The 41,977-nt window shown below is 53.8% G+C and carries 45 protein-coding genes (1 of these 45 running past the window's edge); 12 read left to right on the top strand and 33 right to left on the bottom strand.

Annotated features, from left to right (window positions below; translation table 11 throughout):
* Window positions 1-430: 430 nt before the first annotated feature.
* Window positions 431-1,018: a hypothetical protein gene (locus AC58P5_RS23400; protein WP_497390882.1), complete on the bottom strand. Its 588-nt coding sequence runs from the start codon at window positions 1,016-1,018 to the stop codon at window positions 431-433.
* 409 nt (window positions 1,019-1,427) lie between these two features.
* Between AC58P5_RS23400 and AC58P5_RS23395 the strand changes: the two genes are divergently transcribed.
* The gene (locus AC58P5_RS23395; RefSeq protein WP_497390880.1) at window positions 1,428-1,841 is read left to right on the top strand and encodes a DUF2614 family zinc ribbon-containing protein; all 414 of its coding nucleotides are present in this window, start codon (window positions 1,428-1,430) and stop codon (window positions 1,839-1,841) included.
* A gap of 123 nt (window positions 1,842-1,964) precedes the next feature.
* Here the strand turns inward: AC58P5_RS23395 and AC58P5_RS23390 are convergent, their stop codons facing one another.
* The 16 genes from AC58P5_RS23390 to uptA all read right to left on the bottom strand — a co-directional run bounded on the left by AC58P5_RS23390 (window position 1,965) and on the right by uptA (window position 17,305).
* A complete protein-coding gene (locus tag AC58P5_RS23390) occupies window positions 1,965-3,668 on the bottom strand; it encodes a glycosyl hydrolase family 18 protein (protein WP_497390878.1) in 1,704 nt (567 codons plus the stop codon).
* A 111-nt stretch (window positions 3,669-3,779) separates the two neighbouring features.
* Window positions 3,780-4,214, bottom strand: a complete 435-nt coding sequence (locus AC58P5_RS23385) for a Fur family transcriptional regulator (protein ID WP_009671384.1) — start codon at window positions 4,212-4,214, stop codon at window positions 3,780-3,782.
* Window positions 4,215-4,335: 121 nt separating this feature from the next.
* Window positions 4,336-5,565 carry a DUF4097 family beta strand repeat-containing protein gene (locus AC58P5_RS23380; protein WP_497390876.1) on the bottom strand — a complete coding sequence of 410 codons (1,230 nt, stop codon included), beginning with the start codon at window positions 5,563-5,565 and terminating at the stop codon, window positions 4,336-4,338.
* Window positions 5,566-5,570: 5 nt separating this feature from the next.
* The gene (locus AC58P5_RS23375) at window positions 5,571-6,161 is read right to left on the bottom strand and encodes a hypothetical protein (RefSeq protein ID WP_497390874.1); all 591 of its coding nucleotides are present in this window, start codon (window positions 6,159-6,161) and stop codon (window positions 5,571-5,573) included.
* A gap of 362 nt (window positions 6,162-6,523) precedes the next feature.
* The gene (locus AC58P5_RS23370) at window positions 6,524-7,135 is read right to left on the bottom strand and encodes an RNA polymerase sigma factor (protein ID WP_497390872.1); all 612 of its coding nucleotides are present in this window, start codon (window positions 7,133-7,135) and stop codon (window positions 6,524-6,526) included.
* Window positions 7,136-7,283: 148 nt separating this feature from the next.
* A complete protein-coding gene (locus tag AC58P5_RS23365; protein WP_497390870.1) occupies window positions 7,284-7,976 on the bottom strand; it encodes an MgtC/SapB family protein in 693 nt (230 codons plus the stop codon).
* 55 nt (window positions 7,977-8,031) lie between these two features.
* Window positions 8,032-8,505, bottom strand: coding sequence for a GNAT family N-acetyltransferase (locus tag AC58P5_RS23360; RefSeq protein ID WP_497390868.1), 474 nt, complete (start codon window positions 8,503-8,505; stop codon window positions 8,032-8,034).
* Window positions 8,506-8,611: 106 nt separating this feature from the next.
* The gene (gene gatB / locus AC58P5_RS23355; protein WP_497390866.1) at window positions 8,612-10,060 is read right to left on the bottom strand and encodes an Asp-tRNA(Asn)/Glu-tRNA(Gln) amidotransferase subunit GatB; all 1,449 of its coding nucleotides are present in this window, start codon (window positions 10,058-10,060) and stop codon (window positions 8,612-8,614) included.
* Window positions 10,061-10,081: 21 nt separating this feature from the next.
* Window positions 10,082-11,539: an Asp-tRNA(Asn)/Glu-tRNA(Gln) amidotransferase subunit GatA gene (gatA, locus tag AC58P5_RS23350; protein WP_497390864.1), complete on the bottom strand. Its 1,458-nt coding sequence runs from the start codon at window positions 11,537-11,539 to the stop codon at window positions 10,082-10,084.
* A 66-nt stretch (window positions 11,540-11,605) separates the two neighbouring features.
* Window positions 11,606-11,893, bottom strand: coding sequence for an Asp-tRNA(Asn)/Glu-tRNA(Gln) amidotransferase subunit GatC (gatC, locus tag AC58P5_RS23345; RefSeq protein ID WP_497390862.1), 288 nt, complete (start codon window positions 11,891-11,893; stop codon window positions 11,606-11,608).
* A 251-nt stretch (window positions 11,894-12,144) separates the two neighbouring features.
* Window positions 12,145-12,525 carry an ATPase gene (locus AC58P5_RS23340; RefSeq protein WP_497390860.1) on the bottom strand — a complete coding sequence of 127 codons (381 nt, stop codon included), beginning with the start codon at window positions 12,523-12,525 and terminating at the stop codon, window positions 12,145-12,147.
* A gap of 222 nt (window positions 12,526-12,747) precedes the next feature.
* On the bottom strand, window positions 12,748-13,944 hold the full coding sequence (locus AC58P5_RS23335; protein WP_497390858.1) for a M24 family metallopeptidase: 1,197 nt from the start codon (window positions 13,942-13,944) through the stop codon (window positions 12,748-12,750).
* A gap of 865 nt (window positions 13,945-14,809) precedes the next feature.
* A complete protein-coding gene (locus tag AC58P5_RS23330; RefSeq protein ID WP_497390856.1) occupies window positions 14,810-15,190 on the bottom strand; it encodes a hypothetical protein in 381 nt (126 codons plus the stop codon).
* Window positions 15,191-15,474: 284 nt separating this feature from the next.
* Window positions 15,475-16,098: an MBL fold metallo-hydrolase gene (locus AC58P5_RS23325; RefSeq protein WP_497390854.1), complete on the bottom strand. Its 624-nt coding sequence runs from the start codon at window positions 16,096-16,098 to the stop codon at window positions 15,475-15,477.
* 14 nt (window positions 16,099-16,112) lie between these two features.
* Complete coding sequence (locus AC58P5_RS23320) at window positions 16,113-16,679, bottom strand: thioredoxin family protein (RefSeq protein ID WP_497390852.1); 567 nt, start codon at window positions 16,677-16,679, stop codon at window positions 16,113-16,115.
* A gap of 32 nt (window positions 16,680-16,711) precedes the next feature.
* Window positions 16,712-17,305: an undecaprenyl phosphate transporter UptA gene (gene uptA, locus AC58P5_RS23315; protein ID WP_497390850.1), complete on the bottom strand. Its 594-nt coding sequence runs from the start codon at window positions 17,303-17,305 to the stop codon at window positions 16,712-16,714.
* A gap of 381 nt (window positions 17,306-17,686) precedes the next feature.
* On the opposite strand from uptA, the gene AC58P5_RS23310 reads away from it, so the two are divergent.
* The 4 genes from AC58P5_RS23310 to AC58P5_RS23295 all read left to right on the top strand — a co-directional run bounded on the left by AC58P5_RS23310 (window position 17,687) and on the right by AC58P5_RS23295 (window position 20,591).
* Window positions 17,687-18,142: a cupredoxin domain-containing protein gene (locus AC58P5_RS23310; RefSeq protein ID WP_497390848.1), complete on the top strand. Its 456-nt coding sequence runs from the start codon at window positions 17,687-17,689 to the stop codon at window positions 18,140-18,142.
* 213 nt (window positions 18,143-18,355) lie between these two features.
* A complete protein-coding gene (locus tag AC58P5_RS23305) occupies window positions 18,356-18,670 on the top strand; it encodes a dehydrogenase (RefSeq protein ID WP_497390846.1) in 315 nt (104 codons plus the stop codon).
* Between the two features lie 130 nt (window positions 18,671-18,800).
* Entirely contained in the window at window positions 18,801-19,733 is a 933-nt protein-coding gene (locus AC58P5_RS23300; RefSeq protein ID WP_497390844.1) for a polysaccharide deacetylase family protein, read from the top strand.
* Window positions 19,734-19,823: 90 nt separating this feature from the next.
* Window positions 19,824-20,591, top strand: a complete 768-nt coding sequence (locus tag AC58P5_RS23295; RefSeq protein ID WP_497390842.1) for a TSUP family transporter — start codon at window positions 19,824-19,826, stop codon at window positions 20,589-20,591.
* Window positions 20,592-20,671: 80 nt separating this feature from the next.
* Here the strand turns inward: AC58P5_RS23295 and AC58P5_RS23290 are convergent, their stop codons facing one another.
* Together AC58P5_RS23290 and AC58P5_RS23285 are read right to left on the bottom strand one after the other, a co-directional pair.
* Window positions 20,672-21,331 carry an NAD(P)H-binding protein gene (locus AC58P5_RS23290; RefSeq protein WP_497390840.1) on the bottom strand — a complete coding sequence of 220 codons (660 nt, stop codon included), beginning with the start codon at window positions 21,329-21,331 and terminating at the stop codon, window positions 20,672-20,674.
* Between the two features lie 187 nt (window positions 21,332-21,518).
* Entirely contained in the window at window positions 21,519-21,800 is a 282-nt protein-coding gene (locus tag AC58P5_RS23285; protein ID WP_497390838.1) for an antibiotic biosynthesis monooxygenase family protein, read from the bottom strand.
* A 178-nt stretch (window positions 21,801-21,978) separates the two neighbouring features.
* Here AC58P5_RS23285 and AC58P5_RS23280 point away from each other — a divergent pair, with 178 nt between their 5' ends.
* Window positions 21,979-23,220, top strand: a complete 1,242-nt coding sequence (locus AC58P5_RS23280; RefSeq protein ID WP_497390836.1) for a DUF2167 domain-containing protein — start codon at window positions 21,979-21,981, stop codon at window positions 23,218-23,220.
* Between the two features lie 465 nt (window positions 23,221-23,685).
* Window positions 23,686-24,822: an amidase domain-containing protein gene (locus tag AC58P5_RS23275; RefSeq protein ID WP_497390834.1), complete on the top strand. Its 1,137-nt coding sequence runs from the start codon at window positions 23,686-23,688 to the stop codon at window positions 24,820-24,822.
* Window positions 24,823-24,899: 77 nt separating this feature from the next.
* Here the strand turns inward: AC58P5_RS23275 and AC58P5_RS23270 are convergent, their stop codons facing one another.
* The 6 genes from AC58P5_RS23270 to yyaC all read right to left on the bottom strand — a co-directional run bounded on the left by AC58P5_RS23270 (window position 24,900) and on the right by yyaC (window position 30,791).
* The gene (locus AC58P5_RS23270; protein WP_497390832.1) at window positions 24,900-25,613 is read right to left on the bottom strand and encodes a winged helix-turn-helix domain-containing protein; all 714 of its coding nucleotides are present in this window, start codon (window positions 25,611-25,613) and stop codon (window positions 24,900-24,902) included.
* A gap of 256 nt (window positions 25,614-25,869) precedes the next feature.
* Window positions 25,870-26,931, bottom strand: a complete 1,062-nt coding sequence (locus tag AC58P5_RS23265; RefSeq protein ID WP_497390830.1) for a copper amine oxidase N-terminal domain-containing protein — start codon at window positions 26,929-26,931, stop codon at window positions 25,870-25,872.
* Between the two features lie 171 nt (window positions 26,932-27,102).
* The gene (locus AC58P5_RS23260) at window positions 27,103-27,387 is read right to left on the bottom strand and encodes a hypothetical protein (RefSeq protein WP_497390828.1); all 285 of its coding nucleotides are present in this window, start codon (window positions 27,385-27,387) and stop codon (window positions 27,103-27,105) included.
* 113 nt (window positions 27,388-27,500) lie between these two features.
* Window positions 27,501-27,956, bottom strand: coding sequence for a hypothetical protein (locus AC58P5_RS23255; protein WP_497390826.1), 456 nt, complete (start codon window positions 27,954-27,956; stop codon window positions 27,501-27,503).
* A 91-nt stretch (window positions 27,957-28,047) separates the two neighbouring features.
* Window positions 28,048-29,868: an ABC transporter ATP-binding protein gene (locus tag AC58P5_RS23250; RefSeq protein WP_497390824.1), complete on the bottom strand. Its 1,821-nt coding sequence runs from the start codon at window positions 29,866-29,868 to the stop codon at window positions 28,048-28,050.
* Between the two features lie 344 nt (window positions 29,869-30,212).
* Window positions 30,213-30,791 (bottom strand): spore protease YyaC, encoded by a 579-nt coding sequence (gene yyaC / locus AC58P5_RS23245; protein WP_497390822.1) that lies wholly within the window; start codon window positions 30,789-30,791, stop codon window positions 30,213-30,215.
* A 257-nt stretch (window positions 30,792-31,048) separates the two neighbouring features.
* On the opposite strand from yyaC, the gene AC58P5_RS23240 reads away from it, so the two are divergent.
* Window positions 31,049-32,221, top strand: a complete 1,173-nt coding sequence (locus AC58P5_RS23240) for a glycosyltransferase family 2 protein (protein ID WP_497390820.1) — start codon at window positions 31,049-31,051, stop codon at window positions 32,219-32,221.
* 484 nt (window positions 32,222-32,705) lie between these two features.
* On the opposite strand, the gene AC58P5_RS23235 is transcribed toward AC58P5_RS23240, so the two are convergent.
* Together AC58P5_RS23235 and AC58P5_RS23230 are read right to left on the bottom strand one after the other, a co-directional pair.
* The gene (locus tag AC58P5_RS23235) at window positions 32,706-33,395 is read right to left on the bottom strand and encodes a copper homeostasis protein CutC (RefSeq protein ID WP_497390818.1); all 690 of its coding nucleotides are present in this window, start codon (window positions 33,393-33,395) and stop codon (window positions 32,706-32,708) included.
* Window positions 33,396-33,498: 103 nt separating this feature from the next.
* Window positions 33,499-34,044, bottom strand: coding sequence for a GNAT family N-acetyltransferase (locus AC58P5_RS23230; RefSeq protein ID WP_497390816.1), 546 nt, complete (start codon window positions 34,042-34,044; stop codon window positions 33,499-33,501).
* 203 nt (window positions 34,045-34,247) lie between these two features.
* Here AC58P5_RS23230 and AC58P5_RS23225 point away from each other — a divergent pair, with 203 nt between their 5' ends.
* Entirely contained in the window at window positions 34,248-34,622 is a 375-nt protein-coding gene (locus AC58P5_RS23225) for an LSm family protein (RefSeq protein WP_497390814.1), read from the top strand.
* Window positions 34,623-34,874: 252 nt separating this feature from the next.
* On the opposite strand, the gene hisJ is transcribed toward AC58P5_RS23225, so the two are convergent.
* The 5 genes from hisJ to AC58P5_RS23200 all read right to left on the bottom strand — a co-directional run bounded on the left by hisJ (window position 34,875) and on the right by AC58P5_RS23200 (window position 38,312).
* Complete coding sequence (hisJ, locus tag AC58P5_RS23220; protein ID WP_497390813.1) at window positions 34,875-35,711, bottom strand: histidinol-phosphatase HisJ; 837 nt, start codon at window positions 35,709-35,711, stop codon at window positions 34,875-34,877.
* A gap of 167 nt (window positions 35,712-35,878) precedes the next feature.
* Window positions 35,879-36,364, bottom strand: a complete 486-nt coding sequence (locus AC58P5_RS23215) for a FixH family protein (RefSeq protein ID WP_497390811.1) — start codon at window positions 36,362-36,364, stop codon at window positions 35,879-35,881.
* Between the two features lie 234 nt (window positions 36,365-36,598).
* Window positions 36,599-36,784: a KGG domain-containing protein gene (locus tag AC58P5_RS23210; protein WP_497390809.1), complete on the bottom strand. Its 186-nt coding sequence runs from the start codon at window positions 36,782-36,784 to the stop codon at window positions 36,599-36,601.
* Window positions 36,785-37,117: 333 nt separating this feature from the next.
* Entirely contained in the window at window positions 37,118-37,510 is a 393-nt protein-coding gene (gene panD, locus AC58P5_RS23205; protein ID WP_497390807.1) for an aspartate 1-decarboxylase, read from the bottom strand.
* A gap of 25 nt (window positions 37,511-37,535) precedes the next feature.
* Entirely contained in the window at window positions 37,536-38,312 is a 777-nt protein-coding gene (locus tag AC58P5_RS23200) for a YheC/YheD family protein (RefSeq protein ID WP_497390805.1), read from the bottom strand.
* Window positions 38,313-38,597: 285 nt separating this feature from the next.
* On the opposite strand from AC58P5_RS23200, the gene AC58P5_RS23195 reads away from it, so the two are divergent.
* Together AC58P5_RS23195 and AC58P5_RS23190 are read left to right on the top strand one after the other, a co-directional pair.
* The gene (locus tag AC58P5_RS23195) at window positions 38,598-39,758 is read left to right on the top strand and encodes a glycosyltransferase (protein WP_497390803.1); all 1,161 of its coding nucleotides are present in this window, start codon (window positions 38,598-38,600) and stop codon (window positions 39,756-39,758) included.
* A gap of 349 nt (window positions 39,759-40,107) precedes the next feature.
* Window positions 40,108-40,551 (top strand): helix-hairpin-helix domain-containing protein, encoded by a 444-nt coding sequence (locus tag AC58P5_RS23190; RefSeq protein ID WP_497390801.1) that lies wholly within the window; start codon window positions 40,108-40,110, stop codon window positions 40,549-40,551.
* Window positions 40,552-40,743: 192 nt separating this feature from the next.
* Here AC58P5_RS23190 and gcvH read toward each other — a convergent pair whose 3' ends face one another.
* Complete coding sequence (gene gcvH / locus AC58P5_RS23185) at window positions 40,744-41,136, bottom strand: glycine cleavage system protein GcvH (RefSeq protein WP_497390799.1); 393 nt, start codon at window positions 41,134-41,136, stop codon at window positions 40,744-40,746.
* 188 nt (window positions 41,137-41,324) lie between these two features.
* Between gcvH and AC58P5_RS23180 the strand changes: the two genes are divergently transcribed.
* Window positions 41,325-41,977, top strand: partial view of a hypothetical protein gene (locus AC58P5_RS23180; protein ID WP_497390797.1) — the 5' end (the start) only. The gene runs 745 nt beyond the window's last position; 653 of the gene's 1,398 nt are visible here — the first part of the coding sequence; its start codon is at window positions 41,325-41,327; its stop codon lies beyond the right edge, outside the window.

The raw sequence follows: 41,977 nt of genomic DNA, 5'->3' as shown, positions 1-41,977 counted from the left end.
TCTCAAGCTGATTAAGCTCAAAAATTCGTTGCTGACGAGAATTTCTTCTCATTAATGTCTCGATTTCTCGAGACGCTTCAATCACTCGTTGTTCAGTTTTCAAAGGACAATTTGTAAGTTCTTATCGTTCTTTGTCGCATTGCCTCGTTTGGCGGCGACTTGACTACTATACCACATTCGAAGTTAGTAATGCAAGAACTTTTTTTCAAGCGCTCCATTCGATGTTAGCGGCTTGTCCTTAGTTAGCAACTTGCCTTCCGAAGGGGCGAAAATTAATTTACCATGAAACCAGTTATGAAGTCAACCCTTTTGCATATTGGAAAAACATGACGGACCCTAATGCCTTATTTAACAACGGCTTGGGGCTTCAAAAAAAGAAAAAGGCAGCCTTTACGGGCCGCCTGACTTCCCCAACCCGTTGCGGTTGAAGTTAATTTTTGAACAGCGTATACCGGAGCAAGAGGCTGGAACATTCCGCATCTGCCGGAACAGCCACTTCTTTGACCAATGTTTTTTTGACAAGCTTGTTAAGAAGCTGCTGAAGATTGTTGCCTAGAATTTGAATTTCGGACCGCTCCAGAAGTTCTTCTACACTCCACGGCTCAGGTCTCGAGTCCAGAAGCTGAATCAGCGGCTTGCAGCAGCGTTCCATTTTGGACATCACGGAAAATTCGCATGCCAGAAGGACAAGCTGGATTCTTTGCTTCAGCGTTTCCTTGCTCGTAGTCAGCTCTTCATATAATTTGTACACGCCGCTGTTTATTGGACGAACCTGATTCCAGACCGCTTCCTGGACAGTTTCCCCCTCTTCGATGATGACAATGCGCGCCCAGTGTTTCAAAGCTTCCAGCACGTTCTGATAAGCGTCGAGTATATGTTCCTCGAGTATGTAGGACTTGCTCTTCAAATACTTGTTCAGAAAAAGCGAGAATTCCGACAGCAGCTGGCGGTCGCGCAGCTCTTCCGGCAGAGAAAGCGTACGCTCCCGAGAGTCTTCCAAATACAATTGACGATCCAATCGGATCTCCCCTTTCAAAAGACCGTTAACGATATTCGATCTAATCGCTGCAGCAGCCCTGTTCAAGTACGGACGAATTCAACCATCTTCCTTGTATACGATGATTGTCTTCTATATAATGATGTATGGAGTTGTAAGTGTCCGGATGATTGGTAGTAACCAGCAGAAGGATCGCACATCCTTCTGTGATGAAAGCAACCTGCTGCGGATAGCGAGACGAATTACCGCGCTGTAACGGAGTCCCGGAAATACACGCTAAGATAACCTCCTCGCAAGAGTATTCGTCGGGTTCCGAAGCCGTCATTCGTTCGTTAGAAAAGTAATTCTACTTTCCTCAGCCGTTTCCTGCTTACATGAGAACGAATTGTGTTTTAATTCCGAAAATGCCTGTAGAAAGAGGGGAACACCGTTGCTTTTAAAATCAAGTAAAATCAATGAATTCCGCTTATGGGGTCTGCTGTTGACCATGGGCGGCATGCTTATTATGATCATCGGCCTGGCCGGAGTCGTGTTCGACTGGGGCACCGCCGGGCGAATTATTGCCGTTATCTTCTTGATTCTCGGGATGATCAGCATGCTCGGAAGTATGGCCATTTACTTCTGGGCGGGCATGATGTCAACCTCCGCCGTGGCGCTCGATTGTCCTGAGTGCGGCAAAAGGACGAAAATGATCGGCAAAACGGATCGTTGCATGTTCTGCAAGACGATTTTGACAGTCGACCCTTCGATGGCACCCGCGGAGGCCGAAAACGCAGATGACGGAACTATCCGCAAGCAGGAAATCGGTTCCGCACCGACCTCAATCGACTCATCTAAAAATTAATGCATAAAAGCTGCCATCCATTACGGATGACAGCTTTTTTTGTAAGAATTTAATGAATCCGAGCGGTGCGTTCATTCAAGAGAAGATTTTCAACTTGCCCGAAATAAAGTCAAAGGTCTAATCCTACTGCAGGGCATCGGCAATGACCTTCCATATGGCCGGTTCTTCAAAACCGCGTCGCCATGAAGCAACCCCCGCCAATTTGTATTTACTCACAATCTCCAGACGGGCTTTAACGGAAGTTTCGTCCTCCAGCCAGATCCGGTTAAGTTTTCCGTCTTCTTTGTATTCGATATAATTTTGCCCGGTGTCCTCATGGAATTCGGGCGTCAGGCCTTTTTCCTGGATAATCTTGCGGGGCTTCTCCATAAATACTGCCTTCGAGCTGACTTTCGTACTATCATCCTTCTGTTCTTCAGTCCATATGCGCGTATAAAAAGGAATACCCAACACGAGTTTGGAAGGCGGGACTTTGTCTTCATCCAGAATCTGCTTGAGAGAACGCTCCACCCACGGGAGAGACGCGACTGAGCCCGACTTCGGACTCGAAGCCCAGTGCTCGTCATAGGCCATGAGCATCATGTAGTCCACGGCTGCGGCCAGAGCGGGCCGGTCATATACGCGGCTCCAGGCATCGCTGCCCGATTTTGCCGTAACGTCGATAGACAGAATCAGTCCCTGCTCATGGAGCAGCGGAGCCATTTCTCTAACGAACTGGACCAGATTGGGGCCGTCCGATTTGTTCATGTTCTCAAAATCAATGTTGATGCCCTGCAAATTATACTGTTTTGTAAAAGACAAAAGCTGGTTGATCATGTTCAGCCGGGTTTCGTAGCTCCCCAATGCTTTGCCCGTCATTTTCGGTTCAAACGAGTTGTCAAAAAGAGCCCAAATCTGGTAGTTGCGGCTGTGCGCCCATTTGATGTAATCGGGGTCGGCCTGATTCTTGATGGTTCCTTTCTCGTCAGTGAGATGAAACCAGGTAGGACTCACGACATTGAGGCCGGGCATCTCAGGAATGGAAGCCGTTTTGGGCGTCGCCGTAACGACATGTTCCCATGTCATATTGAGCTTGCCTTGGGGTTTCCATCGCGACTTCGCGGCGGGAGGCTGAAATTCGGAAATCTCCTCTCCCTTTTCTTCGCTCACTAGAGACGCCTTAACGAAACCAGCCCGTCCGCCGGTCTGCTGAACTTTATACCAGCCGTTCTGTTCCCCCCAAATCATGACACGCTCGCCATCCGCCAAATTACCTGTGATCGGATTACGAACCGAACTGCCGCTGCGCAGTTCGCCCCCTTCCTTTCCGCGAAACGTTCCCCAACGGATTTTCTCTCCCGGTTTAAAAAGCGATACAGCGCCGGTTGCCGCATCCTCCCTGACTTCTATACCGTACAGTTCCTTAAGAACGGAAACCGGTACGTAGAACTCTTTTCCCTGCTTGATCATGGGCGATGCCAAGGGGATTTCTTTGAGATTCCGGGACGCGGAGGCCTTGTCGGCCTGAAGCCGCACTACGGCCTGTTCCGTCGTCAAAATAACGGAATTGCCGGAAGCCTCGCTGCGGACAGCCGGATCGATCCATTCGGCAATGAGTCCCAAGGGAAGTTTCATTGCCTCTTTGGACCCCAGGGCGGAGCCTTCGTAAGCTTCCCCCTGATAGAAGACCGGCTTGTCCAGTTTTGCGTAGAAAGGCGTTATATGATTGTTATTGGGCAGCCGATTCATGACCAGATAAGCGATGGCTGCCAATATGATAAGCAAGAGAATAAAAGAACCGAGCCGACTCTTTTTGCGCTTCGATCCGCGCATGTAGGGCTGCTTCAAAAGCTTCTGCACATCCTTTCTAAAAAAAGAAAAACGTATCGGCGCGCCCGATAACGAAGAGCGGCTAATACGTTCGCGTAATAACGTGTATGGAAGTTTGAAAACGACGAATCAATGCGTCGCCTTTCCTGCACAATCCGGACAAAGCCCGACGACTTCAAGCCGGTGTCCGCCTACCCTAAAGCCGGTTTGCTGAGCTGCAACGTGCTCTACATCAACGATGGGCGAGTAATCAAAATCGGAAATCTTGCCGCAGCTTTGGCAGCGGGCATGATAATGATCGGACAGATCGGCATCGAAACGGCTGGAATCGTCCCCGTAGGTCAATTCCCGGACTAACCCCGCGTCTATGAACACTTTCAGGTTGTTGTAAACCGTGGCCACGCTCATATTCGGAAATTTGGATTCCAACGCCTTGTAAATCTCATCAGCCGTAGGGTGGTTGAAGGAGTCGAACAAGTACGTCAAAATCGCGTACCGCTGCGGAGTCATGCGAACACCTGTCGTTTTAAGTTTGGCAAGCGCTTCTTCCAAATGTTCGGACATGATTCTCACCACCTGTTAGTAAGGGGCAGTACTGTGTACTCGGTGGACACAGATACAACCTTTCTTCTATTGTACGTGTGAGAAATTGCACTTGTCAACGCCTGATGAAGGCGTCATGCGTTTAATTTACGGTTTCCAGGGAAATCTCGCCATCCGTCCGGATCGCAAGAACATGTTCACCGCTTCCCACAGTACCGCTCAATTTTTCCTCCTCCAGCGAGATAGGGAGTCCCGTCCGAAGCGCCCTTGCGGAGCCTTGGACCTTAAAGCCCGCTCCCGCGGGGAGACGGACCGCAATCCGGCCGTTGTTGGTGCTGGCCTGCCAGTCTCCGGCCATTTCGGTGGATTCGAGCCGTACCGAACCGTTCTCGGTCTCCGCTTGAACGTGTCCGGAGACATCTTTGATTTTAACGCTGCCGTTATCGGTACGCGCCACCGCGTCTCCCTTCACCGAGGAAAGGGTGACTTTGCCATTGGAGGCGGTCGCATGAACGCCGGCTCCGGTTTCCCGGATAACGACCTCGCCGTTGACGGTTTGCGCCTTGACGGCTCCCGATATGGAGCTGACGCTGATTTTGCCGTTTGCCGTAACCGCTTCTACATGACCCTGGATATCGGTTAATTCCACCGAACCGTTGCTCGTATGAGCGGAAAACAGGTTTAGAGTCCGGAGGCCCGCCGCATGAACGGCGCCATTCTCCGTTTCGGCCAGATAATCCAGAGATGCTGTACGCGGCAGCGTAACGGTAATGTCTATTCTCGCTTTATTTTTGACAAACCAGGCCTTCGTATATTCTTCTCCAACCGCTTTAAGCGTTAATTCTGCCCCTTGAATGCTCTGCTCGACATGTGAAGCATCCGCGATTTTGCGGGCTTCCTGCTCATCGGCGGCATTCACCCGGACCGTTGCCTGTATCCGGACGGCATCCACGTCTCCGGTCGTCAGTTCAATCCGCCCGTTCGTGTTGACTGCGTGAACTTTGGTTATTGCCGGATTCAGTACGAACTCCTCCGGTTCTTTGTCAAAGCTCTGCCCCTGCACCGATCCGAGTTGAAGATTGATCCCGGACAGCAGCCCCTGGCTCAATCCCTGGGAACCGACGACAACGGCACAGATAACCACCGAGAAGAAAATGGCCACCGGGTCCAGTCTGACGGCCGCTCCCTTGGAATTAGACAGGAATTGCAGCAAAATCAGTTCCAGCCCTGCGGCCACAAACAAAAGGGGCCACCATCTTATCAGCTGCCCCAACATATGGGTGCCTGCGGTCCGGTCCAGAAGCATCGATGCGCCAACCGCGACGAATAGCACCGCTGCCGTAAATCTGCCCGCTTTAATCAATCCGATCACCCGATCTATTGTTTTCTTTTCGTTTCCCAGACAAAAAGAGCAATTCCGCCGACAATCAGAACGATGGCTCCGAAATAAGAACCGAAAAGCTTAAAGAAAGACTCCAGCCAAACCGGTTTGCTGCTGGCCAGAAAAAGAAATCCGCCTGCTGTGATCAGCAGGATGCCCAAGTTTCCGCCTTTGGCCAGCTTTTGCAGAGGGTCGGTCAATTCCTCGGATTCTCCGTAAAAACGGCGCCGGTTTACAATATCCGTAAGCTGAAGGGCTTCAAATATGTTGTAGAAGTAAATAACAGGCAGAATAAGCGAGAACAACGTGATCATCGCCACGTTCGTTCCTTCATCCCGGGTCGCGAAAAGCACAATCGCGAAGATATCCATCATGACGAGCATCATGATAAACAATCCGCGCTGCATCATCCCCACATAAAACTGTCCGGTTCCCGGCATCATCAGGGAAAGGAGCATAGCCAGCCACTTCTTCTTGGGCGGCTGTTGAAAATACGGGGGATATGGCGGCACTCCGTAAGGGGGGCCAGGCGGATAATTCCGCTGCTGCTGCTCCTCATAAAAGTGGGGATCTTTCAAGTCATCCATCTCGGGTGAGCCTCCTGGGGTGTAAGAAAATTGTTGAGACATTCCGTACCTCCTTGCTGCATGATCGTCATGCACGTTATCCTATTCTGTTGGACAAATGTTGCACGAATTCTGACCATTCGGCCACATGCGAATTCAAAAGCTTCAAAAGACCGGAGTTGATAAATATATAAGTAGCCGCTGTGGCGACGAAAAGATTGACGAGTTCCGAATGCCTGCGTTTCTTCGGCGTTACGGGCCGAAATCCAGGCACGATATTTCCCGCGGCAACATCCTTCATCACACGGTCGGTGAAATTGGCGGACGGTTGGAGCACCTTCATGCCGTTTAGTTCGGCTTGAAGTGCGGGCGGAAGTTCCGGGCTATTGTGAAGCGCGTGAAGCCGGGGCTGACTGGGACGTCTGGGCGTTCGTTCGGGCATCTGGATACACCTCCAACCATTTTTCTTTAAGCATGGCTTTGCCGCGGTATAAGCGCGTTTCGATCGTCTTTAGGGGAAGATCGGTCACATCCGATATTTCCTGATAGGACAACTGTTTAAAGTGATAGAGATACATCACCAGTTTGTATTTCTCCGGCATTTCGGCGATCAACCGGTGGATGGAGTCGCTCTCTTCATGACGGATCGCCTGCTGTTCGGGCTCGGTCCTGCGGTCGGCCAACCAGGTCTTGAGCTTGTCGAGCAGAGGAACTACAGGACGCCTGCGCTGGGCACGGCGGTAATCGGTAACGAGGTTAACGGTCATCCGGTACAGCCATGTCGTGAATTTGCTCTCCCCTCTAAAATGGGATAAAGAGCGGTACAGCTTCAGACACACTTCCTGGGACAAGTCTTCGGCGGTTTCGCGATGGTTCACCATGCGGTAAATCAGGGTATACACGTAGCTTTTGTGCCGATCAACCAGTACACGGTAAGCTTCCGCTTGCCCCCGGTTTATCTGCTCCACCAGTTGTTCGTCTGTCAGGTGCTCCATTGCTTCACCGCCCTTTCTCTTGTGCCCTCTTTACTATAGCGCTTAACATCCGATTTACATATCTTTTGACGATGCTTAAAAGTATACCCCTTCAAACTCGATAAAAAAAGAAAAAGCAGGGCTTATCCGCCCCGCTTGACGATTCCGATTATTCCATGGTTACCCCTACCACGCCGTCCAGATGCCGAATATCGTCCAGCAAGACGGGAACCAGGTGATAGTCCGGTATGATGACATTCAGATAGATCATGACCGTCTGCCGCTCATCTCTTTCTTCTTCCTCCACACCGAATTTGCGTATCTCCACTTTATTAGTTTCGAGAATACCCGAGATCTTCCCAAGATTGCCGGGCAGGTCCAGCGCATGAACCCGGATCAGGTGGCGTTTCTTGGCGCCGAAATATTTGTGCTCGATTTTATTTAAAATCCACAAAGAAAGAATGACCATAATCGTGGATAGGATGGCCGCGTAATAAAAACCGGCGCCCGCCGCGAGACCGATCGCGGCAACGACCCATAGGGAGGCTGCCGTCGTAAGCCCGGATACGGAAAAGCCGTTGCGTATAATCGTTCCGGCGCCAAGGAAACCGATGCCGCTGACAACCTGAGCCGCCAACCGGGAAGGATCCATCCGGACATTCAGCTCTTTGGAAAACTGGCTGAATCCATAGATGGAAAGCAGCATGATCAAAGCGGAACCGACACAGACCAGGATATGCGTCCGGAATCCGGCCGCCTGGTTGCTCAGCTCCCGCTCGAAGCCGATCAATCCTCCAAGCACCAAAGCCAAAATCAGTCTAATCGTCAAATCGAACTGTCCGATTACCCAAGGATCATTCAACTTCGTTCCCACGCTCCTCTTCTTTTCGTGATGATGTGTCCCAGCCTCTCCCTCATTATATGCCTTGGAATTTCTCAAATGTCACCAAAGCGACGGAAGGGGCAATCGTGCGTTTTCCGGCAGGATGAAAACCGAACTTTTCATAGAGGCGGACAGCGGGGAGATTGGTTTCTCCCGTAGACACGATAAATCTGCCCGCCTGCGGGTTAGACGCGATTGCATGACGAATCAGTGCGGAGGCGATGCCTTGACGAAATTGACGGGGATGTACCATCATCCGTGTAATCGTCAGCTCTGTTCCGTTCGCTTCCCAAGCGACCGCACCCGCGAGTTCTTCCCGCCCGTCCCGATCACTGAGATAATACCCCGTAAACGTCTCTTTGGAACACCGCAGGGTCAATGGGCTGTCCTTCAGGGGCGGAATGTCTTTGTACCCGATTAGCCCGGCTTCTACAAGATACGCGGCTGTCTGCAGAGCAAGCATCTCCAGTACGGCTTGAACATCATCCAGGGGGATTTGTCTCATCATCGTTTTCATCTCCTCATTGCCCGATTTACGCCCTTCTTGTTGTAAAAAAACGGCATATCCTGATGGACATGCCGTTTAAAGTGCTTTAATTCTTTCGATGTTCGGCTTATTGCGCCTGCAAAGTCTCCACGATGAGCTTGTTGACCAAACCGGGATTGGCTTTGCCCTTCGTTTCCTTCATAACCTGGCCGACGAGGAAGCCGACAGCCTTCTCTTTGCCCGCTTTATAATCGGCTACGGACTGCGGATTGCCTGCCACGACCTGCTCGACTACGGATTTGATGGCGCCTTCGTCACTGATCTGAACGAGGCCCTTCTCTTCGACAATCTGCTGGGGCGCTTTGCCGCTTTCGATCATTTCTTTAAAAACGGTTTTGGCGATTTTGTTGGAAATGGTGCCTTTTTCGATCAGACCGATCATTTCACCGAGTCCTTGACCGGTTATTCGGATCTCGCCGAACTCAAGCCCGCCGGCATTGAGATAACCGAGAAGGTCGCCCATGATCCAGTTGGAAACAGCTTTCGCGTCGGACGTATATTTCAGGCTTTCCTCGAAGAAATCGGCCATCTTCATGGAAGCGGTAATAACCTCCGCATCGTAGTTCGGAAGTCCGTGCTCACTTACGTAGCGGGCTTTACGGGCATCCGGAAGCTCCGGAATCGACGCTTTTACACGCTCTTTCCAGGCGGCATCGATATGCAGATTCACGAGATCCGGATCCGGGAAATAGCGGTAATCATGCGATTCTTCCTTGCCCCGCATAGATAGGGTTTTGCCCTGTCCTTCGTCCCAGCGGCGCGTTTCCTGGACGACTTCGCCCCCGCCGTTCAGGACTTCCGCCTGGCGGATTTCTTCGTACTCGAGACCCCGCTGTACGCCGCGGAACGAGTTCATGTTCTTAAGCTCCGCGCGTGTACCGAATTTCTCTCGGCCTACCGGACGGAGAGAAATATTGGCGTCGCAGCGCAGAGAGCCTTCTTCCATCTTGACGTCGGAAACGTCGCAATAAAGCATGATGGCGCGAAGCTTCTCCAGATACGCGCGTGCCTCTTCCGGAGAACGGAGATCCGGCTCCGAAACGATTTCGACCAGCGGCGTTCCGACCCGGTTGAAATCAACCAGCGAAGCGTAACCGCCGTCGACGTGAGTCAGCTTGCCCGCATCCTCTTCAAGATGCAGCCGGGTGATGCCGATACGTTTCGTCTCCCCGCCCACTTCAATGTCAATCCAGCCGTTCTCGCCGATAGGCTTGTCGAACTGGGAGATCTGGTACGCCTTGGGCGAATCCGGATAGAAATAGTTTTTGCGGTCGAATTTCGTAACGTCCGCGATCTCGCAGTTCAAAGCCATGGCGGCTTTCATCGCATATTCGACAGCCTGCCGGTTAAGTACCGGCAGAACACCCGGATGTCCGAGACAGACGGGACACGTATGCGTGTTCGGAGGCGCGCCGAACGAGGTGGAGCAGCCGCAGAAGATTTTGGAATTTGTATGCAGTTCAACGTGAACTTCAAGCCCGATCACGGTTTCGTATTTCGTTTCAGTCGCTGACAAAAAGATCCCTCCTGTTACGCGTTATAGCTGCGGACGCTGCTTGTGATGATCGGTGTTCTGCTCGAAGGCGTGAGCTACGCGCAGCACGGTGGACTCGTCCAGCGCCTTCCCGATAATCTGCAGGCCTACAGGCAGGCCAGAGGCCAGACCACACGGTACGCTGATGGCCGGAATACCTGCCAGGTTGACCGGAATAGTCAAAATATCGTTCAAATACATCGTAAGCGGGTCGCCTACCTGCTCTCCCAGACGGAACGCCGTCGTCGGAGCCGTAGGGCCGATCACGACATCATAGTTTGCGAAAACTTGATCAAAATCCTGCTTGATCAGCGTACGGACTTTCTGCGCCTTCAGATAATAGGCATCATAGTAGCCGGAGCTGAGCGCGTAAGTCCCGAGCATAATCCGGCGTTTCACTTCCGGACCGAAGCCTTCGCTTCTGGACATATGGTACATTTCCAGCAGGTTGTTCGCGTTGTCCGTGCGTATGCCGTAGCGGACGCCGTCGTAACGCGCGAGGTTGGAGGACGCTTCCGATGAAGCGAGCAGGTAGTACGCCGCGACGGCATACTCGGAGTGCGGCAGGGAAACTTCCTCGACCACCGCTCCCAGCCCTTCCAGCACGCGGAGCGCTTCCTGAATCTTCTCCTTCACCTGAGGGTCGACACCGGCACCCAGGTATTCCTTCGGCACCGCGATGCGTAGCCCTTTCACGTCGCCGGTCAATGCGGAGACGTAGTCGGGAATCTCCACGTTCGCCGACGTGGAGTCCTGCGGATCGTGGCCCGCAATCGACTGCAGGACGTAAGCGGAGTCTTCGACGTTCTTCGTGAGCGGACCGATCTGGTCCAGCGAAGAGGCGAACGCGACAAGTCCGAACCGGGACACGAGCCCGTAGGTCGGCTTCAGGCCGACCACGCCGCAGTAGGCGGCCGGTTGGCGGATCGAGCCGCCGGTGTCGGAGCCCAGCGAGAAATACACCTCGCCGGCAGCCACGGAAGCCGCGGAGCCGCCGCTGGAACCGCCGGGCACGCGGTCCAAATCCCACGGGTTGCGTGTCGCCTGGAACGCGGAGTTCTCGTTGGAGCCGCCCATGGCGAACTCGTCCATGTTCAGCTTGCCGACCGGAAGCGCCTGGGCTTCCTTCAGCTTGCGCATCACTGTCGCGTCGTACACGGGCGTGTAGTTCGACAGGAACTTGCTTGCGCACGTGGTCGTGACGCCTTCGGTCACGATGTTATCCTTGATTCCGGCAGGCAGACCGAACAGGATTCCCCGGGATTCTCCCGCGGCAATCTGCTCGTCCAGCGCTTTGGCAGAGCGGCGGGCAGTCTCCTCGTCGAGCTTCAGGAACGCTTTTACTTTGCCGTCCACTTCGGCGATCCGTCGGTAAGACTGATCGACCAGCTCCGTGACGGATACTTTTTTATCCAGCAGTTGTGTATGTAATTCTTGTAATCTTAACTCAAATAGCGACAACGTAAGGTGCCTCCCTTCAAATAACAGACAACCGTGCAAAATCCAAGGTCTGGTTAAGCGTTCGTATTACTCCATTACGGCAGGCACTTTGAACTGCCCGTCTTCTTCTTCCGGAGCGTTCAGCATCACTTTGTCCAAAGGCAGGGACGGACGGACTTCATCCTCCCGCGTCACGTTCTTGACGGACATGGCATGACTCGTCGGCTCCACAAGATCCGTATCCAGCTTTCCAAGCTGTTCGGCGTATTTCAAAATAGCGTTAAGCTGCTCCGTAAACTGTTCCTTCTCTTCGGCAGAAAGATCAAGGCGGGCCAGCTTGGCCACGTGTTCGACATCCTTAATAGTAATGCTCACAGACGATTCGCACCTCTCTTTGTATGTACACGTCAAATTCATTCTACCTATTATAGCCTAGTTATTTTTTGATCTCAATTGATTCTCGGCCGAAAACGCAGAAATAAGCGGAATTTTGCGGCTTTTCGGTCGTGGCGGGAACGCGTTCTTCATATCGCAAAAAGAGCCTCTCCCGGGTCATCTAAGACGGGAAGGCTCTTTTTGCATTCTTTTGTACGGGAAACAAGTCCCGAAAAGCTCAAAACGATTATCTATATCCAAGCGCGAAGGTTCACCTGTTTAATGAAATCCTCGGCACTTTGAACTTCTTTGCTCTTCTCTGCAACGATTTCTTCAACCGGTTCGCCGTTCATCACTCGGTTAAACAGTTCTTCGTTGCGCGTCGCCAGCGCGAAATCGATCAAGGCTTCTTTCTCCAAACGGTCGACTTCCTGACGAAGCAGAACTTCTTCCAGTTCGATATCTGAGGCGGGCACGAAAAAATGTTTATTAAGCTTCGGCACTCGGATGACATAGTCGAACAAGTTGTCGTTGTTGCGGTCATAAGCGATGATGTAGGCGTAATCGCCGATCGGCAGATTCTGTTCCAGCCGGTCTTCCACGATGATAACGCGCGCTCCCAAAGACAGCATCCGGATTCCCCCTTTCCCATGCAGAGCGGGCTGAGTTGCCCTGTTCCGATTCTTCTAAAGCGATGCGGAAAGCATAAACTCTACTTTCGAAACTAGCATGGACTAGTAACATCGTACTAAAAAAAGAGATAGCTGTCCATAAACGTCTCCCTGTTTTCCGGACGGTTTGGGGGAGTTTTTATTGACCTCCGGTTGAACTGCCGCTGCGGAGGCGAGCTATTGTCAAAGGACCAGAACGCTCTCCCGGGATACGGTAAGCTTCTCGAAGCCGGTTTCCGTTATGGCATATGTATTCTCGATCCCTACAACGCCCTGTCCGGGGAATGTGAATTTCGGCTCTACGGCGATGACCATGCCGGGCTCGAGCTTGTATTTAAACCCTTTGGCCAATACCGGAAACTCGTCGATTTCGAGACCTATCCCGTGCCCGAGGAACTTAACCTGATCAATCCCGTATCCCATAAAATGGCCGCCCAGTCCTTCGGCAGACGCCGTGTCCAGAGCTTGCAGGTAGAGATGCTCCGCAACGGTCCCCGGCTTCATCATCGCTTCGGCTTCCTTCAAAATTTTCTCCGAAATTTCGTAAGCGTGCTGAAGCTCATCCGGCAAAGCGCCAATCACCGCGGTACGCGTCTGATCGATTACGTAGCCTTCGATGTTGCAGCCGATGTCGATAAGAATAGGCTCGTTGCGGCCGATGGGCCGGCTGCCCGCGCTTTGCGGACTTGCCGGACTAAGCCCCATGCCTCCCGCCGGGCCGTCAAAATATGTCGGCTCGGCAGCCGCCGCCCCCGCCGCCACGCAGCCTGTAATGAGCTCGGAGTTATAGGCGCGCATGCGCATAAGCCCAAGATGGCCTTGGAGACGGTTTTCCCGCTCGATAAGGCTCATCAGCTCGAACTCGGGCATCCCTTCCCGGATACCGGCCAGCGCTTTCTCCAGCGTCCGGTCGATAACGGCCGCGGCCTTGCGGATAAGCGCGATTTCATCGGCGGACTTGATCATCCGCAGCTCTTTGACGAGCAGCGATCCGTCCTTCCACTTCACGCCCGGAAAAGCCCCTTCCAGGCGCTGGAACTGCTGGACGGGAAGCACGTCGAACTCCGTGGCGATGACGAGCTCTTTCCCGGAGCCGAATACGCCGGAGTAGCGCTGGGCGAGCCGGTCTTTAAGCGTACGGAGGGAGCCGAGTTCCTCCACCTCCGCAAGCGACTCCTGCCGCGCTCTCGTGATGCTGCGGCGCACAACGAACAGCGGATTGCCTTCAGCGGGAACGAATAAATACCCGTTTTGCATGGAGCCGTTGAAATAATACAAGTCCACATGATGATTGACCAGGAAGCCGTCGATTCCGCCGGCCTGCATCGCCTTCTGCAGCCGCTGCTGTCTTGCCGCGTACGGATGATCCGTTTTGTTCATCAATATCCATCCCTTCCTACGGTTCTTATACCGTCATCATACCCCGCTACGACCGGGAGGCGCAAACAGATTTCGAGCTAATAAACGGACATGGGGCAGCCTGCGGGAGCTAATGGCAGAGAGTGGAAAACCCACTCATAAATAGCGGGCTTTGGAGCTTTACTGCCGGCGTAACGTAAAGAGGTCAGAAGGTCTTTGAAGCCGGTAGGCAGCTGAAAGCTAATGTCCCGAACGAGAGGGTTAACTTGGGTTGGGCTCCAGGTTTATTACATTATGGTACGTGAATAGTTCCCAAGGTAAAAGATTGAATGCAGGTTCACTCAAAGTTTGATTGACTTTCATTCTTGAACGGCACGAGGGAATTCGAAAACGGTGCGGGATTCGATCGGGGATGGTTAGGAGCTCGTTCATTGTTCGTTCGGAAATGAAGCGGGGTTGGTCCGGGGCTGCAGGAACGCACTGCATGCAGCCTTTAAACCGAACCGGTGAAGCGCATTTGGAGCGAGGGATGAAGCGAATAACTGGAGAAGTTAAAACGGGGAGCTGCCGAAGCACCGCTTCAAGCGAGCTTTTTAAAAACAGGAGGCTTATGAACTTCACAAAACGAAAATAGAAAAACGCAAACTCGCGGCTTCTGCCGAAAGTTTGCGTTCTTCGCAAACAAATGGATTCGTTTCGTGTCTTCTTTTTCCAAAATATCACATTTATGCGGTGCAGGCAAGCTTTTTATTGCAAGTCAGTCCGGTCTTCCTTAGCCAGCATTTCGGGCCGATTACATTTCGTCCCAAAAAAAGAACCCGGACGCTCCGCATTCGGATTCTGCGAGATTATTGTAATCAGGCGTTCCTTGCGGAAAACCGCCGAACTAACATTTTTTGGCGTAACCGAAACCGCTTGTAATAATGACGAGAAGGATGAAAAGTACGAGAATATTAGCGGAATTGTCGGACCAGCACTTTTTCGCGACCGGTTTAACCGGGTGACAGACGGGATAATGCGGCTTACAGCTTGCCACATACACCGGTTTTACGATAGGCATAGGGGGCGTATGAATGACTGGGGACGGCAGCGGCCCGGGATACGGCAGCGGTGTCGGCTGGACGGGCATCGTTTGAATGGGCATCGGTGTCGGCATTGGCATCGGCATTGGCATCGGCATTGGCGGGGGCGTTACGGCTTGAGGCTTGGGACCCGTCTGTTTTGGGGTGTAGACGGGACCGGTGTACGTTTTTTTAACATGTTCCATTGGTTATTCCCTCCTGTATGTTACCGTTCCGTATTTAAGTTATCTTGCGCGGAAAGTAGGCTTACAGCCTTACACCAACAGTCTATGGGTTTGTTCCCACCCGAAACACGGTATATACCCAGCCCCGTAAAATTAGGCTTTATGCATAAAAAAGCCTCCGGATGACGTGCTCGGGCGGATGCTTGTCGCTGACGCGGATGTCCCGAAGGATCCGCTGTCAGCAAAAAGGAGTTCGCCCGGCTTGCATTCCGGAGGCTTCTTTTGGCGGTAAAGGTTTACTTCCCTTAAATATAAGGATTGTTCTGTTTTTCGTAACCGACCGTCGTCTTCGGACCGTGTCCCGGGTAGACCGTGACGTCGTCGCCAAGCTCAAAAAGCTTGCCCTGAATGGAGTCGAGCAGCGTGTTCCAATCGCCCCCCGGAAGGTCCGTACGGCCCACGGACAGACGGAACAGCACATCTCCGCCGATCAGGTGATTGTCGAACAGGAAGCTGACGCTGCCCGGCGAGTGGCCCGGGGTATGAAGCACCTTGATCTTGGTGCCGAAAAATTCGAGTACCTGTCCCTCGTCAAGCGCGTATTCCGCCGGCTCGACCACGATCGGGTCCGTAACGTCCGGCCAGCGCGCGGAGCCGTTCAGCTTAGGGCTGCCCAGCCAGTCGCTCTCGGCATCGTGGAGATAGACCGGGCACTTCTTCAGCTCCCGGAGCTCCTGCACGCCTCCGATATGATCGAGATGCGCATGCGTAAGCAGAATGGCTTCGATCTCAATATCCTTGATGCGCTTAAGCAGCGGTCCCGGCTTCATGCCGGGGTCGATGACAATGCCCTTCCGCCCGCTTTCGTCGGTCAGCAGGTAAGCGTTCGTTCCCATGGGGCCAAGCGTAAAAGTTTCAATGCGGATCATGCGTACCCCTCCTGTCAGAACGTGGAAAGCAGCTCGCGGAGCTCACTTACGATGACGGACTGGTAGCCGACACCCTCGCCGTACTGGCGGAGCATTTCCGCGCGTACCGCCTGGATTTTATCGTTGTAATCGGGCGCTTCGCGGTCCGGATTTTCTTCTTTGAAGGCTCTCATGACGGCCTGTACCCGTTCAGGACGCGGGCCCCACTTGCCAAGCACGTGACCGCCCGTATCCGTGATAATAACGATCGGAATGGAGCGTCCGCCGAAGGTAAGGAACTGGTCCATGATATCTGTATGTTCCTCCATGATCAGGACTTCCACCGGCATTCCGCTGTTTTCCAGCGCCTTGAATACGACCGGAATGTTGCGGACTACGTCGCCGCACCACTCTGCCGCAATGATAACGCAGCGCAGGTCGTCGCGATTGTTGAGGGATTCGAAAAATTCCCGGTCGTCCTCTGTCTCCCACTGGAACTTCCCGTACCAGTCAAGAAACGCTTCCTGATTGCGCTGCATGCTGTCGATAAACTGCTGCGGCGTCAAGCCTTTGCCGATTACGGCGGATAAATTGGTGCTCATAAAATCCATCCCTTCTTTGGCGGCAAACTGCGTTATTTACGCTTTGCCCGCATTTTTTTGGCTACCAGATAAATGATCATAAGACCGATAGCTGCGATTAGAATCGGAACTGTGTATTTGCCTGCAATGTCGTCGATGTTCTCCCAATTGTCTTTCAGGGTCATCCCGAGATAGACGAACAGCATGGACCACGGGATAACCGCCAGCGTCGTATAGAACGTAAACAGCCCCAAAGGCATTTTGGCAAGCCCCGCCGGTACCGAGATCGCATGCCGGACAACCGGTATGAAACGGGCCGTAAAAATAACGCCTGTTCCGTATTTGTTGAACCAGTTTTCCGCAACGTCGATGTGATGCTTATTGATGAATATGTATTTGCCGTACCTTTCCAAAATAGGGCGTCCGCCGTAACGGCCGACCCAGTAGACGAAAATCTGGGCGATGACCCCACCCACGGTGCCGAAAAAGACGGCGCCTGCAAATCCGATCTCGCCTTTGGCTACCAGATAGCCCGCATACGAAAGTACGATTTCACTCGGAATGACCTCAATCATCAGCCCGAGCATGACCCCCCAGTACCCGAGACCTTCAAAAAATACCAAAAGCGAATGAATAAACTCTCCCATCTCCAACCTACTTTCCCCAGCATGATTGTCGATTCGCGGGTGTTCCCGCGTTTTCTTCTAGTATAATCTCCCCTATTCTACCATAGAGAAAGGCCGTCAACCACTTAACAATGCGGCCGGGCCGTTAAAGGAAGCGTTAAAGACTTGCGCGTGCGGCCTTGATGAAGTTGCCGGTCTTTCCGGCCTTCTTGACGCGTGTCTTATTTGCAGCATGAAATTGTGCTGCTGCGTGGAATCCGGGCTAGGCGGAAACCCGCGATGCCCATACCGCTGCGGACCGTGTGGCGGAACGGGCGGACAAATTTTACTTGTCCGGTTATTTTCATCATGAGCTGACAAGCCCGTGCATATAGTGTACAAACTGGTCTGGGGGGAAAGCTCATGTTCAAATCTTTTGTGCTTAAAAAATATCACTTCGTCATGTTTCTCGGATTTCTTTGCGTAGCGTTCGCGGCGGTCCTGTTTTTCCGGAATCCGCAAATCTTGTCTACGGCGGCAAATCCGGCAGCCACTTCGGAACGGACAATCCAGCTCGTTACCGGAGAATTTTCCACGAAGCTGGATAACGGCAAAGAAATCGAGGCTTACCGCTGGGACCCCGGCACGATTGTCGTGCGTAAAGGCGAAAATATCCGGCTCAGTATTTACGGAGTCAACGGCGCCAGCCATCCTTTTATCATCGAAGGCTTGAACATCAAGGGCGAAGTTAAAAAAGGCAAGGAAACGGTCGTCAACTTCAAAGCGGAAAAAGAGGGAACCTACCGGCTCATCTGTACGACTCACACGGACATCGCCCACAGCGGCCCGATGATCGCCTATATTAATGTCATCGACTGACAGGGAGCCTCAGGCTTCCTTTTTTTGTTGTCTGTCGCCCCGCTCCCTGGCCTCGTCACCTCCAGTTTCCCCCTCCTCCCCTTTCTTTCCCTCACACTTTCGGCTTCTCCCTTCCCTTTTTCCGCTATCTCCCTTCCCTCTCTCCCCTCCCATTCCTCTTCACTTCCGGCAAATCAACCGCATACACTGAAACAGAGTCAGGAGGCGATCCGGTTGAAAAATAAAACCAACGAGAAGCATAAGCCGCAAATTCCGAGCGCCCGGGGGATACGCCGTTCGTGCAGCCGCGAGCTTTACCGAACCGTCAAACGGCTGAAGGTGTATGTCTCTTTGGAAAAAATCGAGGAAGCGGAGGAGATATACACCCGGAAAGTAGCCCAGCACATCGCGTTCATCGTCGAGCATTCGGATAACCGCAAAGTCCAGGCGGACTGGTGGGAGGAACACGTCGCTCCCGAGATAGCCGTCCTGTGGAACGTGAACGCCGATACGCTGTCCAAAGCATTCCGCAGCGCTTACGGGGGGTAAGAATGAAGGCCGGTCCGCACTTGCGGTGCCGGTTTTTTTGTGGGAGAGAACCTAAACAGCCGGATGAAACGGGGACGTAAGGGGAGGCTAATCCTTATCCGATAAGCTAATCGACAGGAGGATAATCAGCATGAGCAAGCATTCCGGGTCCGTCAAGGTGCCCCCCTTACGGCGTACGGCTGCGGCCTGCGCCATTTGCGTCCTCTTCTCCCTGGCATTCGCTCCCGCGCTTGCATCCGGCAGACTTTACGCCTCAGGCGAGTCAAGAGCAGCCGCAGCCGGAGCGGAAGCCGCAAACGGGCAGCGGTTCCGTTCAGCCGCTTCAACGGCTTCGATACCGGCGGAAGAAGGCCGGGACGCTGCCGCCGCCAAACCGCGGGATCGGGATTATTACGAACAACGCGGAGAAATCGTCTGGGAAGTCCCGTCCGCAGGAAAAGTGATCGCGCTGACGTTCGACGACGGGCCGGACCCGGTACAGACGGCGCAAATTTTGGACGAGCTGAAAAAGTACGGGGCGAAAGCCACGTTTTTCGTAGTCGGAAAAAGGGCCGAGAGGTTTCCCGAACTGATCAAACGAGAAGCAGCCGAGGGGCATGAGATCGGCAATCATACGTACAGCCACCCTTTTCTGACCAACAACCGGTCCACGGAAAGCATCCGCAGCGAGATTGCGGCGACGCAGAAGGTGATCAAATCCATAAATGGAACCGCACCTGTCCTGTTCCGGCCACCGGGGGGCTATTACCACGAAAGGCTCGTTCATGTCTCTCTGGCAGAAGGGTGTCTGCCGATTCTATGGTCCTGGCACCAGGATACGGAAGACTGGAAAGCTCCCGGCGTGAACCGAGTCGTGAATAAGGTGTTGAACAACGCCCGCGAGGGTGACATTGTCCTGTTCCATGATCATGTCCAAGGTTCTTCGAATACGGTTGACGCGATCCGTAAAATCCTTCCCGAACTGTCGAAGCGGGGCTATCACTTTGTCACGGTATCGGAGCTTCTGAAGCTGCGCGGATCAACCAGCGGAGTAAGTAAACCTTCCGATTCCAAAATGAAATAAGCGGCCCCGCAATTTCATCTGTCGTCCTGCCTTCTTCCGATGTACAATTGGGAAAAAGAATTGCGGGTTGGAGGACGGTGGCTCTACATAATGGAAGCTTTAAGCTGGGAAATGCTGCTTTTTCTGATTGTGACCGGGTTTCTGGCCGCTTTCGTAGATTCGGTTGTCGGAGGTGGCGGTCTTATTACGGTTCCTGCGCTGCTGTTTACGGGTCTTCCGCCAGCGCTCGTCCTCGGAACCAACAAGCTGTCGGGAACGATGTGCTCGCTGACCAGCATGACCTCGTTTCTGCTTTCCGGAAAAATCCATTTCCGGCTGGCGGCGGCGCTTTTTCCGCTATCCCTGGTCGGTTCGATGCTCGGCGCGCTGCTGGTACACCGGATACCGGCCGAGTTTCTTAAACCGCTGGTCGTGGTGCTGCTCATTGCCGTGACGGTCTATACCCTGCTCAAAAAAAACTGGGGAGCGGCATCCACCTTCAGCGGCCTTACGACGCGGAGCAGGTTCTGGCTGGCGGCCAGTGCTTTCGTAATCGGCTTTTACGACGGCTTCTTCGGACCCGGAACGGGTTCGTTCCTTATTTTTCTGTTTCTGCTGCTCGGTTTTGATTTCGTGGGAGCATCCGCCAATTCGAAGGTGCTTAATTTCGCCAGCAATATCGGCGCGCTGGTTACCTTCTTCATGTTGGACTCCGTAAGTCTGGCTTACGGAGTCCCGATGGGCATCGCCATGATCGGAGGCGCGCTTGTGGGAACGCGGTTTGCCATCCGCAAGGGAGCTTCCTTCGTCAAGCCGCTTTTTCTGATTATGACTACGGTGCTGATCGGCAAACAGTTATGGACGCTGATCATGTCCTGACGGCGGCTTTCCGTGCAGCCGCGCAAGCAAAAAAAAAAGAGCCTTTCAGTTCAACCATGAACTGTCAGGCTCTTTCGCATTTAAATCTGATGCGATTCGTAGATACGGATGCTTTCCGGTTTTTGCTTGGCGGCCTCTGCCATTCCCGCAGCGACCCGCTGAGCCGTAATCGGCTTATATTTACGAAGACCCCCCGCCATCAGGAAAGAGAAGGCTTTCGCGGCAACGGCTCCCGCTTTCTCGCCGAAGCGGAATTCCTCTCTGTCTCCCAGCAGGAAGGACGGTCTGAATATGCGCAGTGTACGAAGTCCAAGTTTGGATAAACCGTGTTCCAGATCTCCTTTGACCCGGCTGTAAAAAAATTTCGAATCCCGCTTCGCTCCCATGGCGGAGACGACAAGAAATTGGCGGGCCCCGTACTTCTTCGCCAGCTTGCCCAGAATCATCGGATATTCATAATCGACTTTGCGGAACTGTTCCTGTGTCCCGGCTTTCTTAATCGTGGTGCCCAGCGCGCAAAATACATCCGCCTGCTTCCATTCTCCGCGTAAAGCTTCCTCCAGCTGCTCCGGGTTCCAATCCGTAACGATCTGATGAAACTTGCTTTCACTGTCTCGTCCCTCGATTCGCGTGCGGACCAAGACGATAATTTTCTCGTAACCGGGATCGGCGATAAGGGCAGAGATCAATTCTCTGCCTACAAGTCCCGACGCACCGGCTATTATGGCAGTTTTTTTCATTAAGCAGCACTCCTGGTTTAAAAACGTAAAAACGGGTTAAGTACATGTAGATTTTGCCATTCGGCGGCTTCTCATCCCTTAAAACAGGGGATCAAGCAAACGGCACCTCTACAAATATAAACAGCCCCGAAGCGGGGCCGTTATCCTATAAACGAATGAATGTGCGTTTAAGTTTCGGAAGCTTTCCCTAAATGAGCGTCTCGCCTTCAAAATACGAGAGGCGCGCTTTCGGTTTCATCTCCTGGCCTCCATGGCCGCCGTGAGAACGTTTGAAAACCTCGCTTTGGGTATACGCCTCGAACGCTTCTTTATTTTCCCACTTCGTGATCACTTTAATCGCCTGTTCGTCGGTCCAGACTTCCAATCCGAGAAAGCCTTGGAGTTCTTTCATGTTAGACGCCTGCTTGCGGAACATTTCGACCATTTGCGGAGGATTGGGAACTTCAATGGTATTTACGGCAATGTACATCTTGGACATCCTCATTTCTTAAATAGAGTGCGAACCTTATGTATAGTGTAGACCATTGAGAGCGGAGAAACAAATAAACAGAGATTATAACCATTATTTGTCTGGTAAAATAATTAATAAGCTATATAATAAGCGATATTTAATAAATAAACTATTTAAAAACAAAGGAGAGAAAATTTTGAAGCTTCCGAAGTTAATTACCTTGATAACCGGCGCAGCCCTCTGCGTCTCTTTGTGGACGGCCCCGGCCTTGGCTGAAGAAACCTTGAACTGGGTGGAAGGTCCGAAAAAAGTGGGACTCGGTCAAATCGCCGAGCTGGATCTGGACAAAAATTTTGTGTTTCTGAATGATACCGATACCAAAAAGTTTGAACAACAAAACGGTTCCCACGTAAACAACCGTGAAATCGGTTCCGTTTTCCCGAAAGACGAAAATCAGAACTGGGCGGTTATTTTCGAATATGAGGACACCGGCCACGTCAAGGACGACGAGAAAGATAAAATCGATGCGGACGAGCTCCTTGAAAGCTACAAGACCGGAACGGAAGAAGCGAATAAAAGAGGGGATGTATCCAACCGCCTGTTCGTCGACGGCTGGGATGTGAAGCCCTTTTACGATAACGACATACATAGCCTTTCCTGGTCCCTGCTGGGACACGATTCCAATGACGAAAAATTCGTCAACTATAACGTCAACGTACTTACCCGGGAGGGCGTGATCTCCGTCGTTCTCGTGACCGACCCGAAAAATCTCGCTGCGGACCGCAAGGTGCTGACCTCCTCCATCCTGCCGAAGCTGCAGGTTAAGGCCGGAGAACGGTACGAAGAATACAACTCCAAAACGGACAAGCTGGCCGAGTACGGCCTGTCGGGCCTGATTCTCGGAGGCGCGGGCCTTGCGGTCGCCAAAAAGGTCGGACTGATCGGACTGCTGCTCGTCTTTCTCAAAAAGTTCGGCATCATTCTTGTCGCCGGCCTCGCTGCCTTGTGGCGGTTCCTCCGCGGCAAGAAAAAGAAAGCGGCGGCCGAACAAGCCGCCGAAGCGCGTGCCGCCGAAGCGAGAGCGGCCGAGCTGACGGCAGCCGGAAGCGCCGGACCCGCGGCCGATGCGCCTGCATCGGCGCAGGACGCGGACCCCGCTCCCGGGCCTTCGGCGGAGACGGCGGCGCAGCAGCCTGCCGGCGAAAGCGGGCGCCCGGTGGTGCGCATGCTGTCCGGCGGCGAAGCTCCGGCGGACCCGAGTGCCCCCGCAGACGCCCGGACTCACGGCGGCTCCGGAGCTGACCCGGCGCTGGAGCCGGAGCGGACCCGTTCCGAGGCGGCTCCAGCTTCCGAGTCCGGAACCGGCCGCACGCCTCTTACGGAGGAAGATTCCCTCCGTAAGCCCGAGCGGCCCGAAGATCCGGACAAGAACAAGTAGCCTGCAGCTGTGTTCACGGCGCAGCGCGGAAGTATAAAAAGGCAGTTCCCGTTCAATGACGGGAGCTGCCTTTTTCAATGCGGGAACCTCGGAGCGTTGTCCTCGGCTGCTCTCCCTCGATCTGCTGTCCTCAGTCCGCTCTCTCGGTATGCTCCTCTCGATCAGCTCTCGCGGTATGCTCTACTCGACTCGGTGTGCTCTGCTCGATACGCTCTCTCGATATGCTCTCTCGTATGTTGTCCTCAGCATGCTGTCCGCGGTATGCCCCCGGTTTGTCCCCGTAATGCCGATCCGGTATCCCCGTTTTGGCTATATCCGGAATATTCCGCCCGGTATATCTTTTATAGTGTAAAGGATTTACCGAATTCAGACTCAAACGGAGGTGAACGTACAAAAACCGGAACGTTTTATTTTATCCTGACGGAAAATACCGCCATTAAATCTAGTTCATTTAGGAGGGAATTTATGATGAAGCTTAAAAAAATGGTCACGTCTCTGCTGCTGATTTCCGCTTTTACGACGACTTCGGCTTTTGCCCAAACGGTCCCCGGAGGCGCAAAAGACGACCTTTATCAGAAGGCCGTGCAAAAGGAAGTCGAAAATTTCGTCAAAAAAGCTTATACGCCTTATTACACGATTAGTTCCATTCAATTATCCACTTCGGATTACGCGGTGAAAGACAACCGGTTGACGGCCCGTGTGAACATTTCCTTGAATAAAACACTCAAAGCGAAATCGGTCGACGAGCTGCCTTACGTGAAAGGTTTGAAAAGCAAGCTGAATGTCTTGAAACTCCGCAAAGACGCAAGCTCCGCGGATGCGGAACAGGTCGTCAACGACCGGATGAAAGATCTCCAGGAGTATATCGGGACTTCCACGGAACAGAACGATTCGTTTCGGATTACGGCTCCTATCGTGAACGGCAGCCCCGACCTAAAGAGCGCCAATCTGGAATTTCTGAACGGTCTGGTCGACTGGATTCCCGCGGATTATTTTATTCCTTCCAATGAGTCCAGCATGATCGAAAACGGCGAAGAGTTTGTCACGGAAGCCGTAACGACCAACAAAAGCTTCCTGGTCAAAAACCCGGCCGAAGCTTCGCTGGTCCAGCCGCTTGCCGCCGTCACCTACGACAGGATTGCGGCCAGGGATTATGCCAACAAATGGACCTCGAACACAACGAACGCGTCCGGCTACGACACGAGCAAATGGAATCCGAACTATGCCAAACATACCGAAAACGGCGGTGTCGACTGCGCCAACTACGTTTCTCAAGCGATTTATGCCGGCGGCATCCCGAAGGACAGCACCTGGAAACCGGAAAGCCTCGCCTGGGTGAACACGGGCCGTAATATCTCCAACGGCTTGAAGCAGTATATGGTGGATACGAAAGGCTATTTCTACAAAACCACCAAAGCGACGACTCCCGCAGGCGGCTTCATCAGCGCCTTAAAATACTCGCACGTTATGTTCGTCGTAGCCAACGATACCGTCACGATGCAGTTTAGCGCTCACACCAACGACAGACTCAAAGCCTCCTTCGCCAACTTCTCGGCTTCGGACTATGAATTCTACTATATTAAATCGGCTTATTTAAAATAAAAGACGTATCCGGGGCGAAATGCCGCGGCTGACGGCTTACTCCAACCCCTATCCCGCGCACGAGCGGGGCAGGGGTTTTATTTTAGCCGCCGGGTAACGGCGTATTCCGCAGCCTCCCGCTCCTTGACATACATAAATCCGCCCAACTGCCTGGAGGAAATCAATACGCGGGCGGGCCCCAGCTTGTTCTTCATTCTGGCGATCACCTTGGAGATCCCGTCCGGCTGGATGTACCCGCCCCACAGCTTTTCCGCGATAGTATGCTTGGTCACGACAATCCCTTCGTTCTCCACAAAAAACGAAAGCAGCGCCGCTTCTTTCTCCGAAAGTTCGGTCCTTGTATGGCCGTGTTTGATGCAAAACTGTTTCGGATGAAAGTAGGTTCCTTCTCCGATGTAGACCAGCTCGGAACCGGCCGCCGCTTCGTACAGGCCGGGGCAGACCAGGACTGAGATCAGCTTATCCGGCGTTTCGGCGGCCTTGCTTTTGAGACGGGCAACGGGGTCCATTAATATTTCGCTTACGCCGATTTCTTTGGCATAGACCGTTTCCAGCGGAGTCATGGGTTCACGGATCATCAAGTAGGTCGTTGTTCCCTGTTTGACGGAACGTTTGAGCCGGAACCAGTCCGACTCGTCCGGGCTGCCCACAGCCAGTATCGCGTACCCGCTGCCCGGTTCCGGGAGGCTGCCGAGTTCAGATCTCGCGTGAACGGAACAAACCATTTCGTTAAAAAAATAGGATAGTACATGGGCTATATCCGGGTCATCTGTGTAGATCGAGATTGTCATCAGCAGAGCCTCCCCCTTGCGTAATTTGCGAAACAAGCCGATTTTAAACGGCATTAGTGATTAACATAGTAAACCTAGAAGGATAGTCTTATCCTATAGATACCAGAATTATGCATTATTTTCAATTATTTTTAAAAAATATTTCCTTTTCATCAATTAAAAAAGAAAGATTATACCTGAACAAAAAAAAGGCAGCCCCCGGTTTAGGACGGGAACTGCCTTGTTTAACACAGTGCGGAGTCCGCCAAGCTTGTCTTTACTCCGCTTGGACTGCAGCCGCTTCCGGCTCGGAGTCTACGACGATCTTCACCGCTCCGCCGATAGGAGGCAGGCTTTTCGTCATGACGCCGTTGTAGAAGCCGATGACTTTCGCGCCTTTAACGAGCGCCTTTTTATCCGCTTTGGCGCCTTCTTTATCTACGACTTCCGTCGCATCGGAAAGACGCAGCACAATTTCGCTCTGGGACTGCTCGGTGAGCCCTTGACCTTTGATGGTCAAGCTTTGGCTGCCGTCATCGCCCGTACGCACTTCTTCCACAGTTCCGGAAGTTCCGAGCAGCTTCTCGGCATCCGCCGAGTAACCGGACACGGTAATCTTGTATGTAGGCGTTTGAGGCGGCAGGCTCAATGTCATGGCCATGGAGTGCTCCGCTTCGACGATTTGACCGAGCGCAAGCTGATCGAACGTAAGCTTGTCTCCCTTGTCAGTGGCAAATACCGTGTCGTCGCCCACATTGAGAACGATTCCGGCCGTACCGAAGCCTTGAATTTGAACGGCTTTATAGCCCTCCGCATTGCGGATGGACGTTACAACGCCTTTTGTCATCACGTTCTCCTTCTTCTCGTCAAAAGCAATGGAAACGGAATTGCCCTTCGCCGTTACCGTTCCATGAAGAATTTCGCTGGCAAACGAAGCCGGTACGTACAGCTTGCTGTCTACAAGCTCGGGAGCGGTTCCGAGCGGCTTGTACATTTTGTTCAGCACATAACGGTCTTCGCCGGTTTTTACGAGCGTCCAGATGCGGTCTTTGGACAGTTCGACGGAGTAATCCTCCTGGTTCCATTTCAAGTCCATGCCGATCGCTTCGGCCACGGCGCGAAGCGGAATCATCGCCTCTTTGGCTCCCGTTTTCACATATCCTTTGGCATCCAGAACCTGATTGTTGACGGTCACTTGTACGGACTGCGAAACTTCCGCGCTGATCGGAACGATGTTGTCCGCTTTCGTTACGACAGCCGGCGATGCGTATGCCGCCCCCGTTGTCATAGCCATGGATACGGCCAAAACGGCCAGTCCTTTTTTCATTCCACTGTTCATGCTGTTCTTTCCCTTCTGTATGTGATGAAAGTGACTTACTTCTTTTCAGACGTAAATCATGCATAATTGTTGCATAAACATACAAAGTTATAAGGGATGTACTGGATAATTAGCGCGAATTAGAAATAAAAAAAGTATATATACCTCGGCGGTATATATACTTTATAGGGCTTAATTTCCATGAACCAAAACGGTCGGATCATCCAATTCGATCTTGCGGATCTGGTTGCTGATAAACTCCTTCATGGGGTCGTGTACCTGCATCGGGTTGGGCACGTCTCTCATGTCCTCCCACTCGCATTCCACGCCTTTGCCTCCGGCAAAGCCCGCAAACATCTGGCAGCCGCTGCAGAAAGCACTCTTCTGCCGGTCATCCAGCTCCACGACTTTATTTCTCAGGCAGCAGTACACCTCATTATGTTCGTTCCGGTAGTTTATATGATGAATCGGTGTCATCGTCAACACTCCTTTTGTTCGTATATGGGAACAGCGTAGCCGAAGCCACCGTAAAAAGCGGAATCAGAAAAGACCCGCGCCGCAGCGGGGTCTCCTGACCCTTTCTATGGGAGCTACTGAATGGGATCGGGAATCAGCCCGGTTTGCTTCAACTCGCTGTTGGTTTTCATTTTTTTCATTTCGTTGCCCAGCCTGCGGATATCGTAAGAATCCGTCGCCATGTATCCGTTGCTTGCCGTCTCGATGGTATGAGAGCGTTTATTCGGCTGGCTCAAATAGTCGGCAAGCTCTTTCAGGCGGCAAATGGCCGCTTCGACGACACGGGAGGGCGGCTGCTCTTCCGTGTCGAAACGGGTGTGGCCGAGATACACTTCCGTATGCCCGTTCTCCAGAAGCCGGGTGGGTATGGCCAGCGTGTAGACACGCTGCGTGATGGAATCCGCAAAGGTGGTGATATATAGTTGGTTTTCATGGGTCCGGGGGTGCACGAAACCAAACTCGCTTAACGTCTTGTGAACAAATGAAAAGGGCCTCGTCATCGTTGCCAGCGTCTTACTGAACTCCTTCATTGGAAATTCCTCCTTTGAATTCGTTACAGTACGCATCTCCCGCCGTACTCCGAAATATCCGATTGGAACTATCGGTGTTCTTTGTTTAGATTCAAGGGGGCGTTGTGGCATTTGTCTGCCCGCGAAACTGGGTCCGGTACAGACGTGCGTAGAGACCGCAGGCTTCCATCATTTCGTTGTGAGTGCCGGACTCCACGATTCTTCCCTTCTGCACAACCAGGATGCGGTCCGCATGGAGAACCGTCGAGAGGCGGTGTGCAATGACCAGCGTCGTCCGGTCTTTCATCAGCCGCTCCAAAGCAGCCTGAACGAAAGCTTCGGATTCCGAATCCAGGTGGGAAGTCGCTTCGTCCAGAATCAGGATGCGCGGATTTTTGAGCAGGGCTCTGGCGATTGCCAGACGCTGCCGTTCACCGCCCGAAAGGCGGTGTCCGCGTTCACCGACCATGGTGTCGAATCCATGCGGCAGAGACTGCACAAAGTCGTAAATATACGCTTGGCGGCAGGCATCTGCAAGCTCTTCTTCCGTGGCGTCTTCTTTGGCGAAGAGCAGATTTTCCCGGACGGTGGCATGAAAGAGGAACGATTCCTGCGTAACGTAAGCAATCTGACGGCGGAGCGACGACAGACTAACCTTTTTCACATCGAATCCGTCTATCTCTATGGTGCCCTCCGTCGGATCATGGAGTCTTGCCATCAGACTGATAAGGGTCGATTTGCCCGCTCCGCTGGGACCGACCAGTGCAACAACTTCACCCGCTTCCGCTTGGAAGGAAATATCGGATAGAACCGTATTACCCGGCGAGTAAGCAAATGAAACATCGCGTACGGCTATGCTTCCGCGCACCGGAGGGAGCTCGGCCGCTCCTTTCTCCTCCTCCACTTCGGCCTTCATATCCTGGTAATCGAAAATACGCTGGAATACGCCGAGTGCTGTTGCCACTTCCACATGCAGATTAAGCAGGGTGCCCACAGGACTGTACAGCCGTCCGAGATAGGCCGCGAAGGCTACGATGCCGCCTATGCTCATACTTCCCTGAATGACGGAGTATCCTCCGTACATATAAATGACCGCGGTGCCGAGCGGGCCCAGCACCCCGAGAAACATCATATACCAGCGGCCGATCAGATTGAGACGAAGCTCCAGATCCATGACCTGCTGGTTCATTCCGTTGAACCGCTCCTCCTGCTCTTTCTCGCGCGTGAAAATGCGGGTGAGCATAGCGCCGGAAACGCCGAAAATTTCACCGAGCTGCGCCGACATATCGGCGCGGACTTTTTGCGTTTCTCCGCGCAATCGTTTGCGGACGCCGGAAACTTTGCGTACCGGCAATATGAAGGCGGGCAGGATGATCAGGGCTACGATGGCCAGATGCCAGTCGAGGGCGAAAAGGATGCCGACAGTCGTGATGACTATGACGATCTGGGTAATCGACGACACGACGAGACTGGTGACGACGGTCTGGACCGCCTGGATATCCTCCGTCAGCCTCTGGACCACTTCGCCGGCCCGGGCTGCGGTAAAGAAGGACATGGACTGCCGCTGGAGATTGCGGAAAAGCGCCATCCGCAGGTCCCGCATGACACCCTGGGCGACTTTCGTGTTCAAGTGGTTCTGCGCCACTCCGAGCATGCCGCTGAACAACGGCAGAGCCACGAGCAGAACGGCAAAAACGGCAAGCAGCCGGAAGCTCTGCTGCGGGATGGCGATATCTATGATTTCTTTCATGACAAGCGGAGGAATGAGGCCGAGTACGGCTCCTCCGAGAGCCAGCAGGACGATTACGGTCAGTTGTCCCCGGTAAGGCCGGAACAGTCCCAGAATGCGGCGCAGGGACACTTCTTTGAGGGTCGCTTTGGGCATTCTTCCCCCGTTTCGTTCGCCTAGCCCTCCGCCAAATCCGTTTCTCATGTGTATGGTTCATCTCCCTGTTTTATTCATGTGCGGTTTAAAAAGTTTACAAAAGCATACAAGCCTGCGGCTGGTTGTCCGCAGGGTTTATCGGGCGGACTCAGGGACGCAGGCTTCGCAACTTAACGGCAGCAATTGTATAATGATAGCATATTGAAGCGGCCTCCGCCCGCCCGGGAGAAATACGCTGCCGGTTTCTCCGGGCGGCTGTCGTTCCCCCGGGCAAAACGGACGGGCGCGGACGAATCAAGAGCCGCACAGCCGCCGCTTTCGGCATGGCCCCGATGTGCGACCTTCTCACGGGTGCGAGAGTTCGCGCATCGATCCGTCGCCGAACAGACGGCCTAGGCGCGGACCGTCGGGAACGCCGTCTGCACGGCGGCGGCGATCTCCCGCGCCATGCCGATCACCCGGTTCAGCGAGGTCGTCTGAAGAATGGCGTACTGCCGGGGGCCGTCGGCATTCACGATTGCGGCGACGGTGTAGTCGCCGACGAGCGGAAGGCTCTTGCCGAGCGACTTGCCCGGGAAAATCGGCCGGTTCGACACCTGGTACAGCCCGGTGGAAGAAGGCTGTCCCAGACACGCGTCGATGCCGATGACCGCGGCTCCCGCCGGGATTTCCGCCAGGCGCTGCACGAGATTGCTCGCATCGCACGGATGCTCCAAGGTGCCGATGACGCTGTAGCCGGCTTCGGCCAGCATGGAACCGACGAGCGGACCGAGGGCGTCTCCCGTCGAGCGGTCGGTGCCGATGCACACGAACACGCACGGAAGTCCGGCACCCGCTTCTTCCCGGATTTCCGAGAAGAAGGCGGGAAGCTGTCTTCCGGATACTTTCTTCCAGTAGCCGTCTTTGGAGGTTTTCGAAGCCGATGGTTTGGCAAGGCTTGCGGCTTCCCCGTCGTTCCGGGAATTGTCCATGGAAGAGCCTCCTTTCTTGACACGCTTTTTTTTTAATAAATGGTTAGGACTACCTGCTATGTCCTGGTTCCATGACGTCATAGGATGAGTACCTGCCAGAATAAAACAGTTAGACAACCGGCAAGAACCCTGTTTTTCCTGTTATGCTTCCTGCGTACAACGGGTTATTTTCCAACTTTCAGAAAAGCCCTGTTACTACAAGCTCCGGCCGCTCTTTTACCCCTATTCCCTATCATTGTTCCACAAGGAGGCTGCTCATGTCCATAGCCGGACTATTCGCTCTGTTTATCCTGCTCTACTGGCTGGCCATGCTGGCGGATCACCTGCGGGGCGCAAGGCTGTTCCGCGAACTGCCCCCTTCCGGTCCGCTCCAAGATCCCCCTCCTCTCGTCTCGGTTATTATCGCCGCCAAAGAGGAAGAAACCACGATTCGCGATACCGTACGGCATCTGCTCGCGCAAACCTATCCCCGGCTGGAACTGATCGTCGTGAACGACCGCTCGCAGGATGGAACAGGACGTACGCTCGATAAGCTCAAACGGTGGTCCGAGGAGCGCGGAGATATCCGCATTCCCATCCGGGTGATCCATGTGACGCGCCTGCCGGGCGGATGGCTCGGCAAAAACCACGCCCTGTACCAGGGCTACCGGCAGGCCCGCGGTCAGTGGCTGCTCTTTACCGACGCCGATATCCGCTTTCACCCGGAGACAGTCCGGGAAGCGGTCGGCTTTGCGCTGAGCGAGCATGCGGACCATCTGACGCTCACGCCCGCCATGACGGCGCCCACGTTCTGGCTGCGCAGCTTCATCCGCCATTTCCTCTTCTCGCTAAGCCTGTTCACGCGCCCATGGCGGGCGAATCTGGATGGGGAGCGGAAAGGAGGCATGGGCATCGGCGCGTTCAACCTCATTCACCGGCGGGCCTATGAAGCGATCGGGACGCACGAAGCGATCGCCCTTCGGCCGGACGACGATCTCCAGCTCGGCGCGCGGGTGAAGCTGGCCGGTCTCCGCCAGCGCCTGGCATCGGGGCGGAGCAGGCTGCAGGTCGAGTGGTATCCGAGCATGAGAGCGGCCGTCCGGGGACTGGAGAAAAATCTGTTCTCCGGTTTCGGCTACAAAGTTTCTTTAGCGGCGGCCGCCGGAGCGGGTCAGCTCCTGCTGTTTACGTTTCCCTGGCTCGGCATGCTGCTTTACGGCGATTGGCGCAGTCTCGTCCATCTGGCCAGCGTGCTTATCATGACGGCCCTTTACCGGAAGCAGATCCGGATGATGGCAGGTTCACCCGGCCTCGATACCCTCGCGATTCCGGCGAGTGCAGCCGTGCTTGTCTATGTGCTTGTCCGGTCCGTCGGGCTGGCGCTCAAACAGGGCGGCGTTTACTGGCGCGGGACGTTTTATTCCTTGACCGACCTTAAAAAAATGAAATAAAGATCTTCTGTGAAAGAAACCATTACAGAATGTTTACAACTGAAGCATTTTGTTTATTGTATAATGAAGAGGAATAAAAAAGAGGAGGAGAGTCTTCCATGTCCACTGTGCCGACAAGAATGTACAAGTACGCCTTTGGCGCGCTGCTCCTTACGGTCAGTCTGCTTACGGCTTACTCAAACATCCAGCCGTAAATAGGAAAGCGGGATAAAGACGACGATTCGGTCTTCCTGCAACAGCTGTCCGGCTTAACCGAGTTCGTACCCACATGATCGAATATGCAAAAAAGGCTGTCTCACTTCCAGTGGGACAGCCTTTTTTGCATAGGATTGCCGATGTGCCGCGAAGGAAAAACCCGGCTTGCTCCTGCGGCGGTTTAAAATACCGCAGGATGCCGGACTCGGCTCCCGCTGCCAGGCCGTGCGCCATGACCGGGAAGCCGCCCGTCAGTCTGGCGCTCCATCCGTGTCGAAGCGCCTCTCTGCTAGCACCGCGCCAGTATGTCCCGGATCTCCCGGATTTTCTCGGCGGCGATATCGTCTTCTACGCCTTTAGGTCCGCGGACGGCGCCGCCGAAGTGGACTTCCGTCACGCCGGTGTCTTTTACGAAAGATTCGAGCGATTCCGCATTCAGTCCGCTGCCGGCCAATATCGTGATGTGAGAATCGCGGCTGAGTTCCACCAGTTCCTTCATCCGGTCAACGGCATCCAGCGCGCTCGGCTTGCCGCCCGATGTCAAAATGCGGGTAATCTGCTTGTAGCCGGATAACAGCCGGAAGGCCGCAATCTGATCCGCCACGGCGTCGAAGGCCCGGTGGAATACCACTTCCAGCCCGCCCGCTTCCTCCAGCAGCGCTTCCAGCACCGGAACGTCGATCTCGTTCTGCGGCGTAAGCGTGCCGATCACGATACCGGCGGCGCCGGCTTCACGGATAAGCCGGATATCCCTGCGCATCGCGCGCACATCGTCCTCGTCGTAAACAAACGATTTGCTGTGGGGCCGAACCATGACGGCGGAAGGAATTTTCACGCTCCGCACCGTACCCTCGATAAGGCCCGCGCTCGGAGTCAATCCGCCCTCCTTCATGCCGGTCACCAGCTCCAGCCTGTCCGCCCCGGCCTTCTCGGCCGCGATTGCGTCGCCGACTGTTGTTGCGATCACTTCTAATAACATGAAATCTCCTCCTGATCCGTTCTAATCATCAGGCACAAAAGTGCCGGTCCGACTCTTATTTTATCATGGGAACGGGCCGGATTCTTCTTTTTATCCAAAAAATTCAATTTTCCGTCCATTCCCTGCGGAGGATGGAATAGAGGGCCATGTCGCGCTTCCCGCTCTCCTTAATCTCCCACTCTCTCATCACGCCTTCAAGAGTAAAACCAAGCCGCTGCGGAACAGCCCGGCTTGCCGCGTTCTCGACATCGGCCATAATGACGATGCGGTTGAGGTTCATTTCGGACCACCCGTATCCGATAAACGCCCGGCACGCGCGGGTCATAATTCCCCGGCCCTGATGAGCCTTACCGAGCCAGTACCCGATTTCGGCCCTCCCGTGAGCGGGAACCAGCGCGTGATAATCGATGACCCCGGCCAGTTCTCCCCGGACCATGATGGCGGCGGCCAGCGATTTGCCTTCTGCGAACGCGTGCAAAGTAGACTGGATAAAGGCGGCGGAATCCCCGACTTCTTTCGTGTCGTATGCCCAAAACAGCCACTCTCCCAACTGCTCCCGGTTTCCGTCCGTCAGGCGGAACAAGGCTTCCGCATGTTTGGGCTCCAATAATTCCAGACTGATTTCTTCGTCGACCTGACATATTCTCATCTCGGCGTCCCCCTGTAAATTTTTATCTACTTTAGGGGCTGTACGTCTTCTTGTCAAGATAAAAAAGGCAGGAACCCCTGAAGGGCGATTCCTGCCTTTTATAAAAGTGAACGGGTCGCCCAAAACAGCGGGATGCCCACGCCCGGCAGGGCGTCCGTACATAAGCTGGAGGGAAGAGAAGGAAAAACGGAGGGATACTTGCCATGTATAAAGAGGATTTTTATTGTTTGTGTAAATCGTATATGAACCGTCATGTCCGGGTGCAGACCAAATCGGGCCGCACTTACGACGGGATGATCGTCGGAGTGGACCCGAATTATGTCCGGCTGAAAGTATCCGGCGGGCAGGGCCAGGGGCACGGTTACGCGCCGCAGCCGGAATACGGGCAGGGGTATATCTCCGGCCATGTTAACGGCTACGGAAGAACCGGAGCACAGGGACAGTCGCCCGATGAATCCGAGGAAAGGGGCTTTTTCCCTCCTCCGTTTCCCGGCCATCCGTGGCATCACGGCCCGAGCAACGACGCGATCCTGACGCTGGCCCTGTTCGATCTGCTGACCCTTGTTCTTCTGATGTAGAACAAGGGGAACGCAGCGGACGCGGGTGTTACTCCCCGCGTACTTACAGCGCGAAGAAGCCGCCCGCTGCACAAAAGCACCGCCTCCGGAAACGGCCCGCGCAACGAGGCCGCTCCCTTGGCGGTGCTTTTCTCGCTGCGGCGGCTTCTGCCGCGGGTTTAAGGCCGTAAGGGCGAACTTCCCTTACGGCCTCAGGTGCTGCACGCGGCTCCAGGCCGCCGTTCTGTGCGCGGATACACTGGGCCGCTTCTCCTAGCTTTCCGCGCCGCTCGCGCCGAAAGCGGCCTCGAACCAGGCCCAGTCCGCGCCCACGTGCTCCGGCTTATGCGTGTCGGAGCCGTAAACCAGCGGAATGCCCCGGCTCGCGCAGGCGGCAAGAAACCACCGCGGCACATAGGTTTGCCCGCAGGTAGGCACCCGCAGACCGGCGACGTTCACGTCGATGCCGACGCCCGCCTCCTGGAGCTTGGGCAGCAGCGCGCTCAACCTGCGCTCGATCAGTTCCGGGCTGATCGGCGGAAGCGCCTGTCGGAACTTCTCGATCAGCTGCACGTGGCCGAGACGCTTGCGCATAGGCAGTTTGGCCGCCCACTCGATCGCTTTCTCGACGTGGTTGTAGTACTCCTCCGCTACGGCGTCCATACTCCCGTAGTGGGCGAGCAAGCCCTCCCGGAAATCGTCCGCGGTGAAGTCGATGCAGCGCATGCCGTCCGCTCCGGGAAGATAATGGACGGATACGACGACGTCCTCCAGCCGGCTTCCGTGCTGCTCCAGCAGGGCGTCGGAGAAATCTTCCCTGCCGTACAGATAATCCATCTCAAGGCCCACAGTCACTTCAAGCCTGCCGGCATATCTTGCTTTCATCTCTTCGGCGTAAGCCAAATAGTCAGGCAGCTCCTCCATCGGCATGGCCAGTTCCGCCATGAGCCGCGGATTGTCGATCCATTTATCCGGAAGCGGCGGGTGCTCGCTGATGGTGTAGCGTTCGAAGCCGAGCTCCACCGCCCGGTCCAAATATGCCGGTTCCTCGGCGGGATTTCCGTGATAGCAAAACTTCGTGTGCGTATGACCGTCCCATTTAAATGTCATGAAGTACTCATCCTCCTCAGCCTGTACGGCTTGTCTGACTTGAGTATAGCGCGGCCCGGTAAACACGGCAACGCCGGGCTGCTTATCAGCAAAGAAGCCCGGATGATCTCCATCCGGACCTGCCGACCCGCTTGCATCGGGAATTATAAACACACCCGGGTGCCGGGCTATTCCACCTGCAGCTTCACCTGCGGCATCGTGTGCATCGTTCTTGCCGTGACGTGGGAAATAATCAAATACGTTCCCGGCTCGTCAAATTTTTTCTTCAACGTATACAAGCCGTCTTTGCCGTGGATGCCTTTGATTTTCTCATGCTTGTCATCCGCTGTGCCTTCTTTCCATACTTCAAAAAGAACTTCGTCCGCATCGTCCACCGGCTTGCCATCCTGAGTGACGGTGACTTCAACCGCCGCTTCCGTCCCTTTCTTGACAGGTTCCGCCGGCAGCTTCACTTTGGCCTCGATCGGATTCAGCGTGTCGATTGTCCCTGCGCCTTGACCGCCATGTCCTTCATGTCCGCCGCCTCCCGAACCGCAGCCGGCAAGCGCCGCTGTCAGCACCAGCAGAAGAACGGCCGTGCCGATACTCCCGCGCCTGAATGTTAACTTCAAACCGGAAGGACCGGCGGAATTTCCCTGTTTATGCGCATTCATTTATGTTCAATCCCCCTAAACCGCATGGCGTTATGCCTTTACGGCTGCTTTCATCTTTTCCCATCAACCAAACCTATTATACCGGGAAGCCTGCAAAAGAGGGATAGCTCACCTGGGCCCTATTTGTAACGATTCCGTGAACAATCCGGCACGGTTTGTCTTCATCCGCACGGCAAAAGGACTTACAACCGGGGGCTGCAAGTCCTTTTATATGTCGAGATAACGTTCATCGTCTTAACTGCGTCCGCCTTTTCTTCCCGCTTCCTCGCGGCTCATCTTGCCGTCGCTTCTGCCGCTTTCGTTTCCGCGGGTTTCGCCGCCTTTACGGCCGATTTCCTGATAGAAATCTTTGTCGTGCGTGCGTGCGGTTTCTTCTCCGCCTTTGCGTCCTGCTTCTTCTCGAGACATTTTGTCAGCCATGATGATCCACTCCTCAAACGGTAAATTTGCAGGCTTCTTAGGAAGTCTTGTTTAACTGCCGCCTACGTCTATTACTTACCCGGATGAGAGATTCCGAAACGGAAAATTGGTATTTTACTGGCTAAAATCATTGAACCGTCTGGCCGTCGAGCCGCCGAAGGCGGATAAGCCCGAAGGAAGTCCCCGAAGAATTTGCGCCCGGCATTCCGATGGAAGATCTCATGAAAATCGCCCATCGCTTCCAGCGCTCCGCAGGCCTATAACGGCAATCCCGAAGACCCTTCCGGCAGGGTCTTCGGGGGTCTTTTTTCGCTGCACCGCCATAGGGATCTGTCAGGAAGGATCCAGCACGGTGGAGTGTTTTTCCTCGTAACGATGCTGTGCAACTTTGTTTCCTTCTTCCAAAATAACCACTTTGGGCACGTAATCCGCAGCCGTTTTCTCACTCATTAACGCGTAAGAAATAATGATGACGACATCGCCCGGCTGCACAAGTCTTGCCGCCGCCCCGTTCAGACAGACGCACCCCGATCCCCTGGGACCCGTTATCGTATAGGTTTCCATCCGCGATCCGTTGTTAAGGTTCACGATCTGAACCTTTTCATTGGGCATCAGGTCCGCAAGCTCCATCAGGTCTTCGTCGATCGTGATGCTTCCTACATAGTTCAGATTGGCCTCCGTAACGGTGGCCCGGTGGAGCTTGGATTTCATCATCGTTCTGAACATGCCGCGCGTCCCCTTTCCTCGTTCTTTACTGGCCTTGGCCGTAAGCCATAATGCGGCGGTACATCGTCTTGTCTTTAAGCTTCACGAAATGAGACATGGCCGGATACAAATTCCCTTCGAAAATCCAGACGTTGCCGCGCCTGTCCAGCCCGATATCGATGCCGTAAATGACCTGCTTCGGAAAATGTTCCGTCAGTGTCTTCGCGCATGCAAGGGCGACCTGATCGATCCGTTCCTGGAGAGCTTTCCGGGACAGCCTGTGAAGCGAAGAGCTGCCGAGCGCTTCGTCCAAAAGCAGGAGCTTGCCTTTTCTGGATGTGTTGGAGACGAAATAGCCGCTGCCTACGACCTTCGCCACCCGCCCGGTAACAATCCAGCGGCGCGAATTTTTTTTCCGCTGAACGATAATGCGCAGATCGAAAGCCCTCTCCCCGACCGTCGCCCGGTCGATACTCTGCTGCACGATATAGCTTTGGAAGCCGATTTTCTTTTTCAGAAAACCGTAAGTCTTCCTCCTGCCCGCCAGCTTGATCTTGCGGTTCTCATGCTGCACCTCGTACTGACCGTCCGGCAGACACGACACATGGAAAATACCCTGCCCCTGCATCCCGCCAACGGGTTTGACAACGACCTGGCCGTACCGCTCCGTCATTTCCCCGAAGGAACGTTCCGATATCGGACTCGTTACCGGCAGATGGGCGACCAGCCCGGCCGCATTTCTCATAAACTTATATTTGGACCACTTGTTAAACCTCGCGGGAACCGCCATGCTCTCGGCCACCTTTCCGATCCGGATAGACATCCTTTCATAGACCGCTCCTTTATGTATATGAGAGCGGGTACCGGATGGAAAAGGCGTCTGTTCTAGCGGACGCTGTGCAGCCGACCCTATTTTTCAAAGATCGGGAAAGAGCCTTCAAGCGATAGGGCAAAATAGTTTCTTATCCGTTTCAAAGCCTGAAATGCCTCCGTAAACTAAAGTAATGTTTTTCAAGTATGGCAGCGAGACGGAACTCCCTATATAAGAGAGAGCGTATGGATACACTTTTTGCCTATTTGCCTATTCTGTGAAAAAGGATGGATAACGGTGAGTCATTATCAAGTCATATGGAACGGGCCCGTACTGGGCGACAACGGAATCGGAACCGCCGGCCGTGAATATGTGCTTGCGCTGCACCGGTTGGGCGTCAATGTCAAAGTAACCCCAACTCGCAGGCGTTCGGCCCTCTCCACCCCATCCAAAAGGCTCTTGCTTGCCTTGGCCCGCAGACCTCTGGTCTTGAAGAAGCCTAAGGTGCTGGTTTACCATCGCCTGCCGCATACCCTGAACATCGCCCAAGCGAGAAAGAAGTACGATTATCTCATCTTGAATGCGGTCTGGGAGACGACGAAAATCCCCCGGAACTGGCTCCCGAATATCAACCGGTTCGACGCCGTTTGCGTGCCGTCCGTGCAGAACAGAACCGCCATGAGAAACAGCGGGGTCCGGGTTCCCGTATACATCGTTCCCCATGGGGTGAATTCCCGCGCGTTTAACCCCCGGAACAAGAGTCTGGCCGTGAAAAAAAAGGGCGTCTTCCTGTTCGTATCCGTCTTCACCTTCCAGCACCGCAAAAATCCCGAAACTCTGCTCAGGGCTTTCTGGGAGGAATTTTCCGCCCGAGACCGCGCGGCGCTGCTGATCAAAACGAGCGGATTCAGCTCGAAAGAATCGGGCGCATGGATCCGCGACCGCATCGCGGCTTACAAAAGAAAGCTGGGAATCCGGCACCAGACGGCACCGCTTCATCTCCTGACCGGTCACAGCAGCCCCCGTACAGTGCGGGGCGTCTATACCGCAGGCGATGCGTTCGTGCTTCCCACGCGCGGAGAAGGAGTCGGCCTGCCGTTCCTGGAATCGCTGGCCAGCGGAACTCCGGTCATCGCGACAGGCTGGGGCGGTCACATGGACTTTGTGACAAGAGCCAATTCCTTTCTCGTCCCATATAAGCTGAAACCGCCCGCGGACGGTATGAAGAAGGCGATTTCCCGTTCTTTCCGCCACTTGTTTGCCCAGAAGGGGCAGCTTTGGGCGGAGCCGGATCTCGACTCTCTGAAAAAACTGATGAGACACGCTTACGAGAATCCCGCGCTGTGCAGGCGGAAGGGACTCCGGGGGCGCAGGGATATGAGCCGGTGGACATGGGCGAATGCCGGACACGCGATGAAAAGTGCCATCGAGAAGACGATCGCCTCCAAGCAGCGTTAAGACCGGGATGGCGTATGGATGCTTGGGAAACGCATGATGATTGAGGGAAGACTATTACGTAAACGATGAACGACAAGCGGAGCCACTTAGGAAAAGCAATCATTAACATAGGTTCCACTGACAGAGAACGAATGTGGACAAAATAAGGAGCAGCTTGCCGGTGGCAGCTGCTTCTTATTTGTTAAGCTGACGGCATCAATGCGGATACAATTTGTTCCTCAGTTTAACCGGTTTTGTGGTACTATTTGATCAGGTTGAGAATGGGCGGGCCGGCTGTTCTCTTCAGTTTTCTCACCCATTAAATCGGGCGGCTGCCTCCATCAAAAATATAATTCTATAAGGAGCAAAAATGAGATTAAATAAAACTCCAAAGTTAGAATTAACCGTTCAAGAACGGCAGGGACTCAGAAAAAACAAAATACTTTTAAGTGAGATTCACAAAATATCAGTCAGTGATCTTTGTTTAATCATGAAGGTATCGGAATTAAGAGCCAAAGAATTAAAGGCAGCGTCCGAATTTCAAAGTGTGCCGTCAATTGGACCGGCATTTGCAAAAGATTTAATTAAACTGGGTTACTATGAATTGCAGGAGCTGAAAGAAAAAGATGGTGCACGTTTATTCGAAAAATTGGAAGAGTTATATAGGGAGAGAATAGATCCATGTGTAGAGGATCAATTTAGATTTATTGTATTTTATGCTAGTAATCCTGGCAGCGACAAGCAATGGTGGGATTTTACTGAGGAAAGGAAAAATTACAGAAGTGCTTTTGGATATACCGCCAGGCCGGATTAAATAACGGGAAACATTAGTTTCATTAACCGCGTTAGGCGAGCCCCGGCAAAATACCTCGTGCAGCGGCAAAAAGACGTTCCGGATTCGAAACGAACCGGAACGTCTTTTTTTACGGGCGGCTTCATTCGTCCCGCAAAAAAGCACCCTGTCGGAAATTTCCGACAGGGTGCCGCAGCTCGGAGCGGCAAACGATTACTGCCCCGAAACGATATAAGCCTGATACTGATCGGCGGTCATAAGCCCGTCCAAGGCTTCTTTGCCGGAAATTTCGATTTCGGCGACCCATCCTGCCCCGTAAGGGTCCGTATTCACCAGCTCCGGAGATTCTTCCAGAGTGCCGTTGATTTGGGCGACCGTTCCGATAACGGGACTAATCAGGTCGGAGACCGTTTTGACCGATTCCACACTGCCCAGCATATCGTCGGCTTTGACGGAAGCGCCCGTTTTCGGCAGTTCGACGAATACAATGTCGCCAAGCTGCTCTTGTGCAAAAGGGGTCATGCCTACACGGATTTTCGTATCGGAAAGCACTTCGACCCATTCGTGTTCTTTGGAGTATAACAATCCGGATTTTACTTCGCTCACGTTTATTACCGCCTCACTTTTGACTACCGTTAATAAATTTAGCTTACCCGAATGAAAACGGCGAAGTCAAGCCGGGAGCGGGCAAAGTTCTTTCCTTGTATTGACAGCTTATTTAAAGGGTGATACCATCCTGATAAATTCCTACTTTTCTGATTGGAATAAATAAGTTTAAGAAAGGGGTTCATTCCATGAACGCATCTATACGGCTTAACGCCACCCGTTTCGGCTCCGTCCTTGCCGCTGGCGCTCTGCTTCTAACCGTGTGGTCCAGCCAGGCTTACGGGCAGGGAGCCAGTGTTACGGCAGCAGCCGCTCCGCTGACGGCAGAGCAAACCACTCTTTTATCCGAGGAATACCGGCAGTTCTTGAAAGACCGGTTCGGCTATACGCTGCCGTCCGCACCGACCAAGGGCGACTTCGTTAAAGCTCTGGCCTCGGTTCTTAAACTGGAGCCGTCAGGCAAACCGAATCCTTTTCGGGATATTAAGGAAAGCAGTCCCTATTACAAGTCCGCTCTGGCGTTGTACGAAAAAGGAATCCTCACCCAGGACCGGCTCGATGGCGATCAGCCCCTCACCCAGAGCACTGCCGTGTACATCGCCGTGAAGGCAGCCGGCTTAAAAGAGCTCGCCTACACCTATCCCGCCGATAAAGCGGCACGTTCGCTCGCCAAGCTTCATGCCGACGATGAAATCGCGCAGCTGACGCCGCAGGCTGCCCAGGAACTCGCCGCAGCCGCGGATACGGAGCTTCTGCCCGCCGGGCTGCACGGCGCTTTTCAGCGTAACGAGCCTGCATCCGCTTCTTACGCCGAAATTTTGCTCGGACGCGTGCTGGAACT

Source organism: Paenibacillus sp. JT31N7, assembly GCF_059692095.1.
This window is presented reverse-complemented; position numbering and strand designations above follow the sequence as displayed.

What these genes read in the sequence shown, in the direction of transcription:
- AC58P5_RS23385 (WP_009671384.1), bottom strand. Translation starts at nt 4,214, where the DNA reads ATGTCCGAACATTTGGAAGAAGCGCTTGCCAAACTTAAAACGACAGGT.
- AC58P5_RS23375 (WP_497390874.1), bottom strand. Translation starts at nt 6,161, where the DNA reads ATGGATGACTTGAAAGATCCCCACTTTTATGAGGAGCAGCAGCAGCGG.
- AC58P5_RS23370 (WP_497390872.1), bottom strand. Translation starts at nt 7,135, where the DNA reads ATGGAGCACCTGACAGACGAACAACTGGTGGAGCAGATAAACCGGGGG.
- AC58P5_RS23360 (WP_497390868.1), bottom strand. Translation starts at nt 8,505, where the DNA reads ATGATGAGACAAATCCCCCTGGATGATGTTCAAGCCGTACTGGAGATG.
- AC58P5_RS23340 (WP_497390860.1), bottom strand. Translation starts at nt 12,525, where the DNA reads ATGCTGTCTTTGGGAGCGCGCGTTATCATCGTGGAAGACCGGCTGGAA.
- AC58P5_RS23335 (WP_497390858.1), bottom strand. Translation starts at nt 13,944, where the DNA reads ATGAACAAAACGGATCATCCGTACGCGGCAAGACAGCAGCGGCTGCAG.
- AC58P5_RS23330 (WP_497390856.1), bottom strand. Translation starts at nt 15,190, where the DNA reads ATGGAACATGTTAAAAAAACGTACACCGGTCCCGTCTACACCCCAAAA.
- AC58P5_RS23325 (WP_497390854.1), bottom strand. Translation starts at nt 16,098, where the DNA reads ATGATCCGCATTGAAACTTTTACGCTTGGCCCCATGGGAACGAACGCT.
- AC58P5_RS23320 (WP_497390852.1), bottom strand. Translation starts at nt 16,679, where the DNA reads ATGAGCACCAATTTATCCGCCGTAATCGGCAAAGGCTTGACGCCGCAG.
- uptA (WP_497390850.1), bottom strand. Translation starts at nt 17,305, where the DNA reads ATGGGAGAGTTTATTCATTCGCTTTTGGTATTTTTTGAAGGTCTCGGG.
- AC58P5_RS23310 (WP_497390848.1), top strand. Translation starts at nt 17,687, where the DNA reads ATGTTCAAATCTTTTGTGCTTAAAAAATATCACTTCGTCATGTTTCTC.
- AC58P5_RS23300 (WP_497390844.1), top strand. Translation starts at nt 18,801, where the DNA reads ATGAGCAAGCATTCCGGGTCCGTCAAGGTGCCCCCCTTACGGCGTACG.
- AC58P5_RS23295 (WP_497390842.1), top strand. Translation starts at nt 19,824, where the DNA reads ATGGAAGCTTTAAGCTGGGAAATGCTGCTTTTTCTGATTGTGACCGGG.
- AC58P5_RS23290 (WP_497390840.1), bottom strand. Translation starts at nt 21,331, where the DNA reads ATGAAAAAAACTGCCATAATAGCCGGTGCGTCGGGACTTGTAGGCAGA.
- AC58P5_RS23285 (WP_497390838.1), bottom strand. Translation starts at nt 21,800, where the DNA reads ATGTACATTGCCGTAAATACCATTGAAGTTCCCAATCCTCCGCAAATG.
- AC58P5_RS23275 (WP_497390834.1), top strand. Translation starts at nt 23,686, where the DNA reads ATGATGAAGCTTAAAAAAATGGTCACGTCTCTGCTGCTGATTTCCGCT.
- AC58P5_RS23270 (WP_497390832.1), bottom strand. Translation starts at nt 25,613, where the DNA reads ATGACAATCTCGATCTACACAGATGACCCGGATATAGCCCATGTACTA.
- AC58P5_RS23265 (WP_497390830.1), bottom strand. Translation starts at nt 26,931, where the DNA reads ATGAACAGTGGAATGAAAAAAGGACTGGCCGTTTTGGCCGTATCCATG.
- AC58P5_RS23260 (WP_497390828.1), bottom strand. Translation starts at nt 27,387, where the DNA reads ATGACACCGATTCATCATATAAACTACCGGAACGAACATAATGAGGTG.
- AC58P5_RS23255 (WP_497390826.1), bottom strand. Translation starts at nt 27,956, where the DNA reads ATGAAGGAGTTCAGTAAGACGCTGGCAACGATGACGAGGCCCTTTTCA.
- AC58P5_RS23250 (WP_497390824.1), bottom strand. Translation starts at nt 29,868, where the DNA reads ATGAGAAACGGATTTGGCGGAGGGCTAGGCGAACGAAACGGGGGAAGA.
- yyaC (WP_497390822.1), bottom strand. Translation starts at nt 30,791, where the DNA reads ATGGACAATTCCCGGAACGACGGGGAAGCCGCAAGCCTTGCCAAACCA.
- AC58P5_RS23240 (WP_497390820.1), top strand. Translation starts at nt 31,049, where the DNA reads ATGTCCATAGCCGGACTATTCGCTCTGTTTATCCTGCTCTACTGGCTG.
- AC58P5_RS23235 (WP_497390818.1), bottom strand. Translation starts at nt 33,395, where the DNA reads ATGTTATTAGAAGTGATCGCAACAACAGTCGGCGACGCAATCGCGGCC.
- AC58P5_RS23230 (WP_497390816.1), bottom strand. Translation starts at nt 34,044, where the DNA reads ATGAGAATATGTCAGGTCGACGAAGAAATCAGTCTGGAATTATTGGAG.
- AC58P5_RS23225 (WP_497390814.1), top strand. Translation starts at nt 34,248, where the DNA reads ATGTATAAAGAGGATTTTTATTGTTTGTGTAAATCGTATATGAACCGT.
- hisJ (WP_497390813.1), bottom strand. Translation starts at nt 35,711, where the DNA reads ATGACATTTAAATGGGACGGTCATACGCACACGAAGTTTTGCTATCAC.
- AC58P5_RS23215 (WP_497390811.1), bottom strand. Translation starts at nt 36,364, where the DNA reads ATGAATGCGCATAAACAGGGAAATTCCGCCGGTCCTTCCGGTTTGAAG.
- AC58P5_RS23210 (WP_497390809.1), bottom strand. Translation starts at nt 36,784, where the DNA reads ATGGCTGACAAAATGTCTCGAGAAGAAGCAGGACGCAAAGGCGGAGAA.
- panD (WP_497390807.1), bottom strand. Translation starts at nt 37,510, where the DNA reads ATGTTCAGAACGATGATGAAATCCAAGCTCCACCGGGCCACCGTTACG.
- AC58P5_RS23200 (WP_497390805.1), bottom strand. Translation starts at nt 38,312, where the DNA reads ATGTCTATCCGGATCGGAAAGGTGGCCGAGAGCATGGCGGTTCCCGCG.
- AC58P5_RS23190 (WP_497390801.1), top strand. Translation starts at nt 40,108, where the DNA reads ATGAGATTAAATAAAACTCCAAAGTTAGAATTAACCGTTCAAGAACGG.